The 56,572-nt window shown below is 34.0% G+C and carries 48 protein-coding genes, 1 tRNA gene and 2 rRNA genes (2 of these 51 cut by a window edge); 11 read left to right on the top strand and 40 right to left on the bottom strand.

Annotated features, from left to right (window positions below; genetic code table 11):
* The 6 genes from citF to bsdE14_RS06605 all read right to left on the bottom strand — a co-directional run.
* On the bottom strand, positions 1 to 23 hold the 5' portion of the coding sequence (gene citF / locus bsdE14_RS06580; RefSeq protein ID WP_264849156.1) for a citrate lyase subunit alpha. The gene continues 1,510 nt to the left of window position 1, outside the view; 23 of the gene's 1,533 nt are visible here — the first part of the coding sequence; the start codon lies at positions 21 to 23; its stop codon lies beyond the left edge, outside the window.
* Positions 13 to 912, bottom strand: a complete 900-nt coding sequence (gene citE, locus bsdE14_RS06585) for a citrate (pro-3S)-lyase subunit beta (protein ID WP_264849157.1) — start codon at positions 910 to 912, stop codon at positions 13 to 15. The genes citF and citE overlap by 11 nt, the downstream gene beginning before the upstream one ends.
* Complete coding sequence (citD, locus tag bsdE14_RS06590; RefSeq protein ID WP_264849158.1) at positions 912 to 1,211, bottom strand: citrate lyase acyl carrier protein; 300 nt, start codon at positions 1,209 to 1,211, stop codon at positions 912 to 914. Before citD ends, citE begins: the two co-directional genes overlap by 1 nt.
* Positions 1,212 to 1,378: 167 nt before the next feature.
* The gene (gene citG, locus bsdE14_RS06595) at positions 1,379 to 2,257 is read right to left on the bottom strand and encodes a triphosphoribosyl-dephospho-CoA synthase CitG (RefSeq protein ID WP_264849159.1); all 879 of its coding nucleotides are present in this window, start codon (positions 2,255 to 2,257) and stop codon (positions 1,379 to 1,381) included.
* A gap of 4 nt (positions 2,258 to 2,261) precedes the next feature.
* Positions 2,262 to 2,948 carry a GntR family transcriptional regulator gene (locus bsdE14_RS06600; protein WP_264849160.1) on the bottom strand — a complete coding sequence of 229 codons (687 nt, stop codon included), beginning with the start codon at positions 2,946 to 2,948 and terminating at the stop codon, positions 2,262 to 2,264.
* A gap of 159 nt (positions 2,949 to 3,107) precedes the next feature.
* Complete coding sequence (locus bsdE14_RS06605; protein ID WP_264849161.1) at positions 3,108 to 5,360, bottom strand: sensor histidine kinase; 2,253 nt, start codon at positions 5,358 to 5,360, stop codon at positions 3,108 to 3,110.
* A gap of 233 nt (positions 5,361 to 5,593) precedes the next feature.
* On the opposite strand from bsdE14_RS06605, the gene bsdE14_RS06610 reads away from it, so the two are divergent.
* Positions 5,594 to 6,286 carry a response regulator transcription factor gene (locus tag bsdE14_RS06610; RefSeq protein ID WP_264849162.1) on the top strand — a complete coding sequence of 231 codons (693 nt, stop codon included), beginning with the start codon at positions 5,594 to 5,596 and terminating at the stop codon, positions 6,284 to 6,286.
* A gap of 92 nt (positions 6,287 to 6,378) precedes the next feature.
* On the opposite strand, the gene bsdE14_RS06615 is transcribed toward bsdE14_RS06610, so the two are convergent.
* Positions 6,379 to 7,479, bottom strand: a complete 1,101-nt coding sequence (locus bsdE14_RS06615; RefSeq protein WP_264849163.1) for an AbrB family transcriptional regulator — start codon at positions 7,477 to 7,479, stop codon at positions 6,379 to 6,381.
* A 183-nt stretch (positions 7,480 to 7,662) separates the two neighbouring features.
* Between bsdE14_RS06615 and bsdE14_RS06620 the strand changes: the two genes are divergently transcribed.
* Positions 7,663 to 8,586 (top strand): LysR family transcriptional regulator, encoded by a 924-nt coding sequence (locus tag bsdE14_RS06620; RefSeq protein ID WP_264849164.1) that lies wholly within the window; start codon positions 7,663 to 7,665, stop codon positions 8,584 to 8,586.
* Positions 8,587 to 8,666: 80 nt separating this feature from the next.
* Here bsdE14_RS06620 and bsdE14_RS06625 read toward each other — a convergent pair whose 3' ends face one another.
* Positions 8,667 to 9,161: a methylated-DNA--[protein]-cysteine S-methyltransferase gene (locus bsdE14_RS06625; protein ID WP_264849165.1), complete on the bottom strand. Its 495-nt coding sequence runs from the start codon at positions 9,159 to 9,161 to the stop codon at positions 8,667 to 8,669.
* Positions 9,154 to 10,062: a DNA-3-methyladenine glycosylase family protein gene (locus tag bsdE14_RS06630; RefSeq protein WP_264849166.1), complete on the bottom strand. Its 909-nt coding sequence runs from the start codon at positions 10,060 to 10,062 to the stop codon at positions 9,154 to 9,156. The genes bsdE14_RS06625 and bsdE14_RS06630 overlap by 8 nt, the downstream gene beginning before the upstream one ends.
* A gap of 172 nt (positions 10,063 to 10,234) precedes the next feature.
* Between bsdE14_RS06630 and bsdE14_RS06635 the strand changes: the two genes are divergently transcribed.
* Both bsdE14_RS06635 and bsdE14_RS06640 read left to right on the top strand, forming a co-directional pair.
* Entirely contained in the window at positions 10,235 to 10,825 is a 591-nt protein-coding gene (locus bsdE14_RS06635; protein ID WP_264849167.1) for a TetR/AcrR family transcriptional regulator, read from the top strand.
* Positions 10,825 to 11,616: a sulfite exporter TauE/SafE family protein gene (locus tag bsdE14_RS06640; RefSeq protein WP_264849168.1), complete on the top strand. Its 792-nt coding sequence runs from the start codon at positions 10,825 to 10,827 to the stop codon at positions 11,614 to 11,616. The genes bsdE14_RS06635 and bsdE14_RS06640 overlap by 1 nt, the downstream gene beginning before the upstream one ends.
* 107 nt (positions 11,617 to 11,723) lie before the next feature.
* Here bsdE14_RS06640 and bsdE14_RS06645 read toward each other — a convergent pair whose 3' ends face one another.
* Entirely contained in the window at positions 11,724 to 13,016 is a 1,293-nt protein-coding gene (locus bsdE14_RS06645) for an alpha-amylase family glycosyl hydrolase (protein WP_264849169.1), read from the bottom strand.
* A 122-nt stretch (positions 13,017 to 13,138) separates the two neighbouring features.
* Positions 13,139 to 13,759, bottom strand: a complete 621-nt coding sequence (locus tag bsdE14_RS06650; protein ID WP_264849170.1) for a cyclase family protein — start codon at positions 13,757 to 13,759, stop codon at positions 13,139 to 13,141.
* 313 nt (positions 13,760 to 14,072) lie between these two features.
* On the opposite strand from bsdE14_RS06650, the gene bsdE14_RS06655 reads away from it, so the two are divergent.
* On the top strand, positions 14,073 to 15,347 hold the full coding sequence (locus bsdE14_RS06655) for an MFS transporter (RefSeq protein WP_264849171.1): 1,275 nt from the start codon (positions 14,073 to 14,075) through the stop codon (positions 15,345 to 15,347).
* A gap of 139 nt (positions 15,348 to 15,486) precedes the next feature.
* Here the strand turns inward: bsdE14_RS06655 and bsdE14_RS06660 are convergent, their stop codons facing one another.
* Together bsdE14_RS06660 and coaD are read right to left on the bottom strand one after the other, a co-directional pair.
* The gene (locus bsdE14_RS06660; RefSeq protein WP_264849172.1) at positions 15,487 to 16,431 is read right to left on the bottom strand and encodes a CPBP family intramembrane glutamic endopeptidase; all 945 of its coding nucleotides are present in this window, start codon (positions 16,429 to 16,431) and stop codon (positions 15,487 to 15,489) included.
* Positions 16,432 to 16,602: 171 nt separating this feature from the next.
* Complete coding sequence (gene coaD / locus bsdE14_RS06665) at positions 16,603 to 17,073, bottom strand: pantetheine-phosphate adenylyltransferase (protein WP_264849173.1); 471 nt, start codon at positions 17,071 to 17,073, stop codon at positions 16,603 to 16,605.
* 281 nt (positions 17,074 to 17,354) lie between these two features.
* On the opposite strand from coaD, the gene bsdE14_RS06670 reads away from it, so the two are divergent.
* The 6 genes from bsdE14_RS06670 (at position 17,355) to bsdE14_RS06695 (ending at position 24,861) form a co-directional block, all read left to right on the top strand.
* On the top strand, positions 17,355 to 18,077 hold the full coding sequence (locus bsdE14_RS06670; protein ID WP_264849174.1) for a GntR family transcriptional regulator: 723 nt from the start codon (positions 17,355 to 17,357) through the stop codon (positions 18,075 to 18,077).
* A gap of 93 nt (positions 18,078 to 18,170) precedes the next feature.
* Positions 18,171 to 19,898 (top strand): NAD(P)/FAD-dependent oxidoreductase, encoded by a 1,728-nt coding sequence (locus tag bsdE14_RS06675; protein ID WP_264849175.1) that lies wholly within the window; start codon positions 18,171 to 18,173, stop codon positions 19,896 to 19,898.
* Positions 19,899 to 19,902: 4 nt separating this feature from the next.
* The gene (locus bsdE14_RS06680) at positions 19,903 to 21,156 is read left to right on the top strand and encodes an NAD(P)/FAD-dependent oxidoreductase (RefSeq protein ID WP_264849176.1); all 1,254 of its coding nucleotides are present in this window, start codon (positions 19,903 to 19,905) and stop codon (positions 21,154 to 21,156) included.
* A gap of 26 nt (positions 21,157 to 21,182) precedes the next feature.
* On the top strand, positions 21,183 to 21,557 hold the full coding sequence (locus bsdE14_RS06685) for a DUF1667 domain-containing protein (protein WP_264849177.1): 375 nt from the start codon (positions 21,183 to 21,185) through the stop codon (positions 21,555 to 21,557).
* A complete protein-coding gene (locus bsdE14_RS06690) occupies positions 21,554 to 23,110 on the top strand; it encodes an FGGY-family carbohydrate kinase (RefSeq protein WP_264849178.1) in 1,557 nt (518 codons plus the stop codon). The genes bsdE14_RS06685 and bsdE14_RS06690 overlap by 4 nt, the downstream gene beginning before the upstream one ends.
* A 23-nt stretch (positions 23,111 to 23,133) precedes the next feature.
* Positions 23,134 to 24,861 carry an FAD-binding oxidoreductase gene (locus tag bsdE14_RS06695; protein ID WP_264849179.1) on the top strand — a complete coding sequence of 576 codons (1,728 nt, stop codon included), beginning with the start codon at positions 23,134 to 23,136 and terminating at the stop codon, positions 24,859 to 24,861.
* A gap of 96 nt (positions 24,862 to 24,957) precedes the next feature.
* Here the strand turns inward: bsdE14_RS06695 and bsdE14_RS06700 are convergent, their stop codons facing one another.
* The 27 genes from bsdE14_RS06700 to bsdE14_RS06830 all read right to left on the bottom strand — a co-directional run.
* Positions 24,958 to 25,896 (bottom strand): zf-HC2 domain-containing protein, encoded by a 939-nt coding sequence (locus bsdE14_RS06700; RefSeq protein WP_264849180.1) that lies wholly within the window; start codon positions 25,894 to 25,896, stop codon positions 24,958 to 24,960.
* Positions 25,893 to 26,444, bottom strand: a complete 552-nt coding sequence (locus tag bsdE14_RS06705) for an RNA polymerase sigma factor (RefSeq protein WP_264849181.1) — start codon at positions 26,442 to 26,444, stop codon at positions 25,893 to 25,895. Before bsdE14_RS06705 ends, bsdE14_RS06700 begins: the two co-directional genes overlap by 4 nt.
* A gap of 212 nt (positions 26,445 to 26,656) precedes the next feature.
* The gene (locus bsdE14_RS06710) at positions 26,657 to 27,883 is read right to left on the bottom strand and encodes an alpha/beta hydrolase-fold protein (RefSeq protein ID WP_264849182.1); all 1,227 of its coding nucleotides are present in this window, start codon (positions 27,881 to 27,883) and stop codon (positions 26,657 to 26,659) included.
* 58 nt (positions 27,884 to 27,941) lie between these two features.
* Positions 27,942 to 28,454, bottom strand: coding sequence for a hypothetical protein (locus bsdE14_RS06715; RefSeq protein WP_264849183.1), 513 nt, complete (start codon positions 28,452 to 28,454; stop codon positions 27,942 to 27,944).
* Between the two features lie 46 nt (positions 28,455 to 28,500).
* Entirely contained in the window at positions 28,501 to 28,962 is a 462-nt protein-coding gene (locus tag bsdE14_RS06720) for a DUF2569 domain-containing protein (RefSeq protein ID WP_264849184.1), read from the bottom strand.
* A 257-nt stretch (positions 28,963 to 29,219) separates the two neighbouring features.
* Positions 29,220 to 29,450: a hypothetical protein gene (locus tag bsdE14_RS06725; protein ID WP_264849185.1), complete on the bottom strand. Its 231-nt coding sequence runs from the start codon at positions 29,448 to 29,450 to the stop codon at positions 29,220 to 29,222.
* A 316-nt stretch (positions 29,451 to 29,766) separates the two neighbouring features.
* Positions 29,767 to 30,189 (bottom strand): YjdF family protein, encoded by a 423-nt coding sequence (locus bsdE14_RS06730; RefSeq protein WP_264849186.1) that lies wholly within the window; start codon positions 30,187 to 30,189, stop codon positions 29,767 to 29,769.
* 190 nt (positions 30,190 to 30,379) lie between these two features.
* Positions 30,380 to 30,583: a zinc ribbon domain-containing protein gene (locus bsdE14_RS06735; protein WP_264849187.1), complete on the bottom strand. Its 204-nt coding sequence runs from the start codon at positions 30,581 to 30,583 to the stop codon at positions 30,380 to 30,382.
* 16 nt (positions 30,584 to 30,599) lie between these two features.
* The gene (locus bsdE14_RS06740; protein WP_264849188.1) at positions 30,600 to 31,676 is read right to left on the bottom strand and encodes a hypothetical protein; all 1,077 of its coding nucleotides are present in this window, start codon (positions 31,674 to 31,676) and stop codon (positions 30,600 to 30,602) included.
* Positions 31,677 to 31,728: 52 nt separating this feature from the next.
* Complete coding sequence (locus bsdE14_RS06745; protein WP_264849189.1) at positions 31,729 to 34,533, bottom strand: VWA domain-containing protein; 2,805 nt, start codon at positions 34,531 to 34,533, stop codon at positions 31,729 to 31,731.
* Positions 34,523 to 36,322, bottom strand: a complete 1,800-nt coding sequence (locus bsdE14_RS06750; RefSeq protein ID WP_264849190.1) for a vWA domain-containing protein — start codon at positions 36,320 to 36,322, stop codon at positions 34,523 to 34,525. The genes bsdE14_RS06745 and bsdE14_RS06750 overlap by 11 nt, the downstream gene beginning before the upstream one ends.
* Positions 36,323 to 36,336: 14 nt before the next feature.
* On the bottom strand, positions 36,337 to 37,215 hold the full coding sequence (locus tag bsdE14_RS06755) for a DUF58 domain-containing protein (protein WP_264849191.1): 879 nt from the start codon (positions 37,213 to 37,215) through the stop codon (positions 36,337 to 36,339).
* Positions 37,216 to 37,230: 15 nt separating this feature from the next.
* Positions 37,231 to 38,217, bottom strand: a complete 987-nt coding sequence (locus bsdE14_RS06760; RefSeq protein WP_264849192.1) for an AAA family ATPase — start codon at positions 38,215 to 38,217, stop codon at positions 37,231 to 37,233.
* A 10-nt stretch (positions 38,218 to 38,227) separates the two neighbouring features.
* A complete protein-coding gene (locus bsdE14_RS06765) occupies positions 38,228 to 39,811 on the bottom strand; it encodes a DUF8809 domain-containing protein (protein WP_264849193.1) in 1,584 nt (527 codons plus the stop codon).
* A gap of 17 nt (positions 39,812 to 39,828) precedes the next feature.
* Positions 39,829 to 40,686 (bottom strand): ABC transporter permease, encoded by an 858-nt coding sequence (locus tag bsdE14_RS06770; RefSeq protein ID WP_264849194.1) that lies wholly within the window; start codon positions 40,684 to 40,686, stop codon positions 39,829 to 39,831.
* Positions 40,687 to 40,711: 25 nt separating this feature from the next.
* Positions 40,712 to 41,641, bottom strand: coding sequence for an ABC transporter ATP-binding protein (locus bsdE14_RS06775; protein WP_264849195.1), 930 nt, complete (start codon positions 41,639 to 41,641; stop codon positions 40,712 to 40,714).
* Positions 41,641 to 44,037, bottom strand: a complete 2,397-nt coding sequence (locus bsdE14_RS06780; RefSeq protein ID WP_264849196.1) for a DUF8725 domain-containing protein — start codon at positions 44,035 to 44,037, stop codon at positions 41,641 to 41,643. The genes bsdE14_RS06775 and bsdE14_RS06780 overlap by 1 nt, the downstream gene beginning before the upstream one ends.
* Before the next feature lie 170 nt (positions 44,038 to 44,207).
* Positions 44,208 to 44,594: a PqqD family protein gene (locus bsdE14_RS06785; protein WP_264849197.1), complete on the bottom strand. Its 387-nt coding sequence runs from the start codon at positions 44,592 to 44,594 to the stop codon at positions 44,208 to 44,210.
* A 91-nt stretch (positions 44,595 to 44,685) separates the two neighbouring features.
* Positions 44,686 to 46,611 carry an OPT family oligopeptide transporter gene (locus tag bsdE14_RS06790; protein ID WP_264849198.1) on the bottom strand — a complete coding sequence of 642 codons (1,926 nt, stop codon included), beginning with the start codon at positions 46,609 to 46,611 and terminating at the stop codon, positions 44,686 to 44,688.
* Between the two features lie 313 nt (positions 46,612 to 46,924).
* Entirely contained in the window at positions 46,925 to 48,874 is a 1,950-nt protein-coding gene (locus tag bsdE14_RS06795; RefSeq protein WP_264849199.1) for an OPT family oligopeptide transporter, read from the bottom strand.
* Positions 48,875 to 49,176: 302 nt separating this feature from the next.
* On the bottom strand, positions 49,177 to 50,127 hold the full coding sequence (locus bsdE14_RS06800) for an ROK family protein (RefSeq protein ID WP_264849200.1): 951 nt from the start codon (positions 50,125 to 50,127) through the stop codon (positions 49,177 to 49,179).
* Between the two features lie 151 nt (positions 50,128 to 50,278).
* Complete coding sequence (locus bsdE14_RS06805; RefSeq protein WP_264849201.1) at positions 50,279 to 50,521, bottom strand: hypothetical protein; 243 nt, start codon at positions 50,519 to 50,521, stop codon at positions 50,279 to 50,281.
* The gene (locus tag bsdE14_RS06810) at positions 50,484 to 50,720 is read right to left on the bottom strand and encodes a hypothetical protein (RefSeq protein ID WP_264849202.1); all 237 of its coding nucleotides are present in this window, start codon (positions 50,718 to 50,720) and stop codon (positions 50,484 to 50,486) included. The genes bsdE14_RS06805 and bsdE14_RS06810 overlap by 38 nt, the downstream gene beginning before the upstream one ends.
* A 220-nt stretch (positions 50,721 to 50,940) precedes the next feature.
* On the bottom strand, positions 50,941 to 53,028 hold the full coding sequence (gene fusA / locus bsdE14_RS06815) for an elongation factor G (protein ID WP_264849203.1): 2,088 nt from the start codon (positions 53,026 to 53,028) through the stop codon (positions 50,941 to 50,943).
* A gap of 796 nt (positions 53,029 to 53,824) precedes the next feature.
* Positions 53,825 to 53,941 (bottom strand): 5S ribosomal RNA (gene rrf / locus bsdE14_RS06820).
* A 4-nt stretch (positions 53,942 to 53,945) separates the two neighbouring features.
* A tRNA-Asn gene (locus tag bsdE14_RS06825) sits at positions 53,946 to 54,020 on the bottom strand.
* 51 nt (positions 54,021 to 54,071) lie between these two features.
* A 23S ribosomal RNA gene (locus tag bsdE14_RS06830) occupies positions 54,072 to 56,572 on the bottom strand (it continues 403 nt past the right edge of the window).

Below are 56,572 nucleotides of genomic sequence, written 5' to 3' on the forward strand. Positions count from 1 at the left end.
TCTCTTCCTAAACTATTTTTCATAGCTCTCGCCCTCCTTGTATAAGCCTACAGCACTTGCTAGTTGTAATACTCTTTCTGCTCTGTCAACTATAGGTTTGTCTATCATTTTTCCGTTTAATGATATAACTCCCAAACCTTTTTCTTCTGCTTCCTTAGCAGCTCTCTTAACATCTATAGACTTCTTTATTTCTTGAGGAGTAGGTGCATATATCTCATGGACTGGTTTTATTTGTCTTGGGTTTATAACTGACTTTCCATCAAAACCAAGCTGCTTAATTAATTCTACTTCTCTTCTAAAGCCCTCTTCATTATCAACATCTGAATAAACTGTATCTAAGGCATATATTCCAGCCGCTCTAGCTGCTATAACTATTTGAGTTCTTGCCCCTAATAGCTCCATACCGTCTGGATATCTCTTAGTTTTCATGTTAGTAACATAATCTTCTGCTCCAAGTGCTATTCCTATAAGCCTTTTACTAGCAGTTGCAATTTCGTAGGCATTTATTACTCCAACTGGGCTTTCTATAGCAGCCATCATCCTAGTACTTCCTACTTCTCTTCCAATTTTTCTTTCTACTTCTTCAATAATAGCTTCTACTGCATGAATATCTTCTTTACTATCAGTTTTAGGAAGTCTTATTACATCAACTCCAGCTCTTACCATAGCTTCAATATCTGGTCTTCCAAAAGGAGTATCTAATGAATTTATTCTTACTACTAATTCAGTATTGCCATAGTCTATTGTCTTTATTGCATTATATACAAGAAACCTAGCGGAATCCTTTTCAGTTATTGCCACAGCATCCTCTAAGTCAAACATTATTGAGTCTGCTCCGTAAATATATGCATCTTTAACCATTCCAGCATTGCTACCTGGAAGAAACATCATAGTTCTTCTTAAACGTTCCATTATTCAAGCACCTCCCAGTCATAGTTCTCTTTCATACCAGCTGCTCTACATGCAGCACATTGAACTCTAGCCTTTATTGTACAATCTAATGCACCCTTATCATTAGCTATTACTCTGGCATTTTCTATTTTCATTGCTTCTAAAGTCTCTTTTATAACTTTTCTTACTTGTTTTCCAAATTGCTTTTCCACACTGCTGCTTAATTCGATTTCAATACCAGCTTCATCTTTAGGTTCAATCATTATTTGGATATCGCTAGATTCTAAAGTCCCAGCTATTGAACTATTTATGATTTTCATATTCTTTCTCACTCCTAATTCATGTTTAATAATTACTAATTTAATTATAAAGCTGCCCTTAGTTCACCCCAAGTTTTTTTCGTGTTCTTCAATGTTCTTTTCGTGTACTTTTGACAATATATTATTTATAAAATAAAAAGAATGACCTTTTAAGTCATTCCTATTTCTTAACTAATTTTCCCTTCCAATATTCCAAAAAATATGGATACTGCCAGCAAATCCGCTGAACCGCCAGGGCTTATATTCCTCTTTATAAAATCCTTATTCATTTCTTCAAGCTTCTCTTTTGCATTAGGCTGTTTCATTCCTCCTGCATCTAGGAAGGCTATTGAAGCTTCTTTTACATATGCAAGACTTTCCGTGCCGCCTCTAATAATCACATTTGTATCTTCGCTGTAGGCCATAAGATTTAGTAATACATCCAGGAAAAGATCATTCATAGACAGCTTGTCATGGCCACTCCAATTTCTTAGCACCTTTATGGAACTTTTTGTTACGCTACTAAAGCCGCTTTCAACTTCGCCTCGTATGCCTTTATATCCGTATTCTATATACAATCTTTCACCGTGGGTAAGTACTGTTTTGTCCTTAACTCCTTTAAAATCACTGAGGGTTAATTCCTTAGCTACTTTTTTTACTTCCTCACAAATTTCCTCTATTGTAAACTCAAGAGTCCCATTTTTTCTATACATGTTTCCTACAACGGCACATAAAATACCTAAGGAAAATATAATACCCTTATGCGTATTTACACCATTAGTAGCTTCAAACATTCTTTTTTCACATTGAACTCCTGGCTTTCTAACCTTATCTAAAAGCTTTGTGCTGTCAACCTCGTCAAAATTTAAGCCTACTAAAGTACAATCATAAAAACCTTTGTATAAAACAGAGCTGCTTGCCATAAAGGTAAAAAAGTCCATGTCTCTATGAGCACCTGCATTATCCCTGTCTACTAATCCTGGTTTAGGTGTAGTACTAACCTCATATAGTATTGCCCTTTGTGCCAAAGAAGCAATATAATGAGCAAATTCTTCTTTAGATTTCATCTATTTATTTTCCCTTCATCTCAGCAATAACAATTTCAATTGAATCCTCTAAATGTTTCTTTATTATATCATCTATTTGATCCTTATTCTTTTCAGCTATAGCCTTTAATATTATCCTGTGTTCCCTTAAAGCCTTTTCTCTTCTTTCATTTTCAGATATGGATATATTTCTAAACCTCTGAAGGTATTCATTAAGTCTGCTTATCATGTTAGCCAGCCTTTTCATCCTGCTAGCTTCATAAATTTTAGTGTTGAACACACCAAACAGCCTTATTACTTCTTCCACATCTCCTTCTTTATTCTTCTGCTCTGTAATGTCTAAAAGATTTTCAATATCTCTTATTTCTTCTTCCGTAATATTATCCATAGCATTTATAGAAGCAAGTACTTCAAGACTATGTCTAATCTTATAAATTTCAATTGCATCTTCAACAGAAATCCTTTTTACTACAACTCCTGTTCTTGGCAGGTACTCAACTAACTCTTCCATTTCAAGCAGTCTAAGAGCTTCCCTTACAGGAGTTCTGCTAATATTTAGTCTTTCTGCATACTCCTTCTCTACTATTCTTTCACCAGCAGGAATCACACCGCTGATAATAGTCCTTCTTAAACTCTCATATACCACTTCTCTTATAGGTTTGTTTTGATTAAAATTTGTATCCTTGACAAGTTCATCCATATAATTTATCATTAGAAACTTCCTTTCTATAATAAACCGTTAATCTTATATATAGATTTTAACCAAAAACTAAAAAAAAATCGAGTATTAATAAACATAATATTAAAAAACACTAACTTTTCCTCTGAAAATTTAGTGTTTTTTATAAATTCTTTAATAAAAGTATTTATTCTATGAGAATTTTGCCATTACTTTTACTATAACCTCATTAAGCTTACTAATCTCTATAGGCTTTGAAATACATTCATCAATAAATTCAATATGGCTGTGCTGCCCTTTTTCTTCATCATCGTCAATATAGCCTGTTATTAGTATAACACCTGCATTCTTTTTAATTTTTTTAATGTGAGCTGCAAGCTCATTTCCCTTAATATTAGGCATAATATAATCCGTTATTACTAAGTCAATATTCTCATGATCCTCTTCAAATAGCCTCAATGCCTCAAGGCTGTCTGTTTCAGTAATTACATTATATCCAAGATGATTTAAGCTTTTTTCTAACATCTTTACAACTTCCTCATTATCATCAACAACCAATATTCTTTTCTTGCTGATGATTAGGCTACTATCTTTTTTACTTTCCTCTAAGCTAACAATTTCCTCACTTATAGGCAAATATACTTTAAAACAGCTTCCTGAGCCGAGCTCACTTTCTACTGTAATGATTCCCTTATACTTATTGATTATATTTTGAACTATAAACAGTCCTAGTCCTGTACCCTCGCCAATAGCCTTTGTAGTGAAAAATGGGTCAAATATTCTTGTTTTAGTTTCTTCGTCCATTCCGCAGCCATTATCTTTAATAATAAACTCCACATAGTTTTTTTCCTTAGACAAGCCATCTATTTCTGTTCCAGCCACTCTCTTTAAAGATGCTTCAATAATACCCTGACCTCTCTTTATGGACTGATATGCATTAGTGCATAAATTAAATATAACCTGATGTATCTGAGTAAAATTAGCTATAACATATCCAGAGTCTTCATTAATATTTTCTTTTATTACTACATTCTTAGGTAACACTGATTTTACAAGCTTTAAGCTTTGCTTAACTACCTCATTTATATCTATTGGTTCTATTTTTACTATACCATTATCTTTTCTACTAAAGACTAAAATCTGTCCTACTAAATCCTTCCCCTTTTGTGAAGCTTTATATATCTCTTCAATCTCCTCATAGTATTCATTATTTTTAGGCATAGTCATAAGCATTAATTCCGAATAGCCTAGTATTGGAGTAAGAAGATTATTTATGTCATGGGCTATACCTCCTGCAAGTGTACCAATCATGTTTAGCTTATGAGAATGATAGAGTTCTGTTTCCTTTTTTCTCAGCTGCTCAGAAGTCTCATTCACCATTTTTAAATACTCTGTTTCTTTCTCATGTTCTTCCTTGGTTCTCTTCATCTTAATAAAGGTTGAGAGCAAGAAATATAGTATTACAATTATTAAAAAGTCTATACCTATTATTTTAACCAAAAATGTATTTATTGGCCCCTGCACTTCATCATAAGACATAGTTATTGCTACAATCCAAAAATAATCACCAAAATAAACTGGTGAATAAGCATTAAGTTTTCTTACCTTTTTAAGCTCATTATCTCCCCACCAATAGGAATGATACAATGCTGTACCTTCCTCCCCCTTTAACTGTTTGTCTATTAAATCCTCAAGTTCAGTAAAATCTAGACCTGGAAACACTTGTTTTCTTGTTTCAATAACATCCATTCCCACCTGCTCTTGAACTGTATGCATAATGATAATACCCTTTTGGTCTTTTACCATTGCATATCCTTTTCCACCTATTTTTACTGGAGCGATAAGTTTGTCATATATAGCATCTAGACTTATTGAAGCAGCCATTATTCCTTTAAACTTACTTCCATCAAAAACCGGCTGATAAATGTTCACAACAAAGCTTTTTTTACTTTCATCTAAAAATGCCTTTCCAACATAAGTTTTTTTTGTGTCTATAGCAGTTTTAAGGTCATTTTCTATACTGCTGTTATCAACATTAGCACTCTGAGGGTACTTAGTTATAATTTTGCCGCTCTTATCATAATAAAACACTGCCTTAACTGGCGTTCCTTCTGCATCGCAATAGGATTTAAGCTTTTCACTATAGACATTTGCATTATTTCCTTGCTCAATGTGTGATATTTCTTTAATAAATTGATTATCAAGGGTAACAATTTTCATGCTATCCTCAATATCATCTATAAAAACATCAATACTTCTGGATATGGATTTAGAAATATCCAAAAGCTCCTGCTCCTGCTGAGTAACTATTGTATTTTCATATTGCTTGTAGGTTTCATAAGTTAAACCTATTAAAATTAACGTTACTATAATATATAATAAAACCCTTACAGATTTTTTTTCTATGTATAATTTTTTTCTAATCTTATTTAATAATCTTCTCATAAAAGATTTTTATCCTCCTATATTTCTTTAGGACAAATAGCAATATTATGCTTGTGTCATTACACTCTTAATAATTTGATTCTGATTTTTGTTAATTCAATTTATACTATATTATCGAAAGTAGTTATTGATTTTTACACTATTAATTTAATATAATAAACTTAAATTATATGCTATTATATTTTTCTTGCATTCTTAATTGATTTACTAATTTTAATTTTAGAGAGGTAGCTATGGAACAAATAAAAATACTTATTGTTGAAGATGAAGAACCCATCAGAAAATTAGTATGTAAAATACTCTCAAGTCAAGACATGGTAGTTTATCAAGCCGAAAATGGAACTCGTGGTCTTGAAATGCTTAATAATTATAATTTTGATTTAGTTATACTGGATATATTAATGGACGATATTTCCGGCTACGATGTTGCAAAAGAAATTAGAAAACATAATTTGCAGCTGCCAATAATATTTCTTAGTGGTAAAAATGAGGATGAGGATATAATACATGGCTTAGATTTAGGTGCTGACAGCTATATTACAAAACCTTTTAGTCCAGCACTACTTTGCGCCAAAGTAAAATCCCAAGTTAAAAGACATAGAGAAATTTTACAGGAAGATGCCCATGGAAATTATATAATTCGTGACCCCTTCAAATTTGATTTAAAAACTTATAAGCTATACAAAAATGATGTAGAAATCAAATTATCTTCTAAAGAAACAAAACTCTTTAAATTTTTTATGGAACACCCAAACCAAGTATTCTCAAAGGAAGAGCTCTATCAAAATGTTTGGCATGATATCCTAACTGATGATAACAGCATTATGGTTTATATAAAATATCTAAGGAATAAGATTGAAGATAACCCTAGTAAACCTGTATATATTAAAACAGTATGGGGTATTGGATATCAGTTTTCTACATAAAATGTAGCTTTTAATATATGCCTTAGTCATTTATCAAATTCTGCTGTTTACAGCTTACTTGTAAACAGCCTTTTTTGTAGGAAAAACTTTCATTAAGTGCACAATAATTTAATAAGTACCGGAAAAATGGCTATTACACATACATACCTTGCTAGTTGCAAAATAGCCACCTTAGGAGCATCCCCTCCAAGATCCTTTGCAATTATAGCCATATCAGATACTCCTCCTGGAGTACTTGCTAAAAGTGATGTAATTAAATCTAATCCGCTGGCTCTGCTAATAAAGAAGCCAATTAATAAATTTACTGCAATGATACCAATTAAAAGAATAAATGCTGGAAGTATTACACTTTTAAGTGCTATTATATCTCCATAGGTCATTCTTTCTCCTATAAGTACTCCAGCAAAAACTTGAGTAAGTCTTCTTAGATTTAAAGGCATATAACCTCTTTCAAAAATTACATTTAAGGCAGCTACGGCCACCATAGCAAAAGTCATTGCCCCTGCAGGAACTCCTAACTTATATCCTGCTAATCCAAAAACGGCAGCAATTCCCAAGGTAAGTGTTAAATTTATTGCCCTGTCTTTTTTCCCATTACCCACTTGCACTATTTTTTTCTCGCTTTTGCTCATATCAGAGCATAACTCTTTATTTTCCATTTCATCATTTTTTTCAAGCGAATCATTTATACCTTTTGAATCCGAAATATGGGAGGATATAAACTTCATCATTACAGGAAATAGTGTCATTACACTCATAAGTCTCACTAGCTGCAGCAGTGCTACTTTAGAAGAATCTGCTCCTAAATCGCCGCTTATAATAGACATGTCCACTATTCCGCCTGGTGCACAGGCAAACAAGGAAGTAACTAAATCAATCCCAGTTATATTATACATTATATATCCCATAAAAGTATCTAGTGTTATCATGGAAGCTACCATTAAAATTGCTGGTTTAATCATCTTTCTTAAATCCATAACATCCTTGTATCTAATTCCTGCTCCAATAAATGCCCCAGCTGCCATTTGTGTAATTACCTTAACATCTTGCGGCATATACGCCTTCCCGGTTATTACATTAAATATTGCTACTATAAGCATAGAGCCTACCATAGCTCCTGCTGGCACTTTAAAACGTAGTGCTATTAATCCACCTATAAGACCAATAATTGAAGTTATAGCTAATTGTATCATATGAAAAACCTTTCTATTTCAACATTTTTGTACCTTGTCTGGTTGTTTAATATCCAATAATATTGTATCATTGAATAAGTGATATATCTAATACTATATTATTTATAAATCATATAGTTTAAACCTATAACTGCAAAAATGTATGTATAGTAATTTACATACTTAAAAAGAGGTGTATTAGCAATGGATTTTCGTGAACTTCAGTATATATTGAAAATAGCAGAAGAAAAAAGCTTCTCTAAAGCTGCTCAAAAGCTTTTTATGGCACAACCTTCCCTAAGCCAATATATTCAAAAGCTTGAACATCAATTAGGAGTAAAATTGTTTGATAGAACTACAATTCCCCTTCAGCTTACTTATGCAGGAGAATTATATGTGGAAACAGCTAAGAATATTTTAGATTTAAAAGACCAGCTCACTAAACAAATGGAGGATATAGCAAACTTAAAAAAAGGGCGATTAGTTATTGGACTTTCCACTCTTAGAAGCACCTATCTTATGCCAAAGATACTTCCTATATTTTACAAAAAATTTCCTGGAATTGAAGTAATTCTTGTTGAGGATAACTCTTCTGAACTAGAAAAAATGGCTCTAAAGGGTACTATAGATATTGCTATAATGACTTTTCCTATTGAAGAAAATTTATTTGATTATGAATATATTTTTACTGAAGAAATATTAGTAGCAATTCCACCCGAGCATCCCCTTAAGGAAAAAATAATCCATGATAAGCAGAGTAATCGTCCTAAAATTAAGATTTCTGAATTAAGTAATGAATCTTTTATTTTATTAAAGCAAGATCAAAAGCTTCATCATGTTGCAACAAACTTATGTAAGAAAGCAGGCTTTAAGCCAAAAATCATACTAGAGAGTGAAAGTATTGAAGCAGCTAATGCACTAGTTTCAGCTGGTATGGGCGTTACCTTTATTCCAGATAGCTTAAACCTTATGCGCCTTTCTTCTCCAAATCCAATATACCTATCAATTGAGGATATTCCTCTAACTAGAGAATTAGTAATAGCTTATCGTAAAGGAAGATATCTTTCTAAGGCCTCTCAGGAATTCATAAGTATTATGAAAGAGACTTTTGTAGTAAAAAAACATTAATAAATTATATTTAAATAAAAGAGGCTGCTGATATAAATATATCAACAGCCTCTTTGTAATTACTTATAACATAATTATTTTTATAAATTGTCCTCATTTGAAGAACTATATTTTTTCTCGTGGTTTAAAAGCCATTCTTTTCTCCAAAGTCCGCCTGCATAGCCTGTAAGCTTTCCATTAGTTCCAATTACTCTATGACAAGGTACAATTATACTTACAAGGTTTTTACTATTTGTGCTCCCTACAGCCCTTACTGCCTTAGGACTTCCTACAGCTTCAGCAATATCCTTGTAAGTTGCAGTTCTTCCAAATGGTATACTAGTTAGTGCATTCCATACCTTCTTTTGAAAATCTGTTCCTTCAAAAATATAATTAACATTAAACTCCTTACGTCTGCCAGTAAAATATTCATCAAGCTGTTTTAAACAATCCTTTACCACTTCCGAAACATAAACAGTTCCTTCATTATTTTCAATTTCCTCTTCAAACAAAATGGACAGTATTCCTTCTTCTGTACCTTTTATTTCTATAATCCCTATAGGAGAATTATAATAAGCTTTACTAATGTTATTCATACAATGACCTCCACAGGTAGAAGGTAGCATAGTCCTCCCACCCCTTCCAATTTAATGATATACTTTCAATCTCCTCAATAGATGGTTTTTTATCTAATTCTAGTTGAAGCTTTAGTGCATTATGAAGTCCTACGTCTGCTATTGGAAATGCCTCTGGAACCTTTAAGCATTTCATCATAACATAATCTGCCGTCCATTTACCAACTCCTCTTATTCTTAGTAAAATATCTCTAACTTGATTATAATTTTTTATTTTCAACAATTCTTCTTTATTAATTTCACCACTAGCGAGTAACTTTGCAGTTCCAATTACATACTCTGCCTTTCTAGTTGTAAATTGGAGCTTTGTAAGATCAGATACTTGAAGCTTTGAGACAACTTCTGGTTCAGGATATATCCAATAGTCTTTACCATTATAAATTATCTTTTCTCCAAAGCTTTCAACAAATCGCTTTTTTAATGTATACGCAAAAGCTAAATTTATCTGCTGTCCTATAATTGCCCATGTCAATGCTTCAAACAAATCAGGAATACCAATTATACGCAGCCCATGATACTTGTTTACTAGCATATTTAAAATCTTATCCTTGCTTGCTAGTGAATAAAAATTTACTAAGTCTCTATCCAAATCAAATAAATCCCAAATATACTTTGCTATACTAGTTCTAATAATCTGAGAAGGATACTTATCAGGGAATTCTATTTTTAAAATGCCTGCTTCACTACTAATTTTTAATAAGATCATAGCTTCATCTATTTTAATTAATTTATACAAGCATCCATCTAAAATATAATGCAGACACTCATTTTCAGATCGGCCTAAAAACACTAAACATTCCTTAAAGCTAAACTGATCTGGTGTTATTAATTCTAAATATTTATCATTTTCTCTCCAATTCACTGATTTACACCACCAATGAGAACAATAGTTCAGATTATATAACTATTTTACCTTGATAATTTATAAATAACAATAAACAATTTCTCCTTTCTATATTTACAAATAAAAAAAATGCTCATATAATAGTACTTGTATTCTAAATGAACAGTCGTTCATAAAAAGAGGTGTTTTTATGCCAAAGATAATAAGTAATGTTGACATAACTATAAAAAACTGTGCCATGGAATTGTTCTCTGAGCTTAGCTATACCAATGTTGATATGAGAATGATATCTAAAAAGTCTGGTGTGGCTGTTGGAACTCTATATAATTACTATAAAAATAAAAAGCAGCTTTATCTAGCCATTCTCAAAGAAAGCTGGAAAAATACCTTTGAAAAACTTGATATTATAAACCAGGCTACTGTCTCCTATAAAGAAAAGCTTAGAAAATTTATAAGCATACTATATGAAGATATAGAGGGAAGAAATGGCTTAGGTAAAGCTTTATTAGACAAATCAATACTTGAGTTAAAGGACGATAAGGAAATAGATGAATTAAAAAACAGCTTGTTATTAAGACTAGAGAACCTTTTTAGCGGCTATGAGAAGCCAGAACACTTAAGCAAATGCTCATCTATCGATATCAGATTAGCTGAATGCTTATTAGTATCTACATTAACAATGCTAGAACTTCATCCAAATGATAAAGAAAATAATATTAACTTTTTAGTAGAGTTTATAAGTTTATCTGTTAAAAACAATGTAAAAGGAGATAAAGTTTAATGAATTTAATTTTTTATTTATTAGCAATAGCTACAGGTGTTGTAACTGGTGGTATAACAAGTCTTATAGGTGCTAGTGGGGTTATGATTATAGTTCCTATTCTAACTATGCTGTTTAAACTTAATGTTCATACCGCAATAGGTACAAGTCTTTTTGTAGATGTTATAGCTTCTCTAACTGTAGCTTATTCTTATTATAAGAATGGAAATATAGAGCTTAAATCAGGTATTTGGATAGCTCTAACCTCTATTATTGGAGCTCAACTAGGTGCTCTATTTGCAAGCAAAATGGGAGAGGGCAACCTTTCCACCAGCTTTGGAGTGGTTCTAATTATTGCAGGCCTCTCAATGCTGCGTAAGAGCTATAAAGAGAAAAAAGATCCTTCAGACTCAGTAAGCGGCTTTATTCAGTTTAAGGCAGAATGGCAAAAAATATTAGCAGCTTTGATTATAGGACTTGGCATAGGAGTATTAAGCGGAATATTTGGAGCCGGCGGTGGAGTTATGATCCTCCTAGCATTAATAATATTAATGTCTTTCCCACTTCATAAGGCTATAGGTACTTCTACTCTTATAATGGCTATAACTGCTCTTTCCTCAACTGTGGGTTATGCTGCTAGAGGCAACATAGATATTCTATTAGGTATAATATTGTCAGTAGGAGCAGTGCTGGGTGGAGTTCTAGGTTCTCGATATGCAAACAAGGTTAATGAAAAAACCTTGCAGAGAGTAGTTGGTATATGTTTTATGTCTATGGGTGTGATTATGACTATAATCGAAATAATAAAATAGTATTGTCTGCAAATAAAAGTGGCTTATACTTTAAGCCACTTTTATTAACCAATATGAGTAAGTTGCAAAATTTTCACAGTTTTATAATGTTTTAAATTAAAAATTTTCTAAACAGCTTCAAAAATCATCGCTTTGTTCAGAAGCTTTAATCTTCCATCTTTAACACTAATTATTGTATTATCTACAAGGTTTGTATATTCTCCATCCTCTACTTTTATAATTATATCTCCCTGAGCTTTACCTACATTGAATACCCCAATAAGCTTTTTACTTTCCATTTTATATGATGCAACAACTACATCCTTATCTTCATCTGCATAAATTTCATAAAAACCCTTTGCCATAATTTCCTTTTTCTTTATTGTTCCAAGAGCTTTTAGTAAACTTACAAAGTCCTCTTTCATGCTCTTCCAGTTAACTTTATCAATTTCAAACAAGCTTGGAGTATTAGAATCCTGGGCTTCCTGACCTGCATATAATAATGTACATCCCTTTTGGAAATACATAAAACCTGTCCAAATTCTTAATGTTTCTTCATCCTCAATAAGTTTTTTTGCCCTTGGCTGATCGTGATTTTCTAAGAATCTTAGTTTTACATAATTATTTGGATAGATTGACTCTTGAATAGCTACTCTTTTAATATAATCTTTAAGAGACAGCTTACCATTTAAGTATCCTAAGTATTCATCATTGACATCATAATCATAAGCCATGTCAAAAGCCTGATATATTTCACTATCAGACAATCCTACAAAGCCATTTTCTCTCATTAATAATAAGAAGCTTGGATGAACACTTTCAGATAACCATATGGCATTTGGATTTATCTTAGCAACCTCTTCTCTAGCCTTAAGCCAAAAATCTAATGGCACAAGTGATGCAACATCACATCTAAAGCCATCCACTCCAAGACTTGTCCAATATTTAAGTGTTTCAATTTGATAATTCCATAATTCTTTATTGTTGTAGTCTAGGTCTACGATATCAGTCCAGTCACCAACTTTGTTCCCCATATTTCCGTTTGGCTTTTTATAAAAAAATTCTGGATGATTTTCTACTAGCCATGAATCTGGCGAGGTATGGTTGTAAACTACATCTATAATACACTTCATTCCTAGCGCATGTATTTTACTGATTACTAACTTAAAATCTTCTAGTGTACCATATTCAGGATTTACCTCTCTATAATTTTTTATTGCGTATGGGCAGCCAAGAGTACCCTTTTTATTTTTTACTCCAATAGGATGAATTGGCATAAACCATACAATATCAGTTCCTAAGGATTTTATTCTCTCTAAATCAGCTTCAACATCTTTAAAAGTACCGTTATTCCCATGATTTCTTACATACACAGAATACATAATTTGGTTTCTTAATTTTACATCAGTGTTTTTAGCCATAATACCACCCCTTAACATCATATACTGTGCAAACGAGTGCACAACTTGGTAAAAAAAATAGAACAACTATTTTATACTTATTGTACTTCAAGTAGCTGCTCCCGTAAAGATTTTTTTATGATCTATTCATCTAAGGTTCTACCAAATATTCTTGCCATTGCTCCATCTGCCCTTATGTTTAGCGGCACAATAAATATTTCAAAGTCCATTAACTCCTCTAATCTTTCTAAATTAACTAGATTTTCTCCAATAAATATGCCGCTATTCAGCAACATTTTATGTATATCAAAAGGATACATATCTGGTGATGGCAAGTCTACGCAAACAGCCTTTACTTTTTTTCTTATTAATAACTCTGCAAAGGCCTTTGTCATTACAGGGTGTTTATCAAAATAATCTTCACTATGAAAGTTCTTTGAGTGCCCTGTATTTATTGCCACAATGCACCCTTCATTAATCAATTCCTCATACCCATTTTCATAGTCAATTATATCTACATCCTTACAATTTATTAAAACCCCTTTTCCTATTAAATTATCAAGTTTTATATCAGAAATATACAGCTTGCTATTAGTCATATGCATTGGCCCATCTAGATGTGTTCCTATATGCATGCCTGTCTCAAATCTATGATTACAATAGCCATCCTTTTCAAAACTCTTTATTTCTTGAAGCTTCACCAAATCATCTCCAGGATATACAGGCATCATACTAGTTATTTCCATAGTCAAATCTATTATCATTTTGATTACATCTCCCTAAATCAAAACATATTTTCTTTCTACTTTCTCGTAACTCTTCTAATACAATACCACATTATTACAAACTATGTAATATCATTTATATTTGCTTTTACTTGTATTATATGCTATTATATAAACAGTTACATAAATATGCTTATATTTCAATATTGTGTAACAAAATTATATAAATTAATAATACTTCTCTTATCTTTAATTGATGAGAGATCGGATTTAATAAGCAAAGTTAGCTGCGGCTAACCTTGCTTATTATTTTTTTGCACCCAACTAATATATTTTAGGAGGTATGAATATTATGGAAAAAGATCTTGAATTAACATCTAATAGCCTAGTTTCAATGGACAAATTGGAAAAAAATACTGATTTAAAAGAAAAACTTTGGAATAAAGATTTTGTGCTGCTGCTTCAAGGACAAATAGTATCTGTATTTGGTGACAATATTTACGACATGGCTCTTCGTTTTTGGATTCTTGTTAATACTGGCTCCATCACATTAATGGGAATACTTATGACATCCACTATTATTCCAAGTATTTTTATTTCTCCTCTAGCAGGAACTTTTATAGATAGGCATGATAGAAGAAAAATATTAATTGCTGCTGATATTCTTAGAGGTATCTCAATACTTATTATTGGACTTCTTGCACTTAAAGGGCATTTACAAGTATGGATGATATTAATATCAGGAATTATTATGGGATTATGCAGTTCCTTTTTTAACCCTTCAATTGATTCATCTATACCTGATATTATTCCAAAGTCTAAAATACTAAAAGGAACTTCTATTTTTTCTTTAGCAAGTACCGGAAATGAAATAGTCGGAAATGCATTTGGTGGCTTTTTAGTTCAAATGTTAGGTGCCCCAATATTATTTATTTTTAATGGTCTAAGTTTTCTATTTTCAGCCTTTTGTACAGGGTTTGCGAAAATCCCCACTATTCCACAGGAAGCTAAAAATATAAGCTTTTTTAACGATTTAAAACTGGGTATGAATTTTGTTAAAAAGTCAAAAGGTCTTAAGAGTCTCTTAATCACTATGTGCTTCTTTAACTTCTGTGCTTCCATGTCAATGACCTTAACAATGCCTTGGTTTAGATCAAATAATTCTCTTGGAATTGGTTTTTATGGAATAGCAATGGCTATTAACACCTTTGGTATGTTTTTAGGTTTTACATATTTATCAATAATAGAGATAAAAAGAGAAAAGAGATTTTTTGCGCTAATTGCTAGTGGTAGTATACTTTCAATTACCATGATAATCTATTCATTAACATTAAACTTATATTTAATATCTGTTATGTTCTTTGTAGACGGGTTTTGTATAGCAGTGCTAAGCTCTATAATCCAATCAAGCATACAGCTATTTGTACCTTCAAATATCAGATCAAAAGTATTTGCCTTTAAAAATACCCTAGCCTCAGCTCTGATGCCTTTAGGAATGATTCTAGCTGGTATCCTTGGTGAAAAGCTAAGAATGAATATGATCATTTGCGCAGATTATATAGCATTTCTATTGCTGTTTGCCTATCTTTCAACCCTATCTAGTGTTAAGAAAATCGTTAATTTATAATCACCTAGAATGGCTAAAGGCGCCAGCAATCTGCCAGCGCCTTCTCTACTTCTATTATAAATAAATATGGTTTAAAATACTCTTCTTACGGCTACAAAGTCAGACCTATCAAGAGGAGATACTTTTACAACATCACCAGTTATACACTAGTTTCTAAATAATCCTCTTCTGATTTTTTAACACTAGGCATTTTCCACAGGATTAACATTCCTAGTGCCATTACTATAGTAGTTAAAATACCCGCCTCAGGCCCAAAAGTTCCGCCAGTTAAGATATTATCTTTCATAGCACTAAGATTAAATAGCCCCTTAATATTTAATCCACTTACATTGAAACCATATATACAGCCTTGAAAATAGTTCCAGGCTATATGATAGCCAATTGGCATCCATAAATTATTAGTTTTAACATACATATATCCAAATAATACTCCAAGCAATATTATATTTATTAGCCCTAGTGGTTTTACATTAGGATTTAATAAATGTAAGGCTGAAAATAATATTGAAGATAGTATTATAGACAGCCAAGGTTTTTTCATTTGGTTAAATGCAGTTATGCAATATCCTCTTGATAGCAGTTCTTCTTTAATTCCTACCATTATGAAAACTATTAACCCTAGCCATATGTCCTTTGAGAAATTAAGACTGCTTAAATTTTCAACTGTAATATTCTTAGTCCCAAGTAATACAAAGAATATTACAGACATAGATATAAGTCCAAGCAATAATCCGAAAATGAGTTCTTTACACCCTTTTTTAACTGATATCAAACCTATATCTTTGAATTTCTTTTTATCCACATGCTTTAAAAATATAAAAAGAGTTAAAAACATACATATAAAACTTATAGTATTGGTAAATAAAAAGCCGTAGGTACTTTTTTGCATAAAATCATATAGCTTATTACTAACCTCAGTAGTGCTTAGTGCTGACCCCTTACTACTGGCCATAATGTATATAGAACTTATTATTCCAAATACAAACATGGGAATAAACTCCATGATAGAGCTTAGTGAAATTACTCCAGCAATTTTCCAGCCTGATCTTACCTCATTACTTTTGTTTTTAAACACATTTGCCATAAAATCCCCCCTTTTAGTTAAATTCTAAATGTTACCATTTATGTAAAACAACTTACATTTTATATTTTAACATTATTCCAATTGCTGTTAAACAAAAAAATATAATTTAACACAAAAAAATTACCATTCATGTGATATGAACGGTAATAATGATTTTTTGTTATTTTCTATTTAGCTAAGTTTTATAGCTTCAATTACTGGAGCCGGAACATATTGAGATATATCTCTTCCATATTTGTATAGTTCCATAACCATTGAGGAGCTAACATGGCTTAAATATCCCGCTCTGATATAAATAGTCTTTAACCCAAAAGATTCATTTATTTTTGCAAGATTTTCTTCGTATTCATAGTCAATTCCATTCCTTATTCCACGAATTAAGTATTTAGTATGTTCTTTTTCTGCTAAATCTGCAATTAAACCATCAAACTTTATTACTTGGATTTTTAGGCCAAAGTCTAATTCATTAACTGACTTCTGAATTCCTTTGAGCATTAGGTCTGAGTTAATTCTACGCCTTTTATCAGGATTGTCAGCAATTGCAACAATTATTTTATCAAATAAGCAGCTTGCTTCCTTTAACACACTTAAGTGTCCAATAGTAAAGGGATCGAAAGAACCCGCATATATAGCTGTTGTCATTTTTTTCTCCTTTCAGTCGAAACACTGGGTAACTTATTCGTGCTGGTTCCCACCAGCAAGTTACCCGTAAATGTCCATTTAGGACATTTACCTCCTTTCAGTCGAACAACTGAGTTACTCATTTATGTAAAGCAACAATTTTCTAGTATATTGTATATTATAGATGATAATTTATAGCATTTCCACCTTCTAGTCTAATTTCAATTTATATTTTAAAAATAAATTTAACTTATTACACATATTTATAAATATAAAAAATTATGGTTAGGAGTGTGCTATGTATGTTAGATAAAAGTAATCATATACCTCTCTACATTCAAATCAGAGATGAAATAATGAAAAAAATAAAACAAGGCTGCTACAAAATAGATTCTAAAATTCCTACTGAGAAGGACCTGATGCTTCAATATAATGTTGGACGAGCCACTGTTAGGGAAGCTATATCACAGCTTGTAAATGAGGGCTATTTATATAAAAAGCAAGGAATAGGTACTTTTGTAGCACGTAATAAGGTTTCATCAGGCTTTGAGCCCCTTATTAGTCTTACCTATTCATTAAAAGCCAAGGGTTTTCTTGAGAAAAACTTATTAATGGAGAAAAAACTGATTACTCCAGATAAAAAATTACTGCATAAGCTAAAGTGGAAAAATGCAGCTCCTTGCTTTTATATTAGGAGAATACGATATGTTGATAATAACCCAATAGCATTAGAAACTTCCTACTTCCATAAAAGCTTTGAGGAGCAAAGCGCCTCCTTTGATTTAACAGGCTCCATCGCTAAGATTATAATCCAAGATTTAAAAAAAGATATAACCAAAATTGAACAAACTATCATATCCAGAGCTGCTTCAATCTCCGAAAGAGTTGAACTAAATCTCAAGAAAAATGAATTAGTGCTTGATATGGAACGATGGGTATATGTTAATGGTATTAAGGAATGTTTTTTCTATATTAATTTTGTAGCCCCTTGGAACATCTATTCCTTTTCTCTAGCTAGTATGTAATTTATTTTTCTAAATAAATACTATTATTGTATTCTGCAAGCATATAATACATTAAGATGTCCGGACGACCATATAACTTAAAAGGAGCAGTATATGAGTAAATCTTTAAATTACATCAATAATACTCTTCAGAAAAAAATCTCAAAGAATATTGAATGCAGGGAATGGCATTCATCCATTATACTTGAAGGCATGGTTGCTACTTGGGATGATGCTATAAAAGCAGGTAAATTTTCTGCAAAGCATGGGTATAAGGGAGTGGTAAACAGATTAGAAGTATCAAATTTATTACTTCCTAAAGTTAAAGAACCATTGATAAAAGATAATTATCTGGAAGGAAAAAAAGTTGATGTACTTATTATCGGTGGTGGTATAATTGGTGCCTCTATTGCTAGAGAACTTTCAAAATGGGATATATCTATACTCCTACTTGAAAAAGAAGAAGACCTGGCAATGCAGACTTCCTCTAGAAATGATGGTATGATTCATCCTGGCATAGAGCCAAAACCCGGATCAAAACGTTCAAAATTTAATGTTAAAGGCAATGCTATGTACACGAAAATAGCTGAGGAGCTTAATGTTCCAATTAACCGCCTTGGTTCAAATATATTATTTGATAAAAAGTGGGTTAAGCTCTTGAGTCCAGTAATTATGTCTAGAGCAAAGAATGTAGGCGTTCCAGGTGTCCAATTTCTATCAAAGAAAGAAGTTATGTGTCTTGAAAAAAATATAACCAATAATATTGAAGGTGCTGTTCATTTTAATTCTACTGCAGTTACTTCTCCTTATAAAATGACTTTAGCTTATGCTGAAAATGCTGTAATGAATGGTGCTGAGGTGTGTTTAAATACGATAGTGAAGGCTATGCACATGGAAAACCAGAATATTATAAAGGTGATGACCAATAGAGGAACCATTTATCCTAAGATAGTTGTAAATGCATCAGGAGTTTTTTCAGATTCTATTGCTAATATGGCTGGAGATCAATTTTTTACTATTCATCCTAGAAAAGGTGAGATTGTGTTCCTTGATAAAAAAAAGGGTCATCTTATTAATTCCGTAATTGCAATGCCCACACTGACCCTTGCTAAAACTGACACCAAAGGAGGCGGCGTTGTAAAGACCATTGACGGCAACATTCTTTTAGGTCCTGACGCTTACGAACAGCCGTATAAAGAAGATTTTAGCACTAATAAAAGAAATATTGATAATATATTAAATAAATTTTTACCGCTTGTTAATGGACTAAGCCGCTCTGATGTAATAACCTACTGTTCAGGAACGAGAGCTGCCACCTACGAGGAGGATTTTATAATAGAAAAATCCGAATACGTGAAAAATCTAATTCATGCTGCCGGAATTCAATCACCTGGCTTTGCCTCAGCTCCTGCTATAGCTGAGGAGATTGAAAGATTAACTTGTGAAACTCTAGCCAAAACTATGGAAGTAAAACCAAAAGAGCACTGGAATCCAATTAGAAAGAGCATTCCAGACTTATCTTCCATGAGCTTTGAAGAAAGAAGCAAGATAATTAAAAACAATCCAAGCTTTGGTGAAATTATTTGCAGATGTGAGGAAATTAGCAAGGGTGAAATAATATCCGCTATAAATTCACCTATTCCAGCTACTACTGTAGATGGAATAAAGCGAAGAGTGAGGGCCGGTATGGGACGCTGCCAAGGTGGCTTTTGCCTGCCTCTAGTTATGAATATTATTCATGAAGAAAGTGGAAAGGAAATGACTGAAATTACTAAGCTAGGCGGAAAATCAAATATACTCTTGAAAGAAACAAAAGCTGATGAAGCATATCTTAAGGAGTGAGTTTATGGAATGCTATGATGTCTTGGTAATAGGCGGAGGACCTGCAGGGCTTGCTGCAGCATTATCAGCAAAAGAAAATGGTGCAAGTACTCTTATAGTTGAAAGAGAAGCCCACCCAGGTGGAATACTTAAGCAATGTATTCACGATGGCTTTGGCCTAATTCAATTTAAAGAAAAGCTTTCTGGACCAGAATATGCAGAGAGATTTATTAAAATGGTAAAAGAGGCTGATATTAAAATACTCACTTCTACCTTTGTTATTAAAGTAGAAGAGGCTGAAAATAAATTTGTAGTTACCCTTGTAAATTCAGAGAGTGCAGTTTTTCAAATTTCAAGTAAAACCCTTGTTTTAGCTAACGGCTGTAGAGAAAGAACCTCAAAGCAAATCTTTATAAATGGAACAAGGCCCGCAGGAATACTTACAGCTGGTACTGCACAATTTTTTGTAAATATAGCCGGTTATCTACCCTGTAAAAAATGTATTATACTTGGCAGTGGTGATATAGGTCTTATTATGGCTAGAAGACTTAAACTGGAAGGCGCCGAGGTACTAGGAGTATATGAAGCTAAGCCTTCACCTTCAGGCCTTACTAGAAATATTGTCCAATGCCTTAATGACTATTCTATTCCTCTCTATCTCTCTAAAACTATTACAAGAGTATTTGGAACGGATAGAATTGAAGCAGCTGAGATAGTTAGTTTAGATGAAAATATGAATCCTATTAAAGGCACTGAAGAGACAATTAAGTGTGATGGAATAATTTTATCCGTGGGTTTAATACCTGAAAATGAAATTTCGGAAGCCCTTGAAATTGCTTTAGACTCTAGTACTAAAGGGCCTTATGTTGATGAAAACTTTATGACACTAAAAGAAGGTGTTTTTTCCTGTGGAAATGTACTTCATGTAAATGACCTAGTAGATTACGTTTCTGAGAGCGGTAAATTGGCTGGTGCTAACGCTGCTAAATACTCAAAGGATAACCTTTCAAGAGAACTCATTCCTATTAAAGCTCCTAAAGATGACTTTCTTTATGTGGTTCCTCAATTTATTAATAAAACTGCAGATGGTGAAGTGGTAATTTACTTTAGATCAAAGGATATAAGAGAAAACACATCAGTAACCATAAAATGTGGAAGCAAAATCCTATACAATAAAAACTACCTGAAAATAAAACCGCCTGAAATGGAAAGGATTAAATTAGACTTGTCTGGAGTAGACCTAAAAAATGAACAGTTCATCGAGTTAATTATGGCTTAATAGATTGTATATATGGAGGAATAGCAATGCAAAATTTCACCTGTATTGTATGTCCTAATGGCTGCTCTCTTACTGTAGAAAAGTTAGAGAACACCTGGCATGTAAATGGGAACAAATGCAAAAGGGGTATAGACTTTGCTATATCTGAGATTACTGATCCTAAGAGAAGCTTATGTACAACAGTAAAAACAACTTTTAAAAAGCTTCCTAGACTGCCTGTAAGGACTGATGGTGAAATACCACTAAAAGATGTTTTTGCAGCAATGCAGGTGCTTAATAAGATAAAAATAGAAAGACTTTATCACAGCGGGGAAGTTGTGGTTTCAAATATTCTTGATACTGGTGTGAATGTTATTTCCACCTCAGATATGTATTACTTTTTAGAGGAGGAATCATTGTGAGGGAGGAGTTATTCCTTGTAATAGACTGCGGTACTCAAAGTGTAAGAGCAATTATTTTTGATACGAAGGGCAGCCTTATAGATAAAGTAAAGATAGAAATAGAGCCTTATTTTTCAAATTATCCAGGTTATGCAGAACAACATGCAGATATCTACTGGGAAAAACTCTGTGAAGCCTGTAAAAGCTTAAAAGAAAAACAAGCTGGAATTTGGAACAGGATAATAGGAGTTAGTATAACTACCCTTAGGGATACTGGAATAAATATTGATGCACATGGAAATCCCTTAAGGCCTGCAATAATTTGGCTTGATCAGCGTATGGCCAAATGCAGCAAAAGTCTTCCTTTAAAAGACAATATGATGTTTTCGGCAATAGGTATGAATAGGGCAGTAGAGATTACAAGAAAAAAGAGTAAAGCTAATTGGATTAAGGAAAACCAACCAAAGCTCTGGAAAAAGACCTGTAAATATATGCTTTTATCTGGCTATCTCACCTTTAAGCTTACAGGATGTATGGTGGATTCTATAGCGAATCAAATAGGCCATATTCCCTTTGATTACAAAAATAAATGCTGGCCGGAACATGAAAGCAATTATAGATATTCTGTATTTGGAGTGGAAAGAGAAAAATTGCCTGAACTCGTAAGTCCAGGCGCTACTATAGGAAAAATATCAATGGAGGTATCTAATTTAACTGGCATAAATGAAGGAACTGCTGTTATTGCCTCCGGTTCCGATAAGGGCTGTGAAACACTTGGTGTTGGCTGTGTAGACACTAGCAGTGCTAGTCTAAGCTTTGGAACAACTGCTACTGTTCAAACAACCTCCCATAAGTATTTTGAGCCTCTAAAGTTCCTGCCCGCTTATCCATCTCTAATTCCAGACTGTTATAATCCAGAAGTTGAAATATTCCGCGGCTACTGGATGATTAGCTGGTTTAAAAAAGAGTTTGGCACAAGAGAAATGCTTGAAGCCTCTGAAAAAAATATACCTCCTGAAGTTTTACTAAATGAGAGATTAAATGAAGTCCCCCCTGGTTCCTACGGTCTTATTCTTCAACCCTTTTGGGGACCTGGTCTAAAGATGCCTGAAGCTAAAGGAGCGATTATTGGCTTTGGTGATGTGCATACTAGAGCTCACATATATAGGGCAATTATTGAAGGAATAAACTATGCACTATTAGATGGTGTAGAAAAAATAGAAAAAAAGTCAAGCACCCATGTGGAGAGAATAATGGTATCTGGCGGCGGCTCCCAAAGTGATGGAATATGCCAAATAACAGCGGATATGTTCAATAGACCTGTATATAGGGGGCAGACCTATGAGACTTCTGGCCTTGGCGCAGCAATAAATGGCTTTGTAGGTACAGGCATTTATAATTCTTACCAGGAGGCTGTTAAAAATATGGTCCATCACTGCCATATTTTTGAACCCGATAAAGCTAATTCTGAAATATATAGAAAGCTCTATGAAAGAGTATACAAAAGGATATATCCAAAACTAAGTTCATTATATACAGAAATACAGCAGATATTGAATTATCCTGAATTTTAATATTATAAATGGGGGATTTTATTATGGGTAAAAAAGAAACTGAATATTGTCCTAAATGGTATGAAGAAGCACCACCTGAAAATTCTTATAGATCTATATTAAAATGGGGAGATCCTAAAGAGTTTAAGCATCCAAATCAAGGGCTCTATAAATTAATGAAAAAGACTTTTAATATGACAGATGAGGATTTCAAAACCACTGAAAAAATGGGCTTGGAAAAAGTAGACTTTGATAGGAAGATTAACCTTTCAGAGCAGCAGATAAATACCTTTAAAAATATAGTTGGAAATGAAAATGTAAAGAGTGACAACTATTCCAGGCTCCAAATAGCTTACGGTAAAACAATGCTTGACCTTATGAGGCTTAGAGAAGGAATAGTTGAAAATATCCCTGACCTTGTAATTCACCCGAGAAACAAAGAAGACATAATAAAAATAGTAAGCTTTTGTAATGAAGAAAAAATTCCTGTCTATGTATACGGCGGAGGCTCCTCTGTTACCAGAGGCGTGGAATGCATTAACGGTGGAATTTCTCTAGATATGAGAGTACATATGAATAAAGTTATTGAATTTAATGAGACAAACCAAACTATTACTGTAGAAGCTGGCATGTCTGGTCCTGACCTAGAGAAGACTCTTAATAATGCAAAGAGCTTATTTAATGCAAAGAGAGCCTATACTTGCGGCCACTTTCCTCAATCCTTTGAGTATTCCTGTGTAGGTGGCTGGGTTGTAACAAGAGGAGCAGGGCAAAACTCTACCTACTTTGGAAAAATTGAAGATATAGTTGTCAGCCAGGAATATGTAACCCCTGCAGGCATTATAAAGACTGAAGCTTATCCTGCTCAGGCTACTGGCCCTTCCATTGATGAAATAATGATGGGGAGCGAAGGTGCCTTTGGAGTGCTTATTTCTGCTACCTTAAAGATATTTAGATATATGCCTGAAAATCAAAGGCGCTTCAGCTACATGTTTAAGACTTGGGACGAGGCTCTAGATGCTGCAAGAGAAATAATGCAGGGACAGTTTGGATATCCTTCTGTTTTTAGGCTTTCTGATCCTGAAGAAACTGATGTAATGATGAAGCTGTATGGTGTGGAAGGTACTGTCATAGACAAAGCTCTAAATGCAAAAGGATATAAATCCGGCGAAAGATGCATGTTTCTTGGTTTTACTGATGGAGAAAGTGCCTTTACAAAAGTAATCAAAAGAAATGTGCATAAAATCTGTAAAATCCATGGTGCTATGTATACCACTGGTTATGTAACTAAGGGCTGGGAAAAAGGCCGGTTTAAAGATCCATATATGAGAGAAGATTTGCAGGACTACGGGTTAATGATTGATACTCTGGAATGCAGCGTAACTTGGGATACCATGAAAGAGGTTCATGCAGGAGTAAGAAGCTACTGCAAGAGCAGGCCAAATACCATATGTATGACTCATATGTCCCACGTATACCCTCAAGGAGCTAACCTTTATTTTATCTTTATTGCAAAGATGAATACAATTGACGAATATCTTAATTATCAATACGGCATATTAGATAATATTCAAAAGTACGGAGCTGCAATGAGCCACCATCACGGCATTGGTAAAATGACAGCCCCTTGGCTTGAAGCTCAAATTGGCAAAAATCAAATGGATGTATTTAGATCACTAAAAAATCACTTTGATCCTAATAACATTATGAACCCAGGTGGAACTCTTGGTTTAGATCTTAAAGCTGAAGACAAAAGATTTGTAAAAGAATAATATAAATAACCTCTATGAATTCATTATATACTTACAAAAATCGTTAAACTATAAAAGAATACTTCATACATTTAAAATATGAAGCATTCTTTTATATTATTTAACTACTTTTATAGTTTTTACAACATTAGGTACATCCGCTTGAAGTTTTTTATAATCATTATACTCTTTATGCTCTGGTGGAAACCCTATATCTCTTGGCCCATCAACAACGTAGGAAATTCCTTTTGCCACAATATTTTTTTGATTTCCTACTTTATATAAAGGTTCATCAGCATTAGGTACTTCCTTAGCTATGCAGAAAATTAGTCCTGACCCCTCCGGCACAGCTTCAGTGGGTTTGAAAAAAATATTTATACCTTCACTTGCTTCCTTAATAGTATACTTTCCACTCCAGCTTGCAGGTAAGGTAAAGGAAATGCCAAGCTTATTATTATTATAAATAAAATTTTGTTTGACCTCATTATTAGATTTTATCTCTTGAGTAGGGTTTTCTGTAGATGTTCCTTTTGTATTTGTATTTGCCGCAGGTACATCCTTGGAATTAGTTACAGGTGTATCTTTGGTGTTAGAAGCAGTTCCATTATTCTCATTTGAACCAGCAGGTGATGTGTTCTTCTCTACATTCGTATTAGTTTTTGGTACATCTTCAACATGTGGTCCGCCAATTATATCTAGGTTCTTGAATTGACTTATTGCTAGTGAAGATAAAAATATTATTGCAATAACTGCGGCTGCCCCTAAAGCATACTTAAAAGAATTTCTTTTCATATAAAAGCCTAACTTATTCATAAAACTCTTATTATACCTTTCCTTATCTATACTTTGTAATATTTCATATCTTGAGCTTGTAAAGCTATCATTCTGTGAAAAAGCCATACCATTTATTGCTTTATATGACCCGTACTCCATCTCGTAGGCCATACTGCACTTTTCACATTTACTCATATGTTTTTCCATAGCTTCATTAACATCCTCTGATAGTTCACCAGCTATATAATCCTTTAATGATTTTGAAAAAGTTCTGCAATTCATAAAGCTTTACACCTCTTTTCATCTAAATACTTATTATACTTATCCCAAAGTCTATAATATTTTGTTTTAACAGTAGACACATTTACATTTAATATATCTGCTATATCGGAAAACTTCATGTCCTCATTTAAGCCTTTTAGTATAATAATTTGTCTAGTAATATCATCTAAACATTTTATGAAGTTTTCCAATTCCTCCTTGGTTTCTTTAAACTCAAAGTGCTGTTCAGGCATAGGCTCCTTAGATGAAATATCAAAGGCTTCCTCAATACTTAACTTGATTATTCTTTTATTTCTTCTTATATAATCTATACTCTTATTTCTAGCAATCTGATAAATCCAGCTAGAAAGCTTGCTTTTTCCTCTATAAGTATAGAGTTTATTATATAATGTTATAAAAACATCTTGAGTTATATCCTTTGCTTCTTCTGGTTCTTTAACCATTGCTAAGATAAACCTGTATATTGAAGACTCATATCTATAGATGATTTCATTAAAGCTGTTTATATTGCCATTCAATACACTTTTCACTAATTCCAAATCTTCCACTTCGCATAACACCATCCTTATCAAGCAACACACAACAATTCATTATTTATGCTTCCCATTTCACTATATAGACGAAGTAATATGTGGAAAAGTTTCAATAATTTTATTATTTGTTAAAAAATATTAAAATTATAAAGAACCAACTTTTCAGCCGGTTCTCTAGAAAATACTACCTATAAGAAAAATAATCAAAATATGAACAACTTCTTCCTCTACTTTATCCCAACAAGAGAAATCAGTCCATTTGCTAAGGTCTCTCCCCAAGATAAATAATCATGACCTCCATTAAACCATTGAAGATCAACATTATAGCCTTTATCCATTAAAACATCTCTTAAATTTATATTAGGATCAATAATTTTATACTTAGTTTCTAAAACTCCCATATCTAAATAAAATTTAAGTGACAGCTTATTTGTTTCCTTAAACTTTGTACTAATCCAACAATCCCCATTAATGCTGCTATAGCCCTCTGGTTCATAGCAAAAGTAGCCCGATTGAGAAAGCACATTTCCAAAAGTATCAGGATATTTCAAACCTAAGTAAGCTGCCGTCAATCCTCCTAAACTAAGCCCACATATTATAGCATCTTCTGGTCTTTCAGTAATATTATAACTTTGTCTAACCCATGGAATAATTTCTTTAGCAACAACCCTACAAAAAGAATCATTACACTTAAGCTCTTTTCCTCTATTCTCTGTAGAATCAATAAATATCGCTACTATAGGTGCTATCTTTTTAAAAGCTATAAGATTATTCAAGGTTTCTATTGCAGAAAGAAGCCTTATATAATCATCACCATCATTTAGTACCATAAATCCATATGGCTTTTCATACTTATTATATCCATAAGGTGTATATACCCTGATTCTATGCTTGTCCGCTAAATTTTCACTTTTAAACTTATACTCCTCTAGGTTTCCCTTTGGTACACCTTTTATTTCTTTAGACCAAATATCTTCTTGTGATTTTGGCATTATAACATATGAACCTTTCTCCTCTGGACTTTCCTCACTAAAAATCAATAGATTTTTACAATATATATCATACTTAACTCTACTGCAAAATCTATCGTTCCAATTATCATCCAATGGATCATTTGGTGAAAAATAATATACAAATCTCAAGTTATTTTTCACTTCATAGGTTATATACCAAAGGTCTGTTTCCATTAGTCTCTCCATTTTAAAATCTTTATAATTATCTTTAAATCTATCCAAGCCTATGTCAGGCACAAACAAAACACTTGCGCATTCTTTATTGCCTTCATATATGAAAGTAACTAAATTATTTTCGCAATCATTTTCTATATCTTCTATTATTGGAGCACCACTTTTCTTCAAATTTGATAAAAACTCCTCTATAGCACTATTTCCATACTTTTTGATTTTTTCTTCTAGTTGATAGATACTATTACTTTTTAATTTTGATTTTTTCATACTAGTTTTTCACCTCTATTCTTAAAAACTAAATATTGAACTATATTTAACAATTTAATTACATACCTAGCTCCTTTAAGGTTTCACAACAAATTCGTTCTGGGACATTTTCTTTCATAAGTTTCAGTAGGCTCCCAAGTCCTTTGTAATGTAAGTGTATTTTTATCTTAGTTTCGCCGTCACTTACTGTAATTTCCTTTGACGATTTATTGTATTTTACTTTTTTAACGTACTTCCATTTTATTTTTTTAGAACCTCCACTGAAGCCTGTATATGATATTTCCTGAGAATCCGCTTCTACTCTTGTATTTCTTGTGTACAAGATTAGAATAGCTCCTAATATAACGAACAATGCTATAAATATCAAAGCATATATCCAATCTTCACTTGAAAAAGCTCCACTTATAAATGCTATAATAGTTACTACAATTGAAACAATTACTGAAAAAATACCAACAATTCCATAGATAGTATTCATTTTTAAAATAATTCTTCCGTTTTCCTGATGCTTAGGTTCTTCATAAATACCATTATCTAAGATTCTCATTAGCATTTTTATAATAAATCTCATAAGTATTCTATCTCCTTAATTTCTATATTTATATTTCTAATCTCTGTCAATTTTTAAAAGTATTTTTTACTCTAGCTGATTTGGTTAAATATAGTGACCAAATTCCTGATATCAAAAACGACATAGCTATATTATTATTATCTTCAATATTAAGTAGTGAAGATAATAATAAAGTTATAATTTGAAAACATAAATTGCTGATAAAATATATAATCATATATTTAGGAAATTTATTCTTCTTTTTAAAAAATAAAAATAAGTTGTAACTAGAAAAAGCAAAAAGTATCAAACAACCTATTAGTTCAAAAATAATAGCCATCGCTAAAGTATTGTTAGCAGCATAAATTATAGTGAAATTTGTATTAATAAACACCTTTATGAATGTACTTATAAAAGTAAGTAAATACACAATTGGGCTTCCTACTATTCCGAATGCAAGTAAAATGAGCCATCCCCCTATACCTTCAATTTCTAAATTCTGTACATTATTTCTTTTAAGTTGATTCATTGTTTTCCCCCTTTTTCAATTAATACCAAACTCTTTGTGCTAATCTAATAATTATTTTTATTCAGCAGATATATTTCTTTTGAATATGCCCCAAATAATTATTACTAACATAAAGTTAAATATATTTTTTACATATTAATACGCAAAGTTTAATATTCTACCAATAAGTTAAAACTCCTCCATTTTATGTAAAGCTATTTTTAAAAATAAAAAAAATAGCACTAAATTGCTAAAATTAGTGCTATTTTAATCTTCTACTATTTGATTAATATTTTATGGACTTCATCCTCTTCTTCATGAGCAAAATCTATTCCAAGAGTTATGAGCTCTGTTATAACATCTACTGCTAATTCTTCATTCATGGAAGCAAGTCCATTATTTTGAAGTCCTTCAACTATTGTATTTAAATTTGTATTATTTTTAGTAGCAAATTTTTCTCTTAGATCCCTTGCCTCTTCCTTAGACAATTTTCTGATATCATAAGACATATAAATTCCCCCTTTATGCTGTGAATGTAGTATAATGCATTCTTGCTTATTCCATCCTCATAAAAAATAATTATCATTTTATTTTTATTTTATTTGTACATAGTTTATTCAGTTTAGTAAAAAATAAAAGTAGGAATGTTTTACAAATTATTACCCCCAATTATAGATAAATTAATACATCTATAATTATTCTACTAAATAGTACAAATTCCTTTATATGAAATATTATAAAAGTAAAAAATTCCACTGCATCCATTTATTTTTTTATAAAAAATAAAACTCATGGCTTTTGTGCCATGAGTTAGTTTAGCAAAAGTTAGTGTCCTCTATGCTTTTCCTTTTTCTTTTGCTGTTTTTGTTCATATTTTTTTCTTTTTTCTTCTTCAGCTATTTCTTTTGAGGCTTTTTTTCTCTCAAGCTTTTTTGCTTCCATTTCAAGTTTCATAGCTGTTTGAGCTTTTGTACCTATTCCAGCACTTTTTACTTCATTTTTTATTTTTCTTTGAATTCTTTTAGGGTTTTCTTTTTTATCACTGCCTTCTACCTTTAAACTTGCTCTGCTAAAAGATATACAATAATATTTTGAATTGACAACCTCATATACCTGAAAATCCTTAGGCTCTTCGCCAAAGGTTATTTTAGCAACTTCAAGCTTATCACCATAGCATCTTTCGAAAACCCCAACCCAAAAAGGTTCCTCAAAGAAAACTGTTAGCTTAATACTAGCTATATTATTCATTTTTGCTCCTCCTGTTATACAAATTACAACAGAGAACGGACGACCCAGGAGGGAAGGCTACTGCTGCAAGAATAAACACAAAAACCTCAAAGTATCTATCCTTACAGGTTCGGACTACCAACCGAACTGTGTTTTTATCTCCATATTGTATTATACTAGAGACTTATTTAAAAATCACTAGAATTAATAATTAATCAAATCTCACTCTAGAACCAGTGTAGAAAAATTCAGTATGTCTGCAATTCGGACAAACATATATCTCAAAGCTAAGGTGCTCTTCTACATCAAATATAGCTCCTAATATTCCTCTATTATTATCCTGTGAATCAAATCTGTATTCCTTTAAATAATTCATTTGACTTTTACATCTCAAACATTCAATTTGTCTTTCCATGACTAATCTCCTTTATTTAATTATTTACTAAAAGCTCAGCATTTTGTACCCAAATAGCAAAGTAAGGGTATGCTGCATCCTTTTCCTTTAACATTAATAAAAAGGGTTTATCAAAAACAAGCCTATGCGTAACCATTGGTGCACTTTTTGTCATTGTTATTTTTACCTCAGATTTTAAAGTTGCTCCTGTTTCATTTAGCTTAAACAGTACATTTTGTTTAGCCTTAACTATTTCATAGTCCTCAAAACCGCTGTTCATTAATGGCTTATCCAAAAGCTCAGTATAATTATGGTCGATATTAAAATCAAAGCAGGGTATTTGAAGAGTATCATTTTCTGCTATATTACTTTGACTAGAGGTTTTTGATCTTTCTTCTACAGCTTTTATAGTTTCAAGTAAGGTTTGTTCTGGCTTTAATTTAGCTAGAATAATCTCATCCTTAGGAGAATTTGATTTTAACTTTATTATAAAATCATTATCATTTTTGTAATCCAATATAGTTACCTGCTCTGCAACCTTTCTAGCACTAGTACTATCTTTGTACTTTATGATTCCAAAGCCCTTTACTCCTTTTACTCCAGTTGAACCGCTAAAACTTATTGTCTGCTTTAATTTTTCAAACTTATTTTGAAATTTTAAATTTTTATAGAGAAATGCATAGGCGAATATATCATCCTGCTTAAGTTGTTCTGCTACTGTTGGCGCCTGATCTTTAAACTTGCTTTTTAACTCATCATTAATCTTTTTAACTATCTCGTCTTTGCCAAAGCCAGCCATAGCAACATAATCCTTATCTGATAGGTCCTTCTTAGTAGATAGTTCTTTATTCAGATATTTAACCATACCAGGTTCACTTCCACTAAGCCTTATATCACCTTTTATTATGTTATCTTTTAGTTCATTCCAAGCAAGCTGAAAGGTAGAGCAGTACAATATGTTTTTATCGCCTTTAATTTGTTCCTCCATATGAGGAGTAATGGTTAGGTTCTCAAAGCTTGAAGAATCTGTCTGTTTAGTTTTATGTCCCAAAGAACAACCAGAAAAAGTAATTGTCACAGCAAAAAGTATTGCTGTTAATTTAATACCTTTCATAAGGTTCCCCCTTTGACCAATATATTTTTGGCTTTACATACACATAAGAGTTTCACTTATTTCTATTTTGCTTTTTCTTAAGTAATGCTGAGGTATCTAAAACACTTTCTTCCTTTTCCTCATCAGGCTTCTCTTCACTGCTCTTTACTTTAGGTTTAAGCTCTTTCTTTTTTTCCACCTTTTCTGAATTAATTTCTATATTCTCTTGTACCTCGCTCCTTAATTGCTTCTTATCTATTTTTATTTTGGATTTTTTCCTTTTATATCTTCTTAAGCTGGTTAATTTGTCACTTATTCCTTCCATAAAGCGCTGAAGCTTATGAAGTGGTATGTTCAGCCGTCTTAAGGCAATATCCAAAACAAACAAAATTAATGCTAGTGCTAAGAGATAAGGTGTTAAATCAATTTTACCTGGTATGTGTTTAGGACTTCCCTTAAAGGCCTCTGATGCACTAGATATATAGCTGCCTCCTGCTTCCTTTACTAAGTTATCTAAAGAAGACTTTTCTGAGGCTATTCTATATTCAGGTGAATATTGAAGAGCAAGTCCTGTAGTGACAGCGTTTAGGGTTTCCTCACCTTTAAGCTGTCTTCCTTTCACCATATATATACCAGGCTCCTTTATATCAAAGCTTCCACTATACTTGCCTGGCGCTGTTGGATACAGCTTTATCTCCATATTTTGAAGAGAAGGAGTAACTACTACTGCTCTTGTATCTACTTCTTCCTTTGAATTCTTGTCAGTAAAGTTTATAACACCCTTGCTTCCTTCTGTATTTACTTCAATAGCAGCATTTTCGCTTTCATAATTTTCTACAGTGTAATTGATCATGTTCTGCCATAGCTTCATATTCTTATCCCAGCCTACATAATTAGCACTCCACTTCCCATTAATATCGGAGTTCCACGCAGCCGTTTTACCTAAACCATACTGCCACACTGTAAGTATTGGGTCATCCTCGTCACTCTTTAGTATTACCTTTGCAGAATCTTTAGGGGAAGCTCCTATATATCCAAGCAGTGGTGGCAATCCCCCTTCTGCTACTCCGGATATAATTGAGTGATTTCCTGCTATTACAGGAGTAAATTCTCTATTATTTAAATATGCCTTAGCTGCCATAAAGGTCTCTTTTGCAAATATCTTAGGAATACTTGATATATCACTGGTACTATAAAATCTTCCGCTAGCATTCTTTGCAAGGTTCTCAAGCAGCACTTTATCTGCATCACCGCCAACAGCTACTGTAGATACAGTAATATTATCCTTCTTAATTTTATCTATCAAATCATTATAGCCATCTCTTTCAGCCTGGCCATCAGTAAGAAGAATTATATGTTTTATTTTAGCAGAACTCTTTTTTAATGCTTCATAGCCCTCATCTAAAGCTGGAAGTATACTTGTACCTCCCCCTGGCCTTATAGTTCCAATATCATCTTTTATCTTGTCTCTATCCTCTGCTTTTTTCATTTTAACTACCCAATACAGGGTATCGTCAAAGGTGAGCACTCCAATTTGATCCTTAGGTCTAAGAGATTCCAATGTCCTAACCGCAGCCTCCTTGGCTATATCTAGCTTTGTAATACCTCCGCTGCCATCCATCATACTTCCTGACTTATCAATAATAAGCAGCATAGCCATTTCTGGAATTTCCTTCTTACCCTTCATATCCATGTTTACAGGCAAGACTTTTTCAAGCGTAGTTTTAAAGTATCCACCTAAGGCAAAGGAGTTTTCCCCCCCAGTAGCTATAAAGCCACCTCCAAAGTCTTTTACATAGGAATCCAAAGCGTTTAGAAAGCCTTCGTTTAGATTTTCTGCAGAAACATTACAAGTTATAATTGATTTGTAAGCTGTGAGCTCCTCTAGATTTCTTGGCGCTGCTGCAGCCTCAATTTTATTGTAATCCATACCTGAGGCCTTAAGCATTTTTATAAGCTCCTCAGCCTCTCCTTTAGCATCCTCAATTACTAAAATTCTTGGTTTGTCCTTTATATTAGTAAAAGCTGAAGCCTCGTTGTTTTTAAGCTCTGTATCAGCATCAGGTTCAATAACTACCTTGTAGCTTTTAAATCCACCTTCCTTTGCAGTATCCTTAAATACAAATCTGTTGCTTCCTTTATTTATCTGAACCCTTTCCTCTGCTGTCTTTTCCTTACCACTTAAAAGAGATATCTTTGCTGAAGTACTTACTGTACTTGTTATATTGATTACCACTCCAAATTCTTCACCCACATTAAGTTTTTGCGGTACAGAAACACTGTCAATAGCTACCTCATTTCCAACTACCTTATCTATTTTATAAACCTTTAAATCTACACCCTGCTCCAAAAGTGAAGGCACAAGCTTTGATGCTTTTCCCTCATTTTCTTCACCATCAGTTATAAGCACTATTCTTTTTTTACTGCTATCTGGCATTAAAGCAAGCGCTGCTGTAATTGAATTTTCTATATTGGTATAGGTACCATTTGGTTTTGTTTCAATCTTACTAAAAGCACTATTCTTTGCTATAAAATTTTCAATTAAGGCATTATCTCCAAAGGCTACTACCCCCACCTTGTCTTTTGCTGGTTTATACTGCATTGAGTTTCTTATAAACTCTTCAATTTTTGTTCTTGAAGCTAGCGTACTGTCTGAAGCATCTACTAAAAATACAGTTGAGGTGGTATTTGCAGTCCAAAGAATATTAGGTGCTGAAAGTGCTAGAACAAGAAATATTACAATAATATTTCTAAGAACTACTATTAGCCTTCTTCTAGCTCTTTGCATTTTGGATAATTTCTTTGCGCCAAATAAAATAACTCCTATAGCAAAGGGCAGAAGTAATAAGAAATAGGGTCTCAAAAAGCTAATAGCCATAAGCATACACCATCCATTCTACTAATAGCAGCATAAATACTCCTATAATTAAATAAGGCTGTAGATTTAATCCTCCAATTTTACTAATATTGCTTACTTCTATATTCTGAGAAGCCTTACCCTGAAGACTTATATCAGATTCCTTATCCGTGGGAAAATTAACCGCAAATAGACCTATCTGGTCCTTATCTCCTACTTTTTCAGTTACTTTATATACTCCTGTTTGCATTGTGTTTTCAAAAGGCTTTAGCGGATATTTTATTTCCACTTTATCGTTACTTCCATTTGGCAACTGTACTTTTAGATCTGTAGTTTCCGCTCTTGGATTTAAGTCAACGCTATCACCACAATAATAAGCGGTTTTTCTTTCAAAATCACCATTTACCATGTATGAAATAAGGTTATGCATAAAAATAGGGAACTCATTATTTAAGGGAAAATCACTCTTATGCAGATCAAAACCTATAACTGCTATATTCCTGCCTTTATCTTCACCTACAAAAGCAGCAGTCTTCCCATTTACCTTTAATAGTTCACTTCCCCAATAAGGAAGTTCCATGCTTTTCATTTCAGCTACAGTAAAGCTGCCCTTATCTAAAAGCTTTGTTACTGAATGCTTTGCAAATTCTCCTTGAGCTCCTTCAATATCCCCATTTATCTTTACCATAGTATTATTGCCTTGTGGATTAATAAATAGAAGGGCACCTTCCTTTGGAAGTTGCTTTGGAGTTATTCCATCATATATGTACAAGTCATATTTTTCAGTAAGCTTATTATCTGTATTGGTTTTATATAGTTCAATACCATTAATTGCACTAAGAATTTTTTCTATAAATATGTTTTTTTCTGAAACAAGCAAAACTCTTTGATTTTTAGACTGTTTTACTATGTCATAAACCACATTATCCTCTGCAAGCGCATCCTTTTCATTAATCTCAGCCCAAAGATAAGCCGAATTTTCAGGTATTTTTTCAAAATACACCGTCTTTACCTCCATAGGTTTAAGCTCAACAGTCTTTATGTTTAGGAGCTTATCTCCTCCATATAGAGATATATCTCTTGTTTGAGAATTATTGCTTCTGTTATTTATCCTTACTATAGCCTTAATACCATCATTATCTTTGCTGTGAGACATATAATCTAGACTCACATTTATTCCATAGGAGGATACATTATCAACCTGTCCATTAATACCCTTTATGTCTAATGGGCTGTCCGTATAAAATACTGCTCTATAATTTTCATACTGCTTTGCCATAGATTTTACAAAGGATAGGCTGTCTTCCATACTTCCAGAGGTATTAGAGGACTTTATACTTTTTATTTTACTTATAACCGCACTTTTATCTGAAGAAGCACTTATTTCAACCTTTTGCTCCTTAGCAGAAGTTATTATACTTACCTTACTCCCCTGACTTAAAGAACGCACCAGCTTTTCAGCCCTTTTTTTAGCCTCTTCAAGTCTAGAATTATTATCATATACAGCATTCATACTTCCCGTATTATCAAGTACAAGGATCACACTCTCGAAGCTCTTCCCTTTAAGCATTACAAAGGGGTCTGTAAGTGCAAATACTATAAGAAAAGCCGCTGCTAACTGCATAAATAATAATAGATTTTTCTTAAGTTTCTGCCAGGGTGTGTTTACTTCAATATCTTTTAAAACCTGTTCCCACAAAAAAATGCTGGATACTTCTCTTTCCTGAAACTTTTGTTTTAATATGTACATTAAAATTATTAGGGGTATAGCAATTAAAAATCCAAAAGCCCATGGATTTGTAAACTTCATTAAATCACCACCTGTCAGAATGTAATAGCTCCTGCCCGTGCTAAGTCTTCAAAGATTACCTTTTCTATTGAATCTTTAGAACATATCTGAACATAAGCTGCCCCAAACTTTGAGCTTACTGCTTTTATATTTCCTAAAAACATATCGAGTCTCTTATTATATTCTTTTAAAATAGATGAAGTAACTGCTACACTTCTTCCCACTAAGGTTTCACTATCCACTAATCTTAGTTGTCCTTGAAGCTCTGGCATTAGCTCTTCCTCACTTAAAATCTGCACAAGTATTACCTCTTGATTTTTATACCTCAAGTACTTAACAGCTTCTTCTATACCACTCTCAGAAAAAAAATCAGAAATTATTATGCATATGCCCCTTGAATGAAGTTCCTTCTTTTTTATACTTGTATTAATGTCTGCAGTACCAGAAAAATCAATATCTTGAAGTAGACTTATACATCTATTAAACATAGCTTTGCCTGTTAAAGTAGGATGCTGGTTCAAAAAATTGCCTTTAATACCGTTTATACATACTCTGTCCATATTATTTAAAGACAAAAAAGAAAAGATTGCAGCTAGTCTCAAAGCAGTAATTGACTTTTTGGGTTCCCCAAAATCCATAGACTTGCTGCTGTCTATAAATATATTTACTAAAGCTTCCCTCTCTTCCATAAACAGCTTTACAAATAGCTTGTCAAACCTTCCATAAGCATTCCAGTCTATTCTTCTAAAGTCATCTCCATGTGCATATTCCCTATAATCAGAAAACTCTACAGAGCTTCCTTTAGCTTTGGATTTTCTGCTTCCACCTGCACCTTCATTCATGGCTATCTTAGCAGATAAGGATATAGTCTGAAGCTTTTTTAGAAATTCAGAATCAAATATTTTTTCTTCCATTATCTCACCACACTACTAAACTACTTTTACACTATCAAGTATTTCAGAAATAAGCTTATCTGTAGTAATTCCCTCTGCTACTGCATCAAAATTCAAGAAAAACCTATGTCTTAGCGCAGGATAAGCAACATACTTTACATCCTCAAAGGATACGTTATATCTTCCTTCCATAAGAGCTCTAATCTTAGAAGTGAGAACTATAGCTTGCGCAGCTCTTGGGCTTGCACCAAATCTTATATACTTTTTAGCTATTTCAGGTGCATCTTCACTTTCACCATGAGTGGCAAGCACTACTTTTAAGGCATATTCTTGAACTGCCTTTGCCATAGGAACTTCCTTAATAATTCTCCTTATATTCAATATTCTTTCTCTATCCATTATTTTTTGGAGTTCTACTACATTATTGGTTATCGTAACATCCATAATTTTTTCTAGCTCTTCAAGGGTTGGAAACTTAACATCTAGTTTAAATAAAAATCTATCTAATTGTGCCTCTGGCAGTGGGTATGTACCTTCCATCTCTAAAGGGTTTTGAGTAGCAAGTACCATGAAAGGCTGCGGCAGCTTATAAGTTGATTTTCCTACTGTTACAGTCTGTTCCTGCATACCTTCTAATAGAGCCGACTGAGTCTTTGGTGTGGCTCTATTGATTTCATCTGCAAGCACTATATTTGCAAATATAGGCCCCTTTTGAAATTCAAATTTACTATTTCCACTTTCATCACGTGCAATAATATTAGTACCTACTACATCGGCCGGCATCAAGTCTGGTGTAAACTGTATTCTTGAAAACGAAAGGTCTAAAACCCTGGATAAAGTTTTCACAAGCTGTGTCTTTCCAAGCCCAGGCACACCTTCTAAAAGTACATTTCCACCTGCAAGGATAGCAATAACAACCTGTCTAACTATATCCTTTTGTCCTATAATTGCCTTTCCTACTTCTTGTTCCACATTATTTATAGTAAGTAATATTTCTTTTATCTCTTTTTCATCTATCTGCATTGTTTTCCCCCTAGTCTTCTAGTGAAGTAAAGTAATTTTTAACTATATCTCTCATACCTTCAGGTATTTCAGATTTATCCAAGCCCTCGAAGGCTCTGTTTTTGTATTCACCTATTACCTGATTATAAGGTACTGAATCTCCTCGTATATTGATTCCCTTTTCTGTATTAACCTTTTCAGAGTTACCGCTGTTATTTTTATTTCCTGTAATTGTTGATTTCTCAGAGTCTCCTCCTAAATTCTTAGGAGTGAATATTTTTTCGTATTCTCCATTTTTCTTTATTGAACCGTCCTTTTTATTTAATCCCGAACCAGATGATGCCTCTCCAGTTGGTCCACCATCATTCATTCCAGTGCCATTTCCAGCACCACTTCCACCTCCACCAGAGCCTTCACCACTGCTGCCAGATCCTTGGCCGCTTTGGTTTCCCTGTCCTTGACCTTGCCCCTGGCCTGAAAGTCCAAGGGTTCCATCATCTCCACTTCCCTGCTGTGCCATTTGACCTTCATTAAGGGATTTTTGAACCTGTGCCACTACATTGCTAAAGTTGTCATCTTCCATAAGCTGAGAAATTTCTCCTGAAAGCTCATTCATTTCTTTAGATAAATCACCAAGTTCACCCTTTGACATCTTTGAAGCTAAGTTTGATATTGAGCTCTTAAGCTCTTTATTATCCTTCAGCTCCTCTGCCAGCTTTTCCATGTTACTTGCTAATTCTTTTACCTTATCCTTATCCATATTTTTTAAATTTTTAGCTAAATCCTGCATTGCCTTTTTTACTTCTTCACCATCACCCTTATTAATTAAATCAGATAATGGTTTAGTAACATCACTTTTAGCAAGCGCGTTGGATATATCTTTAAGTTTTTTATCATCGTACTTCTCTTTTACTAAGTCTAACTTTTTTTCAGTTCTCTGAAGAGCTTTGTCAACTTCCTTTTCGTTACTAGACAGCTTTATGTCCTTTTTAAGCTCCTGCAGTTTGTTTTCAATATCTTTTTTTTCAAGCTCTGAAAGCTTAGAATTTTTTTCAATTTCCTTTTCAACCTTTTCAACCTTTTTTATTTCTTCTTTTTTTAGCTGTGCTAGCTCATGTTTTTGCCTAGCTACCTCATCTAAATGATTAGGAATAAAGCCCATTACAATTAAAGCTAGTACCAATGGTACTATTAAAAGAAGCCTCTTAACGTTTGGAACTATTTTTATTCCATCTTTATAGTTTAAGCTTCTTAGCGCACTAAGAGCATCTTCTTTTTGAAGTAATGCCATAGAGCTATCATTATCTATTAACTCAACTGCTGTAACTGCTCTTTCATTTAATCCAAGATTATCAGTCCTTAATGCAGTGGCCCTGTAGCTTGGTATTTTAAAGATGCTAAATATTAACGCTGATAAAACCCCTATTCCTGCTATTATAAAAATCCACATATATATGTTGTATACTGGATACAATCTAGAAACTATGGAAAGCAGGACAGCTGCTGAAAGTCCAAATACTAATCCAGTTATTGTATAGTTTAAAGTTATGCTTATGAATATTCTTCTTCTTATTTTTCTTAGTATCCTTAGTATTTCATTACTAACACTTTCCATTTAATCACTTCCACAAATTATTTTTTTATTCCTTTTTTTACAGGATTAAGTTTTAATGCTGAAAAATACAGTAGTATTACTGATAGGGCTATATCAAAAATTATATTAATTTTCCATAATCCCAACATATTAGATTGAGTCCCACCGTAAAATCCAGGTATTCCGATACTATTTCCTCCAAACTGATCGCTTAGCATTGATGCAAAGCCTGCTAACGGATTAGTGTATAATAACGGAAAAACGTAATCTGCTGGTGTTCCTTGAGCTGCATATCTAAACTTCATACTTATATATAACACAGAAATTAACAGTGTTCCAAACAGTAAAAATAATATGAAGGCATAGGTTGTAACATTTGAGCCAGTAGTCTTTTTAATAAAGGTGGAGAAAAAAATTCCTATGGATCCCATTGTTATTGCTACTACTATGTAAAACAAAAATAACTTCATAAGGTCACCTATAGATATGCCTCCAAAGAGAAATACCACTGAGAATATTGGTAGAGAAGCTACAACAAGCAATATTACCTGGCTTAAAGATGCAAATAATTTTCCGCTAATTATAGAAGCTGGTGACATCCTTGTACTTAGCAGTAAATCTAGTGTCTGCCTTTCCCTCTCACCTGATATTGCACCAGATGTCAATGAAGGGGCTATAAAGGCTATTAATAAAAACTGGATAATTGATATTCCTATATATGCCCCCATTGTGCTTTCTGGGTTCATGTTAAAAGAATTGTAATTATTTAATGTATTTAGCAGAACATAAGCAGCTACAAGGGTAAGAGCTGATAAATAGGCTAGAAGCATCCACATAGCCTTCCAGCTCCTCATTCTAACCCTGAGTTCTTTTAATAGTACTGGATTTATATTCATAATATTCACTTCCTTATTTTATTTATTACGATACTTCAACCTTTTCCGTTACCTTCATAAATACATCTTCCAAGTTTCCATCTAGCTGAGCAAAGGTAACAACAGGTATTTTCTTTGTAACAAGTGCTGTTAATATAGTACTCATTTCTTCATCATTCCCACTAAAATAAGCTTCAATTGTATTCTCTCCAGTGGTTATCCCATCTATTTGAGGGAATTCCTTAAGTATCATAACAGCTTCTTCCTGCTTACCAGTAACCTTGATCTTAATGGATTTATTTTTATAAACCTGCTGCATTATCTCATCTACTGTACCCTGTATAATCATTTGTCCCTTTTCAATAATGCCTATAGTAGTACAGAGCTCTGCAAGCTCAGGAAGTATATGAGAGCTTATTATGATTGTCTTTTTCATATCTTTTAACGTTCTAAGTATTTCCTTCATCTCAAACCTGGCTCTAGGGTCCATACCAGAAGCAGGCTCATCTAGTACAAGAAGCTTTGGATTATGCACAAGACTTCTTGCTAGACACAATCTTTGTTTCATTCCTCTTGAAAGGCTGTCTACGTAAGCCTCTCTTTTATTTGATAAATCCACAAGTTCTAATAAATCATCACATACTTTTTGGCGCTCTTTTCCATTAATATTATATATAGAAGCATAAAATTCTAAGTACTCATTAACTTTTAAATTGTCATATACCCCAAAGAAATCAGGCATGTATCCAATATTTTCTTTTAGCTTCCTGCTATCCCTAATAGCATCTACTCCATCTACATAAACCTCTCCTGAAGTTGCATCAAGTAGTCCACAAATTATCTTCATAGTAGTAGTTTTTCCTGCTCCATTAGGACCTACAAAACCAAAAATTTCACCTTCCTGTACGTCTAGATTAAGTCCATTTACTGCTGTAAACTTTCCATATCTCTTATATAAGTTCTTTATCTCTAACATTACTTTACACTTCCCTTCACGGAGATGCTAGGCATTTCTCCACTTACCTGGTTAGTATTCGTTATTTCAAGTTTGAATTTAAAGATTCCATCCTTATCAACATATTTTGCTATGTTGTCCTTTTGAATACTAAAAGAAGTGTAATTTCCTTCTTCATAGCTTGATGTTTTTACATTCCAAATGTACTGCTTAACTTCTTTATTTAAAATGCTATTTGAGCTAAAGTTTGCTTTTATATCTAACTGCTCTATGTTAATAGTATTATCTATTTGATATTGGAGTTCATAGGTACCTCCACCATAAAATACTTTTCCATATTCATCATAACCGCCCTTTTGATTATTATTGATATAGGTTGGTCTTATATATCCGTAAGGATATTCCACTGTATTACCATTCCTCAGAGTTACTTTTATAGGCGCTGTAATAAAGCTTTTTTCTATTTTCTTAACCTTTTTACCATTTACTATAATATCCTTCGTAATTGGAGTCTTACTCCAAGCTACTACTTGCTGGTTGTCTGGCTTTCCCATATTCATTTGAAAATAATTCGCCATTACATCCCACTTTTGTCTAGTAATCCTCAATTCTTTTGCTTCCTCATCAGTTGCATTTTTTAATTGCTGCGGTGATCTATATGGATCCTTATAAATTTTACTAATCAAATCTTGACCATACCCACTATAGCTTCCAGTAGGCTTTTCATTTATTTCCTTTGTTTCTCCATTTTTGATTTTTCCAAGCGAAATATAATTGCTTGTGGTAATAACATAGCAATCTTCTAGGTCAAACCCCGAGTTATTCTTTACCGTACCTTTGAATACACCATTTGAATAATTTAATGCTCCTTCAATTTGACCATTCTTAATTTCGTCCATACTTATGTCTATTAACCTGTTGCTGAAAACTCCATTTTTATAAAATTCGATTGATGGCTTAGAGCCCAAGTTTACTTTTGCATCAACTACCTTTGGTGCCTTATTTGCACTGCTTGCCATACCTTTATCATATACATTTTCAGATAAGGTCTTTATGTGCATTCCAGCTGATGCTTCTATTTTCATAGTACCTTTAGTAGGAGTAAAAACCCCTCCATAGCTTTTAATACTAGCTGTTCCCTTACTATCCATATTTATCATAGAAATAATATTAACTATAGGTTCAGTAACCCTTGTAGATAATCCTGCAGCATACATTATTCCTGCAAAGGCTATAGAAATAATTGGTACTGTAGCCCACATAAGCTCTCTTTTATCAAGCTTTTTTAATATTATGTAGTTAATTGGAGCCGCAATTATAAGGTATATAATAAATATTATTATTAGATTTTTCCCTTTAGGCATAGGAAGTTCAGGTATATTTCTTACTGCACTGGAAACACCGTAAAGATATTCCATCATCATAGATGGCCTTCCCTTTTGGTAATCAATTAAACTATAATAGCTTGGAAGAGTTGCTCCAATTAGCTTTTCCATAAAGGTACTCTTTTGTCCCCAGTTAGCTATGGGATTAAGTCCAAAATCAAAAGCTGCTACAGCTACTGTACCTCTACTTCTCTCCAATTTATGAACTAGAACAAAATCCCCTTCCTTAATCACAGGTGTGCTATCCTTAACTTTTATATCTAGCGCACTAAGCTGAAGGTTATTACCAGGATTACTCTTAGCTATTAAACCTCCTAATTCCTTAGTAGATATATTTGCTGCATTCCCAATTGTACCTGACACAAAATCATCCTTAAAAACTGCTAGGGTTTTATTATAGGATGGTCCTGTTCCAATAATTAAGTGACCTCCACTAAACACCCATTTTTTTAAAGCCTCATATTGGTTTTTACTTAATTTAGAAGTATCAAAATTATTTATTATTATATTGTTAAACATCTTTAATACATCTGTATCCTCAGGGAAATTTGTCTCTGTTAGCTTTACATTTTTTGCACTTAAGGTGGTGCCATTTGCCATACCTACACTGTTCACATAGCTAATACTGTCATAATCATCACTTAGTATGCCTATTAGTACACTGTCTGAACTTAGCCCTCCACTTATTGACATTTCCTTTTCAAAAACATTGTTTTTGCCCTCAAAAACATTTACTTTAATCTTAGTTATGTATGTGCTAATAGGAATATTCATCAACAACTTTTTAGTAGAATTTAATGGAAGACTTATTGGCTGAGCATATAAATTAATAGTATTAGTATTCATACCTGGTCTCGAGCCAGTTTCCATCTCTATTTGTACTTCTCCATTTATATTTTTCATATTATTTTCAATCTCAATATTTATAGGTACAGTACTGCCTATTTTATAGGTAGAATCAAAGCCTGCGCTCAATTTAACCTTAATTTTATCCTCTTCCAAGGCATTTATGGGATTAAAATTACATACCATAAATACCAGCCCCAGAATAATGCTAAGTAAACATTTTTTTATACACTTCCTCATATCCCCACCACTTTCATGTAAAAGTTATATTAAAAGGATATCATTACCAAATGGTCTTTGCAATAAAATATTTCTTACAATAATATTACTTTTATAATAAAAAAAGAGAAATTGATTTAACTCAATTCCTCTTGTTGTTGATTACCTCTATCAAAAGCAATCCATCCTCTTTTATTTAAATATCTTAGGAACATAACTAGCCTATCATATACAGGTTCGCAGCTTTCACCGAATTGCTCCAAAAGCTTTTGCCCAATATCATAAACAGAGTTATTTCCATCAATCAAAAGCCATACACCAGATCCTAGAGCATCCAGCTCCATATCACTTACATATGGCTTTTTTACAAGCCATCTTGCAAATTTTTCAATCCACTTATCATGATAGAATATTAGCTTCACCTTCCCCTTCTTAACTTCGAAGGTTTCAAGCTTCTTCTTTGGAACATACAGTAAAAAATTATCATCTTTTATAAGCTTTTTTCTTTTTTTGTCTTTCTCCATATACTCACCTGCTAATTAATTTAAGTAAATAGATAGCCAAAATCAACGATTTTGGCTATCATAATCATTATATTTTTATTTAAAATTTTTATTAAGCTGTCTTTTCATTCTTAGTTATAAAACTGTATACCCAAACAGCTAGTATTAATAATACTATTCCTGCTGGCCATGGGCTTTCAGTTAACCAAGGTGCAATCTTAGCTCCAAATCCTACTGCTGTATCTAATTTAGCCATAGCAAATACTGCTATTACGATACCAATTATAGATTCTCCAGCTATAAGACCTGAGCATAAAAGAACTCCTCTTTCTGTCTTGTTCTTAAGTAATTCTTCATCCTTCTTGTACTTAAGATCTGTTAACCATCTGATGATACCACCGACTAAAACGCCTGTGCTTAGGCCTATTGGTAAGTATAATCCAAGTGCAAATGGAAGAACCGGAATTCCCATAAGTTCAGCCATTATACCAAATGCAGCACCAGCTACAACTAGAGTCCATGGAAGTTCAGCATTCATAATTCCCTTTACAACCATTGACATTATAGTAGCTTGAGGAGCAGCTATTTGTTCTGTTCCCATTCCATAGGTCTTGTTAAGCATTAATATAATTGCTCCAATTGCTATAGATGAAAGAACAACTCCAGCAAACATTGCTATTTCTATATGTTTTGGTGTACCACCCATGATATAGGTAGTCTTCAAGCTTTGTGCAGCACCACCTGCTATAGCAATAGCTACGCATACTATAGAACCAGCTATTAATGATACAAACATACCTCTGTTACCAATTAGGTTAGTTGCTTTTAATATAGCTGTTATTAATAATAGTGATGCAATAGTCATACCTGATATTGGGTTATTAGAAGTACCAATTATACCAACTAATCTTGCAGAAACAACTGCAAAGAAGAAGGAGAATATAACAACTAATAGACCACTTACAAATGTTCCTTGAGTCATTGGAAGTAACCATGAAAGCATAAATACAAGAGCAGCTCCCCCTATAACCCAAGTCATAGGAACATCTATATCAGTTCTCTTTTGATTTCCACCCTTTGCACCTATACCACTCATAGCTGATTTAAAGGATTTTACTATTGTTGGCATGGACTTAGCTATACTTATAAATCCACCTGCTGCAACAGCACCAGCACCTATATATCTTACATATTTACTCCAAATAGCTGATGGTCCCATCTTAGCTATTATATCAGCTGATGGGAATAATGGTGCAGTTAACCCTGCTCCAACATATTTAATTAAAGGTATTATTCCAAACCAAGCTACTAGAGCACCTGAGAACATGTACAATGCTATTTCAAGTCCAACTATGTATCCAACTCCCACTAGAGAAGCGTATACGTTTACTCCAAAACTTGTATTTAAGCCTTTGATAGCCCATTCTGGTTCTTCACTGAATAGCTTGAATCCGCCTCCTAGAAGCTTGAATCCGCCTCCAGCAACAAGACCAGTTAACATTGTCTTAAGTCCAGCTCCACCAGCACTACTTGTAACAAGTACTTCTGAAGTAGCCATACTCTCTGGGTAAACTAGATTTCCGTGTTCTTCAACTATTAAGTACCTTCTTAGTGGAACAACAAATAATATTCCTAGAAGACCACCAAGAATAGCAACTATTATAATTGTAGTTAAAGTTAATTCCATTTTTAAAATTAAAACTGCTGGAATAGTAAAGATAAGTCCGCCTGCTAAGGATTCTCCCATAGCTGCCATTGATTGTGCTACGTTTGATTGTAGTATTGGATTTTTTCCTGCAGCACCTTTAAATACTGCTGTAGCTAAAATAGCTGCTGGAATTCCGGCTGCAATAGTCATACCAACTTTAAGACCTAAATAAGTGTTTGCAGCACCAAATAAAACTGCAAATATACATCCAATGATGATTGAACCTGCTGTCAATTCAGGTACAGCTTCACTTGTTGATACATAAGGAACATAATCTTCTCCCTTAATACCACCATAAGCTGCATGTGACAGACCTTTTTTTTCTGCCATAATGAACCCCCCTAAAATAAATTTTTTTGAAAATTCAGCCATTACTATAATACCACAGTTACCGCTATTTAGTAAACTGCATATAATAATATATTCTGTATTTTTATACAGTATTCATAAGTTTTTCTCATTTTTCTTTAAATTTGCCTATATTTCCTTTTAAATATTAATCACTTTACATTATTAACGTATTACTATGATATGCATATATTTACATTCATTCTATCCAATAATCATTATTTCTTGCATTTTATTCTACATTTGACGCATTAGATTCAATTATTAAGAGAGCCCTAAAGGCTCTCTTATATTATTAAATGGCTTTATCTTCTTTCACAGTAAATCTATAAATCCAGTAAGCAAGCAATACATAAACCAATAGTGCTATCCAATTACTTCCGGATATACTTGGCATAAATTTAGGTCCTATTGCTACAGCATCTGATAACTTAAGAGCAGCAAGTAATGCTACTATAATACCCATTAAAGCATCACCGGCAACAAGTCCTGATGATAGAAGTATTCCTTTTTCTGTCTTCTCTTTTAATACGCTGTCATTGTTCTTGAACTTCTTATCAACTAATACCCTTACAATACCACCTACAAGTATACCAGCACTTAAGTGGATTGGTAGATATATACCAAGTGCAACTGGTAAAACCGGAAGTCCCATAAGTTCTATCATTACACCAAAAGTCATACCTACAAGTACTAGAGACCATGGAAGTTCACCAGTCATAACCCCCTTAACAACCATTGACATTAAGGTTGCTTGAGGTGCAGCTATACCTCTTTCTCCACCTATTCCATAAGTTTGGATAAGAAGAAGCATTGCTGCAGCTGCTGCTAGAGAACCAATTAATACTCCTAGATACATTCCAATTTCTACTTTTCTTGGAGTACCTCCAATAATATATGAAGTCTTTAGTGCCTGACCTGATCCACCTGCTACAGCTACGGCTACGCAAACTATTGCACCTGCTATTAGAGCAGCTACCATTCCAGTATTACCTGTCATTCCTGTAGCTTTTAAAACTGAAGTAATGAATAATAATGTTGCAATTGTCATACCTGAAACAGGGTTGTTTGATGCACCAATTATTCCACATATTCTAGCAGAAACAACTGCAAAGAAGAAGGAGAATAATACTGCTAATATGGCACCAACAACTCCTACCTTAATCATAGGTAATAGCCATGATAAAACGAATACAAGCACTGCAGCTCCTATTACCCAAGTCATAGGTACATCTAGTTCAGTTCTCTTAGTAGATTCACTCTTTCCACCAATACCTGACATTGCAGCCTTAAAGGATTTTATTATTGTTGGAAGAGATTTTGCAAGACTTATAAATCCTCCTGCTGCAACAGCACCAGCACCTATATATCTTATATAATTTCCTCTAATAGCTCCTGCAGTCATTTTTGCTATAGGCTCTGTTGCTGGAAATAATGGCGTTGTTAATCCAGCACCTACATATGATATTAATGGTATTAGACCAAATGTAGCAACTAAAGCACCAGCAAACATGTAAAGCGATGCTTCAATACCAACAATAAATCCTACTCCAGCTAGAGATGCCATTGCATCTAGGCCAAAGAAGGTTTGATATATCGGCTTGCCACCTTGAGTTAGATTTATAGACCATTCTGGCTCTTCAGCCCAAATTAATAATCCACCTGATAGGAACTTGTATACTGCTCCTCCGAATATACCAGTTAGTACTGTCTTGAATCCGCTTCCTCCCGTACTTCCTGTAACTAAAACTTCAGAAGCAGCCATACTCTCTGGAAAAGCAAGTTTTCCGTGTTCTTCAACTATAAGATATCTTCTTAGTGGAACAACAAATAAAATACCTACTAGTCCCCCTAAAAGTGTAACAATAACAATTGTAGTAAAGCTTAATTTCATTCCCCATATAATTATTGCTGGAAGCGTAAACACTATACCACCTGCTAAAGATTCTCCCATTGCTGCTATAGCAGAAATCATGTTAGCTTCTAGAATATTGTTTCTTCTAAATGCAAGCTTTAAAATACCTGTACCAAGTATAGCTGCTGGTATTCCAGCTGCGATAGTCATACCTACCTTGAGAGCTAAATATGTATTTGCAGCAGCAAAAACAGCAGCAAACAAGCATCCTATTACTATTGATACCAAAGTAAGTTCTGGCATTGCTTCACTTGCTGATACATATGGAGTATAGTCATCGCCGTTTATTCCTCCATAGGCAGTATGTGATAGGCCTTTCTTTTCAGTCATTAAGTATTCCTCCTTAGATGTGTCATATTTCAACACAATATTATCATAAAGTAAACTTTTTATGAAATTTCATTTTTTAGCGTAGTTTTAGTTTCCTTTCTATTTACGTCAAATATATCTATTTTTCGTCCTTTTTCGTCTTAATGCAATTATGTATAACTAATGGCAAAGAGTATTTTCTATTATACATATAGCTATATTCAAATTATTTGAATATAGCTATATGTATAACGTTACTAACATTATCTTTCCATAAAAAAAAATCACTATACATTTTAATATAGTGATTTTAAAGTCTTCATCTATTTACTTTCTAATAGTGCTAAAGCTACAGCTCCCATTACACCCGCTTTTGTTCCAAGTGCCGCTGGCAATATTCTGCACCCATCAGCCATTGCTTTAAAACATCTCTTATTTACTACTTCTCTTACCTTATCAAAAACTATGTCTCCTGCTTGTGAAACTCCACCGCCAATTATAACCATCTCAGGATCAAAACTTGTAATAATGTTAGCAATCCCAATTCCTAAAAATGTTAAGCTTCTTTCCAATATGTCTTTTGCTACCTTATCACCTTTTTCTGCTTCTTTGAATACTTCATAGGATGTAATATTTTCATAACTTTTCAAAGAAGTTTCAAGCCCCTGAGCTACTGCTTCTTTTCCTTGTCTTCCTATTGCAGTCCCTGAAGCTAATGCTTCAACACATCCATAATTTCCACAGTTACACCTTGGACCATCAGGCAGTACAGTTGTATGTCCTATTTCAAGAGCATTAGAGGTATTACCCCTATAAACTCTTCCATTCAATATAGCACCACCACCTACTCCTGTGCTTACTGTTACATAAACCATGTTTTCAGTTCCTTTTCCTGCACCTAGCATAAATTCACCAATAGCGGCAACGTTTGCATCATTATCTAAATATGTAGGAATATTAAATCTATCCTTAATTGGTGTAATCAAGTTAAAGTTGTTAAATGGTAAATTAGGCGTTGTTATTATTACACCCTTCTTAGCATCTAATGGTCCTGGTGAACCTATTCCGATTGCTTTGATAACATCTTGGTATTTTCCAGCTTCCTTCATAACTGTTTCAATAACTTCAATTATTCTATTTAAAACAGCCGCTTCACCTTCAAAAGCATTTGTAGGTATTGTGCACTGGCTTAAAATATTACCATCTAAATCAGCTAAAGCCCCACATATTTTTGTTCCGCCTAGGTCAATTCCAACTACATATCTTTTTTCCATTCTTATCCTCCATCCAATATATTAAAAATTATAATAGCCTAATTATATCATAATTTTTTCAGCTTAAATATGTAATTTTTCTATGAAATAATATAAAAACACAAGCTATACCAAATATTTAGTATAACTTGTGTATATTATATAATACAAACTATTTCATAATTATTTCTTCTTTATTAGTTGTAAGTTCTTTAACAAGTTCTCTTCTTTCATCAATTGCAAACCATGAATTAAATACTGGATTAATTTCTGGACCTAACTCTAAATAGTAGTCATCACCCATCCTTTTATTTATTAGATCTCCACCATAATCCCTTTCTATAAATCTCATATCATCTTTACTCATATTATTAAACTTATTTTCTCCTGTAGGCCGAAATATAGAACCTGCCATCATCGTGTCCTCCCTTAGTACTTATCTCAAAATTATTCCGCTGCAGCATATCTGTAACAATTTGTGCATTGTCTACATCACCTGGACCAATAGTTATTACTAACTGATCCTCTGAACCTATTACTCCCATGTAGTCATGAATATTGCTGTAATCACTTAATCCAATCATTCCAGTAATATCTAATCTATACTCTGACATAAAATCTCTCCCTTTGCTTAGTTTTTTAGCAGCTAAATTTACTCTGTATCTTTCAAAATACTGCTACTTATAGTTTTCTATAACTAAAACTCCTTGCTTCAGTAATAGTATTTTTTGTAATAGCTAATAAAATATTCACTTTAAATAATAAAATTTATTTGAAATAGACATAACAAAAAAGCTCTGTGTTTTTAAAACACAGAGCCTTATTATTTAAATATTATTCTTCTTCAACATTCTCTTTCTTTCTCAGTTCAATTATCTTAGCTGCTTCATTAGATGGAACCTCTTCATATCTGTCAAATTTCATTACAAAGCTTCCTCTTGCTTGTGTCATTGATCTCAAATCTGTAGCATACTTATGCAATTCAGCTTGAGGAACTTCTGCAATAATCTTTTGATATTCTCCTTCTGGTTCCATTCCAAGGACTCTACCTCTCTTTTTATTTATGTCACCTATTATATCACCCATGTAATCCTCAGGCACCAATACCTCAAGATGCATAATTGGCTCTAGTAAGATTGGTTCAGCGGTCTGAAGTCCCTTCTTATATGCCAAAGAAGCAGCTACTTTAAATGCCATTTCTGATGAATCAACAGGATGGTAAGAACCATCATGAAGAGTTGCTCTAAGTCTTATAACAGGATATCCAGCTAACACTCCTTTAGTAATGCACTCCTTTAAACCTTTTTCAACAGCTGGTATGTATTGTCTTGGAACAACTCCACCAACTACCTGATCTACAAATTCTAGCTCATCTCCATCGAATCTAGGTTCAAATTTAATTTTAACGTCTCCATATTGACCGTGTCCACCTGATTGCTTCTTATGCTTTCCTTGAACATCAGAAATCTTTTTAATAGTTTCTCTATATGGTACTTTTGGTATTGATAATAGAACATCAGCACCAAATTTATTTTTCAACTTACTTGCTATGATATCAAGGTGTGTCTCTCCTACCCCTGAAACTATAGTCTCAGCATTCTCTATATCTCTTGATATTTTAAAAGTTGGGTCTTCTTCTAAAAGTTTTGCCAAACCAGAAGAAATTTTGTCCTCATCTCCCTTTGACTTTGGAAGCACAGACAATGACATTGAAGGTGATGGAAAACTTATTTCTTCAAATGCAATAGGTGCTGCCATTTCACAAAGTGTATCTCCAGTAGCGGTAAATTGTAATTTAGCAACTGCTCCAATATCCCCTGCAATAATTTCATTTGCTGGAATTTGATTCTTTCCTCTAAGGAAATACATTGTTCCTACTTTCTCTTGTTTTTCCTTATTAGTATTATAAACAACAGAATCAGGCTTTGCCTTTCCTGTCATAACTCTAAATAAAGACATTTTACCTACAAATGGGTCTGCAATTGTCTTAAATACAAAGGCAGAAAATGGAGAACTTTCATCAATCTTTACTAAAGTCTCCTTATCATTCTTTACATCTTTAGCTCTAACTGGCTCCATGTTCTCTGGAGATGGGAAACATTCTATTATATCTTCAATTAAAGTTTCAGTACCAATTCCTAAATATGCAGAACCACACATAACAGGAGCTATTTCACCTTTTGCAGATCCATTGATAAGTCCGTGATAAATTTCTTCATCACTTAATAAGCCTTCGCTAAAGTACTTCTCTAATAAAACCTCATCCGTTTCAGCTACAGCTTCCATTATCATATTTTTGCACTCATCAACTTTATCTATTAAATCTGCTGGTACATCAGACTCTTCCATAGCATGTGTCTTTGGATTAAAAATTCTTGCTCTTCTAGATATTACATTTACAACGCCCTTAAAATTATCTTCGCTTCCTATTGGATATTGAATTGGTACAACTGATATTCCGAATCTATCTTTTAATTGTGCGAGTACCTTTTCAAAATTGCTATTCTCTCTATCTAGCTTATTTATAAAAAATGCTCTTGGCATTTTTGATTTATTGACATAATTCCATGCCTTTTCAGTTCCAACTTGAATACCTGAAACTGAACAAACAGTTATTAATGCCATATCTGTAGCTCTTAATCCCTGTATCATTTCCCCTACAAAATCAAAATAACCCGGAGTATCAACTAAATTTATTTTAGTATTATCCCATTCACAATTTACTACTGATGTAGATATGGAAATTTTTCTCTTTCTTTCCTCGGCATCGTAATCACTAATTGTAGTTCCTTCCTCAACCTTACCAAATCTGTCTATAGTTTTTGTATAGTATAGTATAGCTTCAGTTAATGTAGTCTTTCCTGCACCACTGTGACCTACTATACCTACATTTCTCAGATTTCTGGTTTTGTACTCTTTCATAAACATTTCCCGCCTTTCTAAATAATTTTGAAGAGTCTATATTTATATTTATTTATATTCTATTCATTTACTATTTTTCCTTTTAAATACATGACTAAATATTCAAAATAATTTGACATTTATTTTATATTATATATAAATACGTTTTTACTAGCAATTCTTGTTTCTATTCAAATATATTGAAATATTCTTATAAGCAGACTTATTTTCATTTATATGCTTAATTTCTTTACTTTATTAACTATTACTTACCTATACAACTATTCTTTCCCATATTTAATTATTTAATCTATAGAAATAAAAACTTCAAACCTACTTAGTTTGAAGTTTTTTTCATATATAATATTCTATTTATCCACAAAAGACTAATCATTTGTTCTTAATATGTCTATTAACCTGTTAACAATTCCAACAGGTGAAAGTGCTGGATGCACTTTCACGGGTAACTTAGCCAGTGGCAGCTGGCTTGGTTCTGTTACCCCGTCGTACCAAGGGGAGGCAGAAATAAGAAAAAAACACTAAGCTTTTATGCTTAGTGTTTCTATTAACCTGGCAGCGTCCTGCTTACGCAGCACTGGGCAGTAAAAACTGTTAACTCACGTTAACTACTGCCCGCAAAAGGTCATTTAGACATTTTGCCTCTTCCACAGGGCCTCCCCTGCAGGTAAAAGTGCTAAATGCACTTTTACGGGTAAATAGTCAGCGGCAGCTGACTTGGTTCTGTTACCCCGTCGTACCAAGGGGAGGCAGAAATAAGAAAAAAACACCAAGCTTTTATGCTTAGTGTTTCTATTTAACCTGGCAGCGTCCTACTCTTCCACAGGGCCTCCCCTGCAGTACCATCGGCGCTAAGAAGCTTAACCTTCGTGTTCGGAATGGGAACGGGTGTTACCTTCTTGCCATTACCACCAGATAACTGGCTCCGTGGAGAGGACTCGAACCTCCAACCCTTCGGTTAACAGCCGAATGCTCCGCCATTGAGCTACCACGGAAAACTTATTGAAAGAATGTTATTCTCTCAAGACTGAACAGATTAAGAATATTTGGTCAAGCCCTCGACCTATTAGTATCAGTCAGCTAAACACATTACTGCGCTTACACCCCTGACCTATCAACCTTGTGTTCTTCAAGGGGTCTTACTAGCTTACGCTATGGGAAATCTTATCTTGAGGTGGGCTTCACGCTTAGATGCTTTCAGCGTTTATCCCGTCCCGACATAGCTACCCAGCCGTGCTCCTGGCGGAACAACTGGTACACCAGAGGTCAGTCCATCCCGGTCCTCTCGTACTAAGGACAGCTCCTCTCAAATTTCCTACGCCCGCGACGGATAGGGACCGAACTGTCTCACGACGTTCTGAACCCAGCTCGCGTGCCGCTTTAATGGGCGAACAGCCCAACCCTTGGGACCTACTTCAGCCCCAGGATGCGACGAGCCGACATCGAGGTGCCAAACCTCCCCGTCGATGTGGACTCTTGGGGGAGATCAGCCTGTTATCCCCGAGGTAGCTTTTATCCGTTGAGCGATGGCCCTCCCACGAGGTACCACCGGATCACTAAGCCCGACTTTCGTCCCTGCTCCACTTGTGGGTGTCGCAGTCAGGCTCCCTTCTGCCTTTGCACTCTACGAGCAATTTCCAACTGCTCTGAGGGAACCTTTGGACGCCTCCGTTACATTTTAGGAGGCGACCGCCCCAGTCAAACTGCCCACCTAACAATGTCCCACGACCAGTTTCATGGACTGTGGTTAGAACTTCAGTACTGTCAGGGTGGTATCCCAAGGGTGACTCCATAGGAGCTGACGCCCCTACTTCTCAGTCTCCCACCTATCCTGTACAGACAATACCGAAATTCAATGCTAAGCTACAGTAAAGCTCTACGGGGTCTTTCCGTCCAATCGCGGGTAGCGAGCATCTTCACTCGCAATACAATTTCGCCGGATTTGTTGTTGAGACAGTGCCCAAGTCATTACGCCATTCGTGCGGGTCAGAACTTACCTGACAAGGAATTTCGCTACCTTAGGACCGTTATAGTTACGGCCGCCGTTTACTGGGGCTTAAGTTCATAGCTTCGCTTGCGCTAACTAGTCCCCTTAACCTTCCAGCACCGGGCAGGCGTCAGCCCCTATACATCAGCTTTCGCTTTAGCAGAGACCTGTGTTTTTGCTAAACAGTTGCTTGGGCCTATTCTCTGCGACCTACTTGCGTAGGCACCCCTTCTCCCGAAGTTACGGGGTCAATTTGCCGAGTTCCTTAACAACAATTCTTCCGCTGGTCTTAGGATTCTCTCCTCACCTACCTGTGTCGGTTTGCGGTACGGGCAGAAGTTACCTCGATAGAAGCTTTTCTTGACAGTGTGGAATCAGATACTTCGCTACTTAAATTTCGCTCCTCATCACACCTCAGCTAAGCGGGCGGATTTGCCTACCCACATGCCTAAATGCTTAAACACACTAATCCAACAGTGTGCACATCCTATCCTACTGTGTCACTCCATCTCTAATAACGCCACTTCTGGTATCGGAATATCAACCGATTGTCCATCACCTACGCCTTTCGGCCTCGGCTTAGGTCCCGACTAACCCTGAGCGGACGAGCCTTCCTCAGGAAACCTTAGGTTTTCGACCAATGAGATTCTCACTCATTTCTCGCTACTTATGCCAGCATACTCACTCCTGTACAGTCCACCATTCCTTTCGGTATGACTTCTGCCCATACAGGAAGCTCCTCTACCACGTACCTTACGGTACATCCATAGCTTCGGTGGTAAGTTTTAGCCCCGGACATCTTCGGCGCAGGATCTCTCGACTAGTGAGCTATTACGCACTCTTTGAATGAGTGGCTGCTTCTAAGCCAACATCCTAGTTGTCTTAGAAATCCCACATCCTTTTCCACTTAACTTACACTTTGGGACCTTAGCTGATGATCTGGGCTGTTTCCCTTTTGACTACGGATCTTATCACTCGCAGTCTGACTGCCGGGGTACAAGTATATGGCATTCGGAGTTTGATAGAGTTCAGTAAGCGCAATGCCCCTAGCCCATTCAGTGCTCTACCTCCATTACTTATTTTACCCGACGCTAGCCCTAAAGCTATTTCGAGGAGAACCAGCTATCTCCGAGTTCGATTGGAATTTCTCCGCTATCCACAGCTCATCCCATGGTTTTTCAACACCAACGTGGTTCGGTCCTCCACGGAATTTTACTTCCGCTTCAACCTGTCCATGGATAGGTCACCCGGTTTCGGGTCTACGACATGCAACTAAATGCCCTATTCAGACTCGGTTTCCCTTCGGCTCCGTACCTTAAGTACTTAACCTTGCTGCACATCGTAACTCGCTGGCTCGTTCTACAAAAGCACGCCGTTAGGCATTAACGCCCTTCGACTGTTTGTAAGCACACGGTTTCAGGTTCTATTTCACTCCCCTCCCGGGGTTCTTTTCACCTTTCCCTCACGGTACTGCTTCACTATCGGTCACTAGGTAGTATTTAGCCTTGGGAGGTGGTCCTCCCTGCTTCCCACAAGGTTTCACGTGTCTCGTGGTACTCT

The organism is Clostridium omnivorum (genome assembly GCF_026012015.1).
In the GTDB taxonomy this organism is placed as follows: Bacteria; Bacillota; Clostridia; order Clostridiales; family Clostridiaceae; genus Clostridium_AX; species Clostridium_AX omnivorum.

Coding starts and splice junctions, on each gene's coding strand:
- citE (WP_264849157.1), bottom strand. CDS start 912: ATGGAACGTTTAAGAAGAACTATGATGTTTCTTCCAGGTAGCAATGCT.
- citD (WP_264849158.1), bottom strand. CDS start 1,211: ATGAAAATCATAAATAGTTCAATAGCTGGGACTTTAGAATCTAGCGAT.
- citG (WP_264849159.1), bottom strand. CDS start 2,257: ATGAAATCTAAAGAAGAATTTGCTCATTATATTGCTTCTTTGGCACAA.
- bsdE14_RS06600 (WP_264849160.1), bottom strand. CDS start 2,948: ATGATAAATTATATGGATGAACTTGTCAAGGATACAAATTTTAATCAA.
- bsdE14_RS06605 (WP_264849161.1), bottom strand. CDS start 5,360: ATGAGAAGATTATTAAATAAGATTAGAAAAAAATTATACATAGAAAAA.
- bsdE14_RS06610 (WP_264849162.1), top strand. CDS start 5,594: ATGGAACAAATAAAAATACTTATTGTTGAAGATGAAGAACCCATCAGA.
- bsdE14_RS06615 (WP_264849163.1), bottom strand. CDS start 7,479: ATGATACAATTAGCTATAACTTCAATTATTGGTCTTATAGGTGGATTA.
- bsdE14_RS06620 (WP_264849164.1), top strand. CDS start 7,663: ATGGATTTTCGTGAACTTCAGTATATATTGAAAATAGCAGAAGAAAAA.
- bsdE14_RS06625 (WP_264849165.1), bottom strand. CDS start 9,161: ATGAATAACATTAGTAAAGCTTATTATAATTCTCCTATAGGGATTATA.
- bsdE14_RS06635 (WP_264849167.1), top strand. CDS start 10,235: ATGCCAAAGATAATAAGTAATGTTGACATAACTATAAAAAACTGTGCC.
- bsdE14_RS06640 (WP_264849168.1), top strand. CDS start 10,825: ATGAATTTAATTTTTTATTTATTAGCAATAGCTACAGGTGTTGTAACT.
- bsdE14_RS06645 (WP_264849169.1), bottom strand. CDS start 13,016: ATGGCTAAAAACACTGATGTAAAATTAAGAAACCAAATTATGTATTCT.
- bsdE14_RS06650 (WP_264849170.1), bottom strand. CDS start 13,759: ATGATAATAGATTTGACTATGGAAATAACTAGTATGATGCCTGTATAT.
- bsdE14_RS06655 (WP_264849171.1), top strand. CDS start 14,073: ATGGAAAAAGATCTTGAATTAACATCTAATAGCCTAGTTTCAATGGAC.
- bsdE14_RS06660 (WP_264849172.1), bottom strand. CDS start 16,431: ATGGCAAATGTGTTTAAAAACAAAAGTAATGAGGTAAGATCAGGCTGG.
- coaD (WP_264849173.1), bottom strand. CDS start 17,073: ATGACAACAGCTATATATGCGGGTTCTTTCGATCCCTTTACTATTGGA.
- bsdE14_RS06670 (WP_264849174.1), top strand. CDS start 17,355: ATGTTAGATAAAAGTAATCATATACCTCTCTACATTCAAATCAGAGAT.
- bsdE14_RS06675 (WP_264849175.1), top strand. CDS start 18,171: ATGAGTAAATCTTTAAATTACATCAATAATACTCTTCAGAAAAAAATC.
- bsdE14_RS06680 (WP_264849176.1), top strand. CDS start 19,903: ATGGAATGCTATGATGTCTTGGTAATAGGCGGAGGACCTGCAGGGCTT.
- bsdE14_RS06685 (WP_264849177.1), top strand. CDS start 21,183: ATGCAAAATTTCACCTGTATTGTATGTCCTAATGGCTGCTCTCTTACT.
- bsdE14_RS06695 (WP_264849179.1), top strand. CDS start 23,134: ATGGGTAAAAAAGAAACTGAATATTGTCCTAAATGGTATGAAGAAGCA.
- bsdE14_RS06700 (WP_264849180.1), bottom strand. CDS start 25,896: ATGAATTGCAGAACTTTTTCAAAATCATTAAAGGATTATATAGCTGGT.
- bsdE14_RS06710 (WP_264849182.1), bottom strand. CDS start 27,883: ATGAAAAAATCAAAATTAAAAAGTAATAGTATCTATCAACTAGAAGAA.
- bsdE14_RS06715 (WP_264849183.1), bottom strand. CDS start 28,454: ATGAGATTTATTATAAAAATGCTAATGAGAATCTTAGATAATGGTATT.
- bsdE14_RS06720 (WP_264849184.1), bottom strand. CDS start 28,962: ATGAATCAACTTAAAAGAAATAATGTACAGAATTTAGAAATTGAAGGT.
- bsdE14_RS06725 (WP_264849185.1), bottom strand. CDS start 29,450: ATGTCTTATGATATCAGAAAATTGTCTAAGGAAGAGGCAAGGGATCTA.
- bsdE14_RS06730 (WP_264849186.1), bottom strand. CDS start 30,189: ATGAATAATATAGCTAGTATTAAGCTAACAGTTTTCTTTGAGGAACCT.
- bsdE14_RS06735 (WP_264849187.1), bottom strand. CDS start 30,583: ATGGAAAGACAAATTGAATGTTTGAGATGTAAAAGTCAAATGAATTAT.
- bsdE14_RS06740 (WP_264849188.1), bottom strand. CDS start 31,676: ATGAAAGGTATTAAATTAACAGCAATACTTTTTGCTGTGACAATTACT.
- bsdE14_RS06745 (WP_264849189.1), bottom strand. CDS start 34,533: ATGGCTATTAGCTTTTTGAGACCCTATTTCTTATTACTTCTGCCCTTT.
- bsdE14_RS06750 (WP_264849190.1), bottom strand. CDS start 36,322: ATGAAGTTTACAAATCCATGGGCTTTTGGATTTTTAATTGCTATACCC.
- bsdE14_RS06755 (WP_264849191.1), bottom strand. CDS start 37,215: ATGGAAGAAAAAATATTTGATTCTGAATTTCTAAAAAAGCTTCAGACT.
- bsdE14_RS06760 (WP_264849192.1), bottom strand. CDS start 38,217: ATGCAGATAGATGAAAAAGAGATAAAAGAAATATTACTTACTATAAAT.
- bsdE14_RS06765 (WP_264849193.1), bottom strand. CDS start 39,811: ATGGAAAGTGTTAGTAATGAAATACTAAGGATACTAAGAAAAATAAGA.
- bsdE14_RS06770 (WP_264849194.1), bottom strand. CDS start 40,686: ATGAATATAAATCCAGTACTATTAAAAGAACTCAGGGTTAGAATGAGG.
- bsdE14_RS06775 (WP_264849195.1), bottom strand. CDS start 41,641: ATGTTAGAGATAAAGAACTTATATAAGAGATATGGAAAGTTTACAGCA.
- bsdE14_RS06780 (WP_264849196.1), bottom strand. CDS start 44,037: ATGGTATGTAATTTTAATCCCATAAATGCCTTGGAAGAGGATAAAATT.
- bsdE14_RS06785 (WP_264849197.1), bottom strand. CDS start 44,594: ATGGAGAAAGACAAAAAAAGAAAAAAGCTTATAAAAGATGATAATTTT.
- bsdE14_RS06790 (WP_264849198.1), bottom strand. CDS start 46,611: ATGGCAGAAAAAAAAGGTCTGTCACATGCAGCTTATGGTGGTATTAAG.
- bsdE14_RS06795 (WP_264849199.1), bottom strand. CDS start 48,874: ATGACTGAAAAGAAAGGCCTATCACATACTGCCTATGGAGGAATAAAC.
- bsdE14_RS06800 (WP_264849200.1), bottom strand. CDS start 50,127: ATGGAAAAAAGATATGTAGTTGGAATTGACCTAGGCGGAACAAAAATA.
- bsdE14_RS06805 (WP_264849201.1), bottom strand. CDS start 50,521: ATGGCAGGTTCTATATTTCGGCCTACAGGAGAAAATAAGTTTAATAAT.
- bsdE14_RS06810 (WP_264849202.1), bottom strand. CDS start 50,720: ATGTCAGAGTATAGATTAGATATTACTGGAATGATTGGATTAAGTGAT.
- fusA (WP_264849203.1), bottom strand. CDS start 53,028: ATGAAAGAGTACAAAACCAGAAATCTGAGAAATGTAGGTATAGTAGGT.